Origin of the sequence: Asticcacaulis aquaticus (assembly GCF_028550415.1) — a bacterium.
GTDB lineage: Bacteria > Pseudomonadota > Alphaproteobacteria > Caulobacterales > Caulobacteraceae > Asticcacaulis > Asticcacaulis aquaticus.
This window is the reverse complement of sequence record NZ_JAQQKX010000017.1, coordinates 1-55,712: the sequence shown is the minus strand read 5'-3', so window position 1 is coordinate 55,712 and position 55,712 is coordinate 1. Positions and strand designations below refer to the sequence as shown.

At 61.0% G+C, this 55,712-nt stretch carries 55 protein-coding genes, 1 tRNA gene and 1 riboswitch (1 of these 57 running past the window's edge); of the genes, 30 read left to right on the top strand and 26 right to left on the bottom strand.

Annotated elements, in window-relative coordinates:
- A protein-coding gene (locus PQU92_RS16750; RefSeq protein ID WP_272749421.1) for an ABC transporter ATP-binding protein crosses the window boundary here: on the bottom strand, positions 1–1,103 show its 5' portion. It extends 661 nt beyond the left edge of the window; 1,103 of the gene's 1,764 nt are visible here — the first part of the coding sequence; the start codon lies at positions 1,101–1,103; the stop codon falls past the left edge of the window.
- 382 nt (positions 1,104–1,485) lie between these two features.
- Between PQU92_RS16750 and PQU92_RS16745 the strand changes: the two genes are divergently transcribed.
- Both PQU92_RS16745 and PQU92_RS16740 read left to right on the top strand, forming a co-directional pair.
- Positions 1,486–2,178 (top strand): fused DSP-PTPase phosphatase/NAD kinase-like protein, encoded by a 693-nt coding sequence (locus PQU92_RS16745; RefSeq protein WP_272749420.1) that lies wholly within the window; start codon positions 1,486–1,488, stop codon positions 2,176–2,178.
- A gap of 55 nt (positions 2,179–2,233) precedes the next feature.
- Positions 2,234–2,563: a hypothetical protein gene (locus tag PQU92_RS16740; RefSeq protein ID WP_272749418.1), complete on the top strand. Its 330-nt coding sequence runs from the start codon at positions 2,234–2,236 to the stop codon at positions 2,561–2,563.
- A 156-nt stretch (positions 2,564–2,719) separates the two neighbouring features.
- On the opposite strand, the gene PQU92_RS16735 is transcribed toward PQU92_RS16740, so the two are convergent.
- From PQU92_RS16735 to PQU92_RS16725, 3 genes are read right to left on the bottom strand one after another with little or no spacing between them, the layout of a single operon-like run.
- Positions 2,720–2,947 carry a DUF4170 domain-containing protein gene (locus PQU92_RS16735; RefSeq protein ID WP_272749417.1) on the bottom strand — a complete coding sequence of 76 codons (228 nt, stop codon included), beginning with the start codon at positions 2,945–2,947 and terminating at the stop codon, positions 2,720–2,722.
- Positions 2,948–2,956: 9 nt separating this feature from the next.
- Entirely contained in the window at positions 2,957–3,763 is an 807-nt protein-coding gene (locus tag PQU92_RS16730) for an inositol monophosphatase family protein (protein ID WP_272749416.1), read from the bottom strand.
- Positions 3,763–5,130 carry a TldD/PmbA family protein gene (locus tag PQU92_RS16725; protein ID WP_272749415.1) on the bottom strand — a complete coding sequence of 456 codons (1,368 nt, stop codon included), beginning with the start codon at positions 5,128–5,130 and terminating at the stop codon, positions 3,763–3,765. The genes PQU92_RS16730 and PQU92_RS16725 overlap by 1 nt, the downstream gene beginning before the upstream one ends.
- Positions 5,131–5,394: 264 nt before the next feature.
- Here PQU92_RS16725 and PQU92_RS16720 point away from each other — a divergent pair, with 264 nt between their 5' ends.
- Positions 5,395–7,359 (top strand): putative bifunctional diguanylate cyclase/phosphodiesterase, encoded by a 1,965-nt coding sequence (locus PQU92_RS16720; protein ID WP_272749413.1) that lies wholly within the window; start codon positions 5,395–5,397, stop codon positions 7,357–7,359.
- A 3-nt stretch (positions 7,360–7,362) separates the two neighbouring features.
- On the opposite strand, the gene PQU92_RS16715 is transcribed toward PQU92_RS16720, so the two are convergent.
- From PQU92_RS16715 to PQU92_RS16700, 4 genes are all read right to left on the bottom strand, one after another.
- Positions 7,363–8,685, bottom strand: coding sequence for a rhodanese-like domain-containing protein (locus PQU92_RS16715; protein WP_272749411.1), 1,323 nt, complete (start codon positions 8,683–8,685; stop codon positions 7,363–7,365).
- 221 nt (positions 8,686–8,906) lie between these two features.
- Positions 8,907–9,653, bottom strand: a complete 747-nt coding sequence (locus tag PQU92_RS16710) for a hypothetical protein (RefSeq protein ID WP_272749410.1) — start codon at positions 9,651–9,653, stop codon at positions 8,907–8,909.
- A gap of 10 nt (positions 9,654–9,663) precedes the next feature.
- Positions 9,664–10,074: a hypothetical protein gene (locus PQU92_RS16705; RefSeq protein ID WP_272749409.1), complete on the bottom strand. Its 411-nt coding sequence runs from the start codon at positions 10,072–10,074 to the stop codon at positions 9,664–9,666.
- Between the two features lie 15 nt (positions 10,075–10,089).
- Entirely contained in the window at positions 10,090–11,625 is a 1,536-nt protein-coding gene (locus tag PQU92_RS16700) for a UbiD family decarboxylase (protein ID WP_272749408.1), read from the bottom strand.
- 163 nt (positions 11,626–11,788) lie between these two features.
- Between PQU92_RS16700 and PQU92_RS16695 the strand changes: the two genes are divergently transcribed.
- A complete protein-coding gene (locus tag PQU92_RS16695; RefSeq protein WP_272749406.1) occupies positions 11,789–12,622 on the top strand; it encodes an SDR family oxidoreductase in 834 nt (277 codons plus the stop codon).
- Here PQU92_RS16695 and PQU92_RS16690 read toward each other — a convergent pair.
- Positions 12,619–13,701 (bottom strand): hypothetical protein, encoded by a 1,083-nt coding sequence (locus tag PQU92_RS16690; RefSeq protein WP_272749405.1) that lies wholly within the window; start codon positions 13,699–13,701, stop codon positions 12,619–12,621. The two genes, PQU92_RS16695 and PQU92_RS16690, sit on opposite strands and share 4 nt — an antisense overlap.
- 100 nt (positions 13,702–13,801) lie before the next feature.
- Positions 13,802–14,992: a BaiN/RdsA family NAD(P)/FAD-dependent oxidoreductase gene (locus tag PQU92_RS16685; RefSeq protein ID WP_272749404.1), complete on the bottom strand. Its 1,191-nt coding sequence runs from the start codon at positions 14,990–14,992 to the stop codon at positions 13,802–13,804.
- Between the two features lie 134 nt (positions 14,993–15,126).
- Between PQU92_RS16685 and PQU92_RS16680 the strand changes: the two genes are divergently transcribed.
- From PQU92_RS16680 to PQU92_RS16655, 6 genes are all read left to right on the top strand, one after another.
- A complete protein-coding gene (locus PQU92_RS16680) occupies positions 15,127–15,333 on the top strand; it encodes a DUF2061 domain-containing protein (RefSeq protein ID WP_272749403.1) in 207 nt (68 codons plus the stop codon).
- Between the two features lie 72 nt (positions 15,334–15,405).
- Entirely contained in the window at positions 15,406–15,609 is a 204-nt protein-coding gene (locus tag PQU92_RS16675; RefSeq protein WP_272749402.1) for a DUF2061 domain-containing protein, read from the top strand.
- 115 nt (positions 15,610–15,724) lie between these two features.
- Entirely contained in the window at positions 15,725–15,844 is a 120-nt protein-coding gene (locus PQU92_RS16670) for an entericidin A/B family lipoprotein (protein WP_272749401.1), read from the top strand.
- A 31-nt stretch (positions 15,845–15,875) separates the two neighbouring features.
- Complete coding sequence (locus PQU92_RS16665) at positions 15,876–16,475, top strand: DUF1287 domain-containing protein (protein WP_272749400.1); 600 nt, start codon at positions 15,876–15,878, stop codon at positions 16,473–16,475.
- Complete coding sequence (locus tag PQU92_RS16660; RefSeq protein ID WP_272749399.1) at positions 16,441–17,031, top strand: hypothetical protein; 591 nt, start codon at positions 16,441–16,443, stop codon at positions 17,029–17,031. The genes PQU92_RS16665 and PQU92_RS16660 overlap by 35 nt, the downstream gene beginning before the upstream one ends.
- 328 nt (positions 17,032–17,359) lie before the next feature.
- Complete coding sequence (locus PQU92_RS16655; protein ID WP_272749398.1) at positions 17,360–19,363, top strand: AAA family ATPase; 2,004 nt, start codon at positions 17,360–17,362, stop codon at positions 19,361–19,363.
- On the opposite strand, the gene PQU92_RS16650 is transcribed toward PQU92_RS16655, so the two are convergent.
- Positions 19,347–19,892 (bottom strand): NADPH-dependent FMN reductase, encoded by a 546-nt coding sequence (locus PQU92_RS16650; protein WP_272749396.1) that lies wholly within the window; start codon positions 19,890–19,892, stop codon positions 19,347–19,349. The two genes, PQU92_RS16655 and PQU92_RS16650, sit on opposite strands and share 17 nt — an antisense overlap.
- A 141-nt stretch (positions 19,893–20,033) precedes the next feature.
- Between PQU92_RS16650 and PQU92_RS16645 the strand changes: the two genes are divergently transcribed.
- Positions 20,034–20,699 (top strand): cation efflux transmembrane domain-containing protein, encoded by a 666-nt coding sequence (locus PQU92_RS16645; RefSeq protein WP_272749395.1) that lies wholly within the window; start codon positions 20,034–20,036, stop codon positions 20,697–20,699.
- Here PQU92_RS16645 and PQU92_RS16640 read toward each other — a convergent pair.
- Both PQU92_RS16640 and PQU92_RS16635 read right to left on the bottom strand, forming a co-directional pair.
- Entirely contained in the window at positions 20,673–21,227 is a 555-nt protein-coding gene (locus PQU92_RS16640; protein WP_272749394.1) for a uracil-DNA glycosylase family protein, read from the bottom strand. The genes PQU92_RS16645 and PQU92_RS16640 overlap by 27 nt on opposite strands.
- Entirely contained in the window at positions 21,224–21,811 is a 588-nt protein-coding gene (locus PQU92_RS16635) for an SOS response-associated peptidase (RefSeq protein ID WP_272749393.1), read from the bottom strand. The genes PQU92_RS16640 and PQU92_RS16635 overlap by 4 nt, the downstream gene beginning before the upstream one ends.
- A 102-nt stretch (positions 21,812–21,913) precedes the next feature.
- Here PQU92_RS16635 and PQU92_RS16630 point away from each other — a divergent pair, with 102 nt between their 5' ends.
- Both PQU92_RS16630 and PQU92_RS16625 read left to right on the top strand, forming a co-directional pair.
- Positions 21,914–22,399 carry a hypothetical protein gene (locus PQU92_RS16630; protein ID WP_272749391.1) on the top strand — a complete coding sequence of 162 codons (486 nt, stop codon included), beginning with the start codon at positions 21,914–21,916 and terminating at the stop codon, positions 22,397–22,399.
- Between the two features lie 40 nt (positions 22,400–22,439).
- On the top strand, positions 22,440–23,201 hold the full coding sequence (locus PQU92_RS16625; protein ID WP_272749390.1) for a pseudouridine synthase: 762 nt from the start codon (positions 22,440–22,442) through the stop codon (positions 23,199–23,201).
- Between the two features lie 142 nt (positions 23,202–23,343).
- On the opposite strand, the gene PQU92_RS16620 is transcribed toward PQU92_RS16625, so the two are convergent.
- Positions 23,344–23,913, bottom strand: a complete 570-nt coding sequence (locus PQU92_RS16620; RefSeq protein WP_272749389.1) for a DNA-3-methyladenine glycosylase I — start codon at positions 23,911–23,913, stop codon at positions 23,344–23,346.
- A 571-nt stretch (positions 23,914–24,484) separates the two neighbouring features.
- Between PQU92_RS16620 and PQU92_RS16615 the strand changes: the two genes are divergently transcribed.
- Together PQU92_RS16615 and PQU92_RS16610 are read left to right on the top strand one after the other, a co-directional pair.
- Positions 24,485–24,943, top strand: a complete 459-nt coding sequence (locus PQU92_RS16615) for a hypothetical protein (RefSeq protein WP_272749388.1) — start codon at positions 24,485–24,487, stop codon at positions 24,941–24,943.
- Positions 24,944–25,128: 185 nt separating this feature from the next.
- Positions 25,129–25,455, top strand: coding sequence for a hypothetical protein (locus PQU92_RS16610; protein ID WP_272749386.1), 327 nt, complete (start codon positions 25,129–25,131; stop codon positions 25,453–25,455).
- Here PQU92_RS16610 and PQU92_RS16605 read toward each other — a convergent pair whose 3' ends face one another.
- Positions 25,456–27,390: a PAS domain-containing hybrid sensor histidine kinase/response regulator gene (locus PQU92_RS16605; protein ID WP_272749385.1), complete on the bottom strand. Its 1,935-nt coding sequence runs from the start codon at positions 27,388–27,390 to the stop codon at positions 25,456–25,458.
- Between the two features lie 126 nt (positions 27,391–27,516).
- Here PQU92_RS16605 and PQU92_RS16600 point away from each other — a divergent pair, with 126 nt between their 5' ends.
- Positions 27,517–29,109, top strand: coding sequence for an alpha-N-arabinofuranosidase (locus tag PQU92_RS16600; RefSeq protein WP_272749384.1), 1,593 nt, complete (start codon positions 27,517–27,519; stop codon positions 29,107–29,109).
- A 17-nt stretch (positions 29,110–29,126) separates the two neighbouring features.
- Here the strand turns inward: PQU92_RS16600 and PQU92_RS16595 are convergent, their stop codons facing one another.
- Entirely contained in the window at positions 29,127–30,476 is a 1,350-nt protein-coding gene (locus tag PQU92_RS16595; protein WP_272749383.1) for an anti-phage deoxyguanosine triphosphatase, read from the bottom strand.
- Between the two features lie 55 nt (positions 30,477–30,531).
- Positions 30,532–31,107, bottom strand: a complete 576-nt coding sequence (locus PQU92_RS16590) for a TetR/AcrR family transcriptional regulator (RefSeq protein ID WP_272749382.1) — start codon at positions 31,105–31,107, stop codon at positions 30,532–30,534.
- An 85-nt stretch (positions 31,108–31,192) separates the two neighbouring features.
- Here PQU92_RS16590 and PQU92_RS16585 point away from each other — a divergent pair, with 85 nt between their 5' ends.
- On the top strand, positions 31,193–32,449 hold the full coding sequence (locus PQU92_RS16585) for an MFS transporter (RefSeq protein ID WP_272749381.1): 1,257 nt from the start codon (positions 31,193–31,195) through the stop codon (positions 32,447–32,449).
- Positions 32,450–32,503: 54 nt separating this feature from the next.
- On the opposite strand, the gene PQU92_RS16580 is transcribed toward PQU92_RS16585, so the two are convergent.
- Positions 32,504–32,593 (bottom strand) — tRNA-Ser (locus PQU92_RS16580).
- A gap of 174 nt (positions 32,594–32,767) precedes the next feature.
- Here PQU92_RS16580 and msrA point away from each other — a divergent pair.
- Both msrA and PQU92_RS16570 read left to right on the top strand, forming a co-directional pair.
- Positions 32,768–33,406 carry a peptide-methionine (S)-S-oxide reductase MsrA gene (gene msrA / locus PQU92_RS16575; RefSeq protein WP_272749379.1) on the top strand — a complete coding sequence of 213 codons (639 nt, stop codon included), beginning with the start codon at positions 32,768–32,770 and terminating at the stop codon, positions 33,404–33,406.
- Between the two features lie 23 nt (positions 33,407–33,429).
- Entirely contained in the window at positions 33,430–33,669 is a 240-nt protein-coding gene (locus PQU92_RS16570) for a hypothetical protein (RefSeq protein ID WP_272749378.1), read from the top strand.
- Between the two features lie 11 nt (positions 33,670–33,680).
- On the opposite strand, the gene PQU92_RS16565 is transcribed toward PQU92_RS16570, so the two are convergent.
- On the bottom strand, positions 33,681–34,532 hold the full coding sequence (locus PQU92_RS16565) for an NAD(P)H-hydrate dehydratase (RefSeq protein ID WP_272749377.1): 852 nt from the start codon (positions 34,530–34,532) through the stop codon (positions 33,681–33,683).
- Between the two features lie 151 nt (positions 34,533–34,683).
- Here PQU92_RS16565 and PQU92_RS16560 point away from each other — a divergent pair, with 151 nt between their 5' ends.
- From PQU92_RS16560 to PQU92_RS16545, 4 genes are all read left to right on the top strand, one after another.
- Complete coding sequence (locus tag PQU92_RS16560; RefSeq protein ID WP_272749376.1) at positions 34,684–35,448, top strand: helix-turn-helix transcriptional regulator; 765 nt, start codon at positions 34,684–34,686, stop codon at positions 35,446–35,448.
- Between the two features lie 108 nt (positions 35,449–35,556).
- Positions 35,557–35,796, top strand: a complete 240-nt coding sequence (locus PQU92_RS16555; RefSeq protein WP_272749375.1) for a hypothetical protein — start codon at positions 35,557–35,559, stop codon at positions 35,794–35,796.
- 289 nt (positions 35,797–36,085) lie between these two features.
- Complete coding sequence (locus PQU92_RS16550; protein ID WP_272749374.1) at positions 36,086–37,936, top strand: DUF885 domain-containing protein; 1,851 nt, start codon at positions 36,086–36,088, stop codon at positions 37,934–37,936.
- Between the two features lie 155 nt (positions 37,937–38,091).
- Positions 38,092–39,909: a DUF885 domain-containing protein gene (locus tag PQU92_RS16545; RefSeq protein WP_272749373.1), complete on the top strand. Its 1,818-nt coding sequence runs from the start codon at positions 38,092–38,094 to the stop codon at positions 39,907–39,909.
- Between the two features lie 25 nt (positions 39,910–39,934).
- Here PQU92_RS16545 and PQU92_RS16540 read toward each other — a convergent pair whose 3' ends face one another.
- Together PQU92_RS16540 and PQU92_RS16535 are read right to left on the bottom strand one after the other, a co-directional pair.
- Positions 39,935–40,537, bottom strand: coding sequence for a hypothetical protein (locus PQU92_RS16540; RefSeq protein WP_272749372.1), 603 nt, complete (start codon positions 40,535–40,537; stop codon positions 39,935–39,937).
- Positions 40,527–41,021, bottom strand: coding sequence for an RNA polymerase sigma factor (locus PQU92_RS16535; protein ID WP_272749371.1), 495 nt, complete (start codon positions 41,019–41,021; stop codon positions 40,527–40,529). The genes PQU92_RS16540 and PQU92_RS16535 overlap by 11 nt, the downstream gene beginning before the upstream one ends.
- Positions 41,022–41,280: 259 nt before the next feature.
- Here PQU92_RS16535 and PQU92_RS16530 point away from each other — a divergent pair, with 259 nt between their 5' ends.
- The 3 genes from PQU92_RS16530 to alaS all read left to right on the top strand — a co-directional run bounded on the left by PQU92_RS16530 (position 41,281) and on the right by alaS (position 45,618).
- Positions 41,281–41,598, top strand: coding sequence for a winged helix-turn-helix domain-containing protein (locus PQU92_RS16530; RefSeq protein ID WP_272749370.1), 318 nt, complete (start codon positions 41,281–41,283; stop codon positions 41,596–41,598).
- Between the two features lie 142 nt (positions 41,599–41,740).
- Entirely contained in the window at positions 41,741–42,814 is a 1,074-nt protein-coding gene (recA, locus tag PQU92_RS16525; protein ID WP_272749369.1) for a recombinase RecA, read from the top strand.
- A 167-nt stretch (positions 42,815–42,981) separates the two neighbouring features.
- Positions 42,982–45,618: an alanine--tRNA ligase gene (alaS, locus tag PQU92_RS16520; RefSeq protein ID WP_272749368.1), complete on the top strand. Its 2,637-nt coding sequence runs from the start codon at positions 42,982–42,984 to the stop codon at positions 45,616–45,618.
- Positions 45,619–45,671: 53 nt separating this feature from the next.
- On the opposite strand, the gene PQU92_RS16515 is transcribed toward alaS, so the two are convergent.
- The 3 genes from PQU92_RS16515 to PQU92_RS16505 form a co-directional block, all read right to left on the bottom strand.
- The gene (locus PQU92_RS16515; RefSeq protein ID WP_272749367.1) at positions 45,672–46,241 is read right to left on the bottom strand and encodes a TMEM165/GDT1 family protein; all 570 of its coding nucleotides are present in this window, start codon (positions 46,239–46,241) and stop codon (positions 45,672–45,674) included.
- Between the two features lie 16 nt (positions 46,242–46,257).
- Positions 46,258–46,430: riboswitch (yybP-ykoY riboswitch) on the bottom strand.
- A 16-nt stretch (positions 46,431–46,446) separates the two neighbouring features.
- A complete protein-coding gene (locus PQU92_RS16510) occupies positions 46,447–47,370 on the bottom strand; it encodes an AEC family transporter (protein WP_272749366.1) in 924 nt (307 codons plus the stop codon).
- 111 nt (positions 47,371–47,481) lie between these two features.
- On the bottom strand, positions 47,482–48,096 hold the full coding sequence (locus PQU92_RS16505; protein WP_272749365.1) for a DUF2939 domain-containing protein: 615 nt from the start codon (positions 48,094–48,096) through the stop codon (positions 47,482–47,484).
- 154 nt (positions 48,097–48,250) lie between these two features.
- On the opposite strand from PQU92_RS16505, the gene PQU92_RS16500 reads away from it, so the two are divergent.
- Positions 48,251–48,787, top strand: coding sequence for a tetratricopeptide repeat protein (locus tag PQU92_RS16500; RefSeq protein WP_272749364.1), 537 nt, complete (start codon positions 48,251–48,253; stop codon positions 48,785–48,787).
- Here PQU92_RS16500 and PQU92_RS16495 read toward each other — a convergent pair.
- Together PQU92_RS16495 and PQU92_RS16490 are read right to left on the bottom strand one after the other, a co-directional pair.
- The gene (locus PQU92_RS16495; protein WP_272749363.1) at positions 48,784–49,845 is read right to left on the bottom strand and encodes a zinc-binding metallopeptidase family protein; all 1,062 of its coding nucleotides are present in this window, start codon (positions 49,843–49,845) and stop codon (positions 48,784–48,786) included. The genes PQU92_RS16500 and PQU92_RS16495 overlap by 4 nt on opposite strands.
- 268 nt (positions 49,846–50,113) lie before the next feature.
- Entirely contained in the window at positions 50,114–51,328 is a 1,215-nt protein-coding gene (locus tag PQU92_RS16490) for an NADP-dependent isocitrate dehydrogenase (RefSeq protein WP_272749361.1), read from the bottom strand.
- Between the two features lie 299 nt (positions 51,329–51,627).
- Between PQU92_RS16490 and PQU92_RS16485 the strand changes: the two genes are divergently transcribed.
- From PQU92_RS16485 to PQU92_RS16475, 3 genes are read left to right on the top strand one after another with little or no spacing between them, the layout of a single operon-like run.
- Positions 51,628–53,349: a PDZ domain-containing protein gene (locus tag PQU92_RS16485; protein ID WP_272749360.1), complete on the top strand. Its 1,722-nt coding sequence runs from the start codon at positions 51,628–51,630 to the stop codon at positions 53,347–53,349.
- A gap of 49 nt (positions 53,350–53,398) precedes the next feature.
- Positions 53,399–54,193, top strand: a complete 795-nt coding sequence (locus tag PQU92_RS16480; RefSeq protein ID WP_272749359.1) for an RNA methyltransferase — start codon at positions 53,399–53,401, stop codon at positions 54,191–54,193.
- A 54-nt stretch (positions 54,194–54,247) separates the two neighbouring features.
- Complete coding sequence (locus PQU92_RS16475; RefSeq protein ID WP_272749358.1) at positions 54,248–55,084, top strand: alpha/beta hydrolase; 837 nt, start codon at positions 54,248–54,250, stop codon at positions 55,082–55,084.
- Positions 55,085–55,712: the final 628 nt, after the last annotated feature.

Sequence of the window (55,712 nt, the reverse complement as noted above, 5' to 3'; positions counted from 1 at the left end):
GCGCGCGCCTCAAAACTGATGTCGCGCAGGACCGGGGCGTCGCCATAGGCGAAGCTGACGCGGTCGAAGGTGACGCGATCAAATGCGCCCAGCGGTTTGGCGTCGGGGGCATCGGTGATTTCCGGCGCGACATCCAAAGCCGTGAACAGGCGGCGGGCCGCGGTGAAGCCTTCGGCCATCACGGTTTGCAGATTGGCCAGTTGCCGCAAGCTTTGCCCGGCGGCCCCCAGAAACGCGATATAGGCGGTAAAGCCGCCCAGCGTCATGGCCCCCGATTGCGCCCGCCACCCGGCATAGGCGACGACCAGCGCCAGCACGATGGTGGTCAGGGCCTCGGTCATCGGCGCGGCCGAGGCGCGGGCATTGGCGCCCTTGATGACGTGTTTCTGACGGCGCTCGATAACCGCGTCGACACGGGCCTGCTCATAGGCTTCGCGGTTGTTAATTTTAACGATTTTAACGCCGTCGAGGCTTTCCATGATGGCGGTCGACAGGGTCGAGGTCTCGTCCATCGCCCCTTGCGCGGCTTTCTTGGTACGGCGGTTATATTGCCCCAGCACCGCGCCGATCACCGGTCCGATCAGCAGGACGCCCAGCGTCATGCGCCAGTCGATCTGCGCCATCGAGACCAGCGCCGCGACGACGATGCCGGTATGTTGTACATAGTTGACGACACCGTTGGTCGTCGCTTCGCGCATCAGTCCGGCGTCGAACAGGACCGAGGACAGGTAACTGCCGGAATGGGCCTTGTTGAGATGACCGAGGTCGGCATGGATGAGATTGCCGAACAGTTGCGACTGGATGCGTCCGACAAGGCGGTGGCCGACCTTGTTGACCGAGGTGGCGAGGCCCAGTTGCGCGATCAGGCGCACGAGGGTCGCCGCGATCATCACGACCGGCACCCAGATCAGCGGATTGGCGGCAACGAAGGCCGGGACTTCGGAGGCGGCGGCCGAATCGCTTTCACCGAACAGAAGCTCGATGCCGGGTTTCAGGCACCAGATGACGAACTGCGTCGAAATCGCCACCATGATGGCACAGCCGATGGCCAGCGCCAGAAAGCCTTTGAAAGCTTGCAGGTAATCGCGCCACACCCGCTGCATGAGCGCGTTTGTGCGTAAAGGTGACGGCGAAGGCGCGGCGGGGTTGGGCGGCATAAAAAAAGCGTAAGTGACGGAAGTTGAAACTATATAGGGTCAGGGTCAGTTGCGGCAAAGCCAATAGTTTGTGTTTGGCCGGGGAAATCGCTATATGCGGGATCGAAAACCTCTCCCTATACCTCCCCGGTGTACCGGGGAGGGGGACCGCACGAGCTTGCGCAGCAAGTGAGATGTGGTGGTGGGGGCAAATACATTTCACGCCTCTCAGCAGGTTGAGATTTGGATATGCCCCCCACCGTCTTTGACGCCTTTGGCGTCAAATCCACCTCCCCCAGTAAACTGGGGGAGTATAAGGGGTGGTCGTGATCTTAAATAACGAGTCGTCGTGAAGCTTTTCAAAAAATCCAAAACGCCCAAGGTCTTCGATACAACGACCAAATGGGGTCTTTTCAAGACCTATCTGGCCTATCTGTGGGGAGATCACGCCTATCTGCGTCTGGGCTTCACCAATGCGCACTGGATCGACGACAAGATGGTCCGCACCAATCAGCCGTGGCCGTTCCAGCTCGCCTGGTTCAAAAAGCACGACGGTATAAAGACCGTGATCAATCTGCGCGGGGGGCAGGGGGCTTTCTTTGCGCTGGAGAAATATGCCTGCGAGAAGCTCGGTCTCGACATGGTCGATTTCATTGTCACCTCACGCGACGTGCCGTCGGCACCGGCGATCTTAGAGGCGAAAAAGCTGTTCGATGAAATCCAGTATCCGGCCCTGATGCACTGCAAATCGGGGGCCGACCGTGCCGGGATCATGAGCGTCCTTTACCGTCATCTGCATCTGGGCCATCCCATGCGCGAGGCGGTGAAGGAGTTGGGACTGCGCACCCTGCACATGAAGGCCGGCAAGACCGGCGTCCTCGACTATATCTTCGAGCGCTATTTCGTCGAAGGCGAACCGCAAGGCATGAGCTTTGTCGAATGGACGCAGTCGCCGCTCTATGATCCGGTGAAGATCAAGGCCGATTTCAAGGCCGACTGGTGGGGGACGTTGCTGACCGAAAAGATATTCCGTAGAGAGTAGTCTGGAAATTGCCGTAGTCGCGGATTAGCCTCGGGTCGAAATGGGGACAAACCGGATGAAACTGAAATTCGCCATAATGACGCTGGGTATGCTGGCGCTTCAGGGCTGTGCGACGGCACCGCGCTCGGCTGAGGATGCGCAGAACAAGGCCGACTATCAGGCCAGCCTGCCGTCGCCCAGGGCCTGCAAGGCGAAAAGCCTCGTTTTTATCAAGGACGTCAATGGCAAGGGGTTCTGTGTGACCGAGGCGCAGGCCAAATGTCAGCGGTCGTCGCTGTTCGTGCTGGGTGACAGCGATTGTCTGAATACGCTGATGTGGAAGGACGATAACGCCCGGCCTCAGCCTTTACCGCAAGGTACGACGGGCAATCCCGGTAAGAAATAAAGGCTTGGGGCTATTGGCCCCAAACCCCCTAACTATCCGATTATAGACCCCGACAGTGCCGTTTGCTCCAGGTTACGGGTGAAGGGCCTGTGGCCCTTCAGTTACTTTTGTCGCGATATTATAGCCGAAAACCGCTTACACTTTTCGGCATATCGCTCAGTCGTTCGCCGGATTCAGCAGACGGTGCGCGTGGATGACGAAGTAGCGCATCAGGGCGTTGTCGACGGTCGATTGCGCCTTGGCGCGCCACGCGCCCTTGGCCTCTTCGTAGGTCGCATAGGCGCCGACGAATTCGACTTTCGACAGGTCCTTGAATTCGGTCGCGCTCAGGTCTTTCAGTTCGCCGCCGATGACGATGTGCAGCAGTTGTTTGGAATCGCTCATAATAGACTCTCAGAGATGTTCGAGGGTGAGAAGGTGGGCGCAGCGCCGCCGGATTTCCGGATAAAGCCCCGCATTGGCGCAGATCAGCGAGGGTTTCAGCGTATCGGCGTCGTTAAAGTCGAAGGCCCGGCCCAGATGGTCGGACACGACCGCTCCGGCCTCATGGCAGATCAGGGTCGCCGCTGCCACGTCCCAGTCGCGCTTGGGCGTCAGGGCAAGCGTGAAATCGGCCTTGCCTGCGGCCACGCAAACCATGCGATAGGCGACCGAGGGGCGCGAGGTGATGGTCATTTTCGGCCATGGCTCCGGCCAGATGTCGCGGCCGAACAGGCGCGCATCGCCGATGCCGTGGGCGGCGGACAGGTCGCCGGTGGCGGACGCCGTAATCGGCTGACCGTTAAGAAACGCGCCCAAGCCCTTGGCTGCGCTGTACATTTCGTTGGAGTCCGGGGCATAGACCACGGCGGCCACCGGCTGACGGTCGCGGACCAGACAGAGCGCGATGGTCCAGTAGGGGCTGCCCTTGGTGAATCCCATGGTGCCGTCGATCGGATCGAGGACGAACAGCGATTCCTGTGTCAGGCGGGCGTCGGTGTCGGGCGATTCCTCGCTTTGCCAGCCATAGGCGGGGCGGGCGTCGAGCAGGGCTTCCTTGAGCCACAGATTGACCTCAAGATCGGCATTGGTGACGATGGAGCCGTCGGACTTGTAGGAAATGACCAGCCCCTGCGCCTTGAGGTGCTGCGCCAGCGCCCCGGCCCGCCGGGCGCGGTCGATCAGCAGGTCGAGATCTTCTTTGACGGGGCGCGGCGCCATCACTTGCCCCCGATATTGAGCGCATTGATCAGAATCGAAGGCGCGTCCGTCGTGCCCTTGATGTCGAGGTCCGACGCCGGCTCCAGCCGTGCGAAGATGTCGATTAGATTGCCGGCGACGGTAATCTCATTGACCGGATAGGCGATTTCGCCGTTTTCGAACCAGAAGCCCGAGGCTCCGGCAGACCAGTCGCCGGTGTCGGAATTGACGCTGGGGCCGAACATCGAGGTGACGATGACGCCCTTGCCCGCCGCGCGGATCATGTCGTCGGGTGAACGCGCGCCGGGGCTGAGGATGACATTATGCGCCGACACCCCGGCCGGGTGCGCCAGAGAGCGCGAGGCGTGACCGGTCGAGGCCATGCCCAGTTGCCGTCCGGCGGAACTGTTGAGCAGCCATGTCGTAAGCACGCCGTCCTCGATCAGGTGACGCTCGGAGACCGCCACGCCTTCGTCGTCGTAATAACACGAGCCGAGCCCCCGCTTGCGGAACGGGTTGTCGATGACATGGACGCCGTCGGCGAAGATTTTCTGGCCCAGCCGGTCCTTGAGGTAGCTGGAACCGCGCGCCACAGCGGTGCCGGAAATGGCCCCCAGCAGCAGGCCGAGGATCGATTTGGCGGTGCGCGGTTCGAAGAGGACGGGCGCGGTCTGGCTGTCGATCTTGCGCGCGCCCATGGCCTTGAGCGCCCGGTCGGCGGCCATCTGCCCGGTCGATTCGGGCGTCGGCAGATCGCTGTAGAATCGCGTCGAGCGGCCTTCGCCTTCGCGCTCCATATTGCCGTCGGCATCGGTGGCGATCAGGCGCGCCGACTGAAAAAACAGGCTGGTGCGGTGATCGCCCTGAAACCCGTCCGAGGTCAACATGGTCCAGTGGGTGAGGGCCCGGCCCGCCGAAGCGCTGTCGGTCTGAAGACGGGCATCGACGCCGACTCCGGCGGCTTCGCAGGTCAGGGCGCGCGCCTTGAGCGTTTCGGCATTCAGCTCGGTCGGGTCGTATATGTCGAGATCGGTGACCGGCCCGTTGAACAGGCGATCCCGGTCGGCAAGGCCCGTATAGGGATCGTCAGGGGCCAGCGAGGCCATGGCGATGCAGCGGTCGACCAGCCGTTCCAGCGTCTTTTGGGAAAACTCGGAAACCGACACAACCGCCTGTTTCTGACCGACAAAGACGCGCAGGCCCAGATCGGCCGTCTCGTCGCTTTCGACCACCTCGACTGCGCCCTTACGCACGCCGACGCTCAGCGAACGGCTGTCGGCGAACACGGCCTCGGCGGCGTCGGCGCCGCGAGCGCGGGCCGCGCGAATGACCTGATCCAGCAGGTCCACGGGGGCAGGGGTCGTCGAGTCTGTTTGCGGGTGCAGCATCTGTCTATCTAGGCCTGTGGCCGGGGGTTGCGCAAGTCACAAATGGAACAAAGTCCCGCCTGGTCCTACAATTTAAAATCGGTGTTTTATTATGGAGTTGCCGGGATTTTCTCCCGAAATTTAGCATAATATTCAGGTCTTGCGGCCTAGGGTGCGACTCAGGCGGGCCTTTTTGCGTGGCTCGCGCGTCGTGAACCCTCAACCCGCGAGACGGACATGCGCACTGTAAACGAAACCTTGCCTTCTATCGGGAGGGCACCTCTGGTGAGCAAGCTCGGCCGGCTCCTGCGTCGCCTGACGCGTCTGGCGCTGCGGCCCTTTGCGCGCCGTGCGGCGTCTCAGGTTCGTGACACGGTCGATCCGCATGAACTGCGCCGCGAAAACGTCATCGCCATCCGCCCGATCGTGCGGGGCCTGTGCGCGGTGGTGGGCAGCTATTATATCATCGTCACCATCTCGCATATGTTTTACGAGACGGGTCTGGCTCTGCCGGTCCTGACGGGGTTGTCCGGCCTGACGGCGCTGGTCTGTTTCGGGCTTCTGTTTTTTTACACCCGCCGCACCGAATCGCTGACCCGGCTGGAAATCACCGGCCTGTGCATCAACCTGTTGATGTACAGCAACGTCGTCACCTACCAGACCCTGCATTTCGAACCTGCCAAGCTGATCTATTTCGTCCTGCTGACGCTGGTCTATGCGACCTCGGGCGCGTCGCTGCGTGTGGTTTTGCCGTCGTCGTTTCTGGCCATCGTGACCATGTACATCCTGGCGCACAATGCCGGGTTCCCGGTGCTCAAGCAGCATATCTGGGTCGGGATTGCCGGTATATTCACCGCTTTCGGCATGGCCGGCATCATGCGCGCGACGATTTTCCGGGCGGTCCATGCCCGCGTCGTTGCCGAACAGCATCGCCGCGAAGCTCAGGTTCTGGCGCATTTCGATGCCCTGACCGGCCTGCCCAACCGCCGTAGTTTCTTCGTCGAACTGGACAAGGCTATCGAGGACCATGGCAAGGGCGGCAGCTTCGATCTGGCTCTGATCGACCTCGACGGGTTCAAGCCGATCAACGATATCTACGGGCATAGTGTGGGCGATGCCCTGCTAATCGAGGTCGGCAATCGCCTGCGCGCCTGCGTGGGCAAGGACGGCACCGTGGCGCGTCTGGGGGGCGACGAGTTCGCTCTGATCCTCAAGGGGGCGCGGTCGGACGAGGCCCTGCGCACCTTCGGCACGCTGGTTTGCGATGCCCTGCGCGAAACCTATCTGCTCGGCGGTGGCGTGGCGGCTAATATTTCCGGTTCGGTCGGCTTCGTCCATTCCGATGCGGACGGCATGACCGGCTCGCAGCTTCTGGAGCGCGCCGACTATGCGCTCTACTACGCCAAGCAGAACCTGCGCGGCGCGCCGGTGGTGTTCAGCGCCCGGCACGAAACCGAGATGCGCGATTTCGGCGTGGTGGACCAAACCCTGCGTTCGTCCAATCTGGAGCGCGAACTCTATATCGTCTATCAGCCGCAGGTCGATCTGACGACGCAATCGACCGTCAGCTTCGAGGCGCTGGCAAGGTGGGAATCGGAAAAGCTGGGTACGGTGCGCCCGGATGTCTTCATCCGCGCCGCCGAACGGTCGGGCCTGATCAGCGATGTGACCTTGATTCTGCTGCGTAAATCGCTTGTGGCGGTGAAGACCTGGCCGCAGAATCTGCGCGTCTCGTTCAATCTTTCGGCGCGCGACCTGAGGTCGAGCCGCGCCATCGGCCGTATCTGCGAGACGGTCAAGGCGTCGGGCATCGATCCGGCCCGCATCGAGTTCGAAATCACCGAAACCGCCATGCTGACCGACTTCGATCAGGCCGTCGAGGCGCTGGCGCGCCTGAAAGCCATGGGCTGCCGCATCGCGCTTGATGATTTCGGTTCGGGCTATTCCAGCTTTAGCTATATCCACCGCCTGCCGGCGGACAAGATCAAGATCGACCGCAGTTTCGTGACGCAGTTGCTGAAACACGACTCGGCGCAGAAGATCATCAAGACGATCATCGACCTATGCGGCAACCTGTCGCTCGATCACGTCATCGAGGGCGTGGAAACCGAGGCGGAACTGAAGCGTCTGCGCGAGGTCGGCGCGCGCTATATTCAGGGCTATTACTTCGCCCGGCCCATGCGCGCCGAAGATATCGCGGGGTATCTTAACCGGGAAAACGGCACGGCGACCTTACGCGAAGCGGTTTAGGCTTTAGCGGTTGGCGTTATATGCGTCGACCATGGCGTTAACATCAGCCAGCCATTTATTGGACCGGTCTATCTCAGCATTTGCCGTTCTGATGCGCATGGCGTCAATGTCGTAAGCTGTTTTGACTTTTTCGATATTTGCCGGTGTCAGTATAACGGCCATGCGATCATAAGAGTCATTGGACAGGCAATTGGGGGCCGAGCGCACGCGGCAGGTATAGCGCTGCACGTTGCGGAACCATTTAACCTGTATATCGAAGTCATAGGTGTTTATCAGCATCGGCAGATTACCCCAGTTTTCGACGCAGGTCGCATAGCTGCGGCGAGCCTGATCGCGCGCCTTTATGATAGCGTTGTCGACCGGCGGGAGGGTGTAGTCGAACGTACCGCACTGTTGGGTCAGGCTTTTGACGGAGCCGGCTTCGGCGATGGTTTTCCGGGCGCTGGCGGTGTCCGAGATGCTTTTTTCCAGATTCAGGTTCGGGTTTTTATCGAACTCGGCCTTGGCCGCTGTATAGAGGTCGCTCACCGCCCGATCTGTCTCTGCCAGTTGCGGATCGACGGTTTCCTTCACCATGTAATATTTGCCGTAGGTTTTTAGCACGTCGGCAAGGCAGGTGCGTCGTTTGTCCTGTGCGATTTTAACGGACTGGCTCCAGTCTGTAGTTTCGGCGGCAAGGCTCTCAGTAGCGCGCACAGTTGCGGCATAGTCACCTGCACCCACCGGCGAGAGGCCGCAGCGGTTGAAGGCCTCGATGGCCGCCTGCGGTGCGGCGAGGGGATAACCAGCGCTAACCCAGCCATCGATACCCGGTCGGAGCCAGTAAACCTGCGTATAGCCTGCCCGCACCAGTCTGAGCGCGATATTGTAAGACAGGAAGCATTGGGCATGATGGCAATAGGTAATGATCGGCGTGTTCTTGTTGCCCTTGGTTGCTTCGGCCACACCATCGGCGAACCATTTCTGAAGCGCGGGATCGTCGTCACCACTGGCGGCCTCCGACAAATCGGTAAAGAAAGGGATTTGACGGTCGCCGGAAATACCTGACATAACGAATACCTTGTCAGGTCCGATCGTGCCCATAATGCAGAAGGCTTCGGCCGCCGACACAGTAATGGCACCATCAAGCTTGAGCGGGGTAAGGCCGCCGCTTTTCTGAGACAAGCCGCCTGGGTAATCTGGATTGGTGGGCTGGGGCTGGGCGTCCGTCCCCGGCTGACAGGCCGCGATGACCTCAGGCGACGGTGCGGCCTGGACCGATGCGACCGTAAGGCCTGCAACCAATATAATTAGCGGTCCCAGAAAAAGCCGTATTGTTTTGGACATGTCTACCTCCAGCCGACCGGACGGTAACAAGGGCGTGCAAACCGGTCAATCGGTAGCCCTACGCTTTATGGGCTTTGGTTTTGGGCCGCGGCTTTCTTGGTCAGCCCCTTGTTCGCGTCAGCGTTGACACCGCCCTAAACCGCGATCATTTCTCTTTTCTCCACATCGGCAGAGCCGCCACGCACCCGAAAATGCTCGGGCAGCACACCCGGGGTAAGGCGTTATTTTCTCAGGCGGCTCACGACATAGCCGAGCAGGCCATAGATCGTTGCAAACAGGGTGATCAGCAGGACCGCGTAAGGCAGAAAATATAGAACGCCCACACCGCTGTAAAACGGGGCCGGGCCGTATCGATAGCCCACGCTGATCTCGTTTTCGGGAGCGATGATATAGATGCCCATGATGAGAGCGGTGAGGGCACTGATGCAAACGATCAGGTGCACAACGGCTTTTGCGGTCAGTTTCGGGGCGTCGCGGTTGTGGCGATAGGGCAGTTGTCGCGCCGCGTAGAACCATAGAACGAAAGAGGCCAGCAGACACAGATTATAGAACAGCCAGAATTTCTCGCGGTTTTCATCCTGACCGCTACACCACGGTGCGATGATCAGGGGGCAGGTGACCCACGACTGATAGGGCGCGGCATCGAACGCCATAATGGCGACATACAGGGTGATCGCCGTGATAAGAAAGATAATCGTCACCCCGTAGCACCCCCATATGAAGGCGGTCATGGTGACTTCGCTGTAGGGCTGCGCGGGTTTTTTGATCGCAAAACACATGATCAGCGCCGCGACCAGAAACACGGCGCTGAGCACCATATTCTGCGTTACAACATAGAGAACAACGGCAAGCAGGATCGCGCCGAACCCACCCGGCCAGCCGCCTTTGTGCTGATTGTATCTGGCGTTCAGATAGTCTCGGTGCGCACGCCCGTACAGGCGCGCGATGTCGCGTTTTTCGTCGTTCATGGTTCCCCCCTCATTCATGAACATGGGCCGTTTTCGAGCCGCGTTGCCGCCAGCCGCGATACGTCAGGTAGAGGTGCATCGGTACGCCCAGTATGGCGTAAAGGTTTGCAAATCCAACCATGATCGGATTGTTCGCAGAAAACGCTCCGGCAAAGCTAAGCGCAAACAGGCTCAGGCTCACTATCTTGATCACCGCGGCGAACCACAGACCGTGGAGATTCGATGGCCCCCGGCGGCGCTCCAGCCCGACGATCAGACCGGCATCGAGGACCAGCAGACACGCCGCCGGAAGCTGGAAAAACAGGATGACCAGCTCCGGATAGCTGTCGTGTTTTTGCGCGCTCATCTCCCATGCCAGCGGCGTAAAGGAAAACACGCAGGTCACCACCAGCACCGCGATGCTGAACAGAAGAAGCCCCACCCCCCGCATCGCCGCCTACTTTTTCCAGATCGGTTTACCCGATCCCGGCAGGCCCATCGCCGCCCATTTGGCCGAAACGCGGTCGATGACGCTCTGCTCCATGTACAGTTCCTCGCCCCATTCGCGGTGGGTTTCCGGCTCCCACTTGTTGGTGGCGTCGAGGCCGACCTTCGAGCCCAGACCGCTTTCCGGCGAAGCGAAGTCGAGATAGTCGATCGGCGTGTTCTCGATGATGGTCAGGTCGCGCGCCGGGTCCATCCGCGTCGAGACCGCCCACATGACGTCCTTCCAGTCGCGGCAGTTGATGTCGTCGTCCACCACGATCAGCCACTTGGTGTACATGAACTGACGCAGGTACGACCACGCGCCCATCATGACGCGCTTGGCGTGGCCAGGATAGGCCTTCTTCATCGAGATGACGGCGATGCGGTAGCTGCACCCTTCCGGCGGCAGCCAGAAGTCGACAATTTCTGGAAACTGCTGACGGATCAACGGGATGAAGACTTCATTTAAGGCTTCGCCCAGCACCGACGGCTCGTCGGGCGGCCGTCCGGTGAAGGTCGACAGGTAGATCGGCTTTTTCCGCATGGTGATGGCCGAGACCTTGAACACCGGGAATTTTTCGACCGAATTGTAATAGCCCGTGTGGTCGCCATAGGGGCCTTCGTCGGCATATTCGTCGAGCAGCACATGCCCTTCGAGGACGATTTCGGCTTCGGCGGGCACCATCAAGGGGACGGTTTTCGCGGGGACCAACTCAGCCTTGGCGCCGCGCAAAAGCCCCGCGAACTGATATTCGCTCAGGGTGTCCGGCACCGGCGTCACGGCGGCGAGGATCGTGCCTGGATCGGCCCCCAGCACGACGCAGGCGGGCAGGGGCTCGGTCTTTTTGGCCTTCTTCCAGCGCGCGTGGTGCTGCGCGCCGCCGCGGTGCGCCAGCCAGCGCATGATGGCCTTGTCCTTGCCCAACACCTGCATCCGGTAAATGCCGAGGTTAAAGTCGTCCTCGCGCGATTCCGACGGGCCTTTGGTGACGACGAGCCCCCAGGTGATCAGCGGCGCGGGCTCACCGGGCCAGCAGCCTTGCACCGGCAGTTTCGTCAGATCGATATCGTCGCCGGTCAGGACGACCTCCTGCACGGGGGCTTTCGAGACGGTCTTGGGGCGCATCCCCATGACGGTCTTGGCCAGCGGCAGCATGCTGAGGGCGTCCTTGAAGCCGCGCGGCGGTTCCGGTTGACGCAGGAAGGCCAGTAATTCGCCGACTTCGCGCAGGTCCTGCGGATTGGTGCGGTCCTTGCCTTCGAGCGTGACGCCCATGGCCACGCGCTTGACCGTACCGAACAGGTTAACCAGCACCGGCATGTCTGATTTGGAACCGTCGGGCAGCAAGACATTCTCGAACAGCACCGCCGGGCCCTTGTCGGCCAGAAGCCGGGTCTGGATCTCCGTCATTTCAAGGTGCGTCGATACCGGCTCGGTGACCCTGATCAGTTCGCCTTCGCGCTCCAGCTTACTGATGAAATCACGCAGGGATTTGTAGGCACTCATGACCGGGACTTTCGCATTAAAATACGCAGCGAGACATAGGCCGATGGGGCGCGGGAGGCAAGTCTTCTCCGCCCTGTGCTTGCGTGGGGCGGTGGTAAGTGCGACACATCCTATACCTCCCCGGCATGGCCGAAGAGATATGATGAGGGCGGACGCGTAGATAATGACAAAGCTATTGGTAATCGGAGCGACAAGCCTTGTCGGACGGCGTCTGGCGGACATCGCGCCGGACGCGACCTTCACCACGCGCAAGCCGAAGCGTTCGGGAGAGGTCTTTCTCGACCTGATGCACCCGGAAGCGTTCGAGGGCGAATGCTTCGATGACGTCATCGTCACCTCGCCGATCTGGCTGATCACCGATACGGTGCTGGATATGCTGTGGCGGCAAGGCATGAAGCGGATCATCGCCTTTTCCTCGACCTCGCGCTTCACCAAGACCTTCTCGCCGGAGCCGGAAGAGCGCCGGATCGCCGATCTGCTCAGTTCTGCCGAAGCCCGGATCGAAGCGTTTGGTGCGACGCATGATGTCGATTGGACGATCCTGCGCCCGACTTTGATCTATGATGAAGGTTTGGATCAGAATGTCAGCCGTATCGCCCAGATGATTGATCGGCTGGGCTTTTTTCCGCTATGCGATGGTGCCAAAGGCCTGCGTCAACCGGTCCATGCCCGCGATCTGGCGAAAGCCGCGGTCGATGTGATCAATATTGATGCGACACGTGACAAAGCCTATGACCTCAGCGGCGGCGAGACCTTGAGTTACCGTGATATGGTGGCGCGGATTTTTGCCGCCAAAGGGAAGGCGGCGCGCGTTCCATCTTTCCCGGCGGGCCTGTGGAAGCTGGGGTTCGGCGTGATTGGAGTCATCAAGCCGGGGGCCGCGCTGAAAAACAACGTCAATATGGCGCTGAGGATGAACACCGATCTGGTCTTCGATCACTCAGCCGCCACGCGCGATTTCGGTTACGATCCGGCGATGTTCAAGCCGGTATTTTAATCCAATTTCCATGCGAAATTCAGTCGGACCACACGACCGGCAAAGGGTTTGAGCCGTTCAGGTGTCGCGCTTTTCAGCCCAAAACGACCGATAAGCGACAGTGTGGCGGCACCGAAGCCATAGCCCAGAGGTTTCTCAGCGGTGATTATACAGTTCTCGTAACCGCCTTCCGGCGTGATTCGGCAATCGAAAGCGACGTCGCCCTCCATTTCGGCATCCTGCGCTCGCGGCGGATAAATGTCGGCGATTGTGGCCCCATTCATGAGCCTCTGGCGTTCATAGGCGATCCGACGCCAATCTTTAGGTAAATCGATATCCGAAACGAGTTGGGCCTCGATGGTGGCCGATGTTACCTCCGGGTGAGCGGCTATCCACGCTACGGCGTCCGGTGCCTTATAACGGGCCGCATGAAAATAGAGACGTGCAGCCTCTTGCGCGTCAGCGGTCACACCGCGGCCTTGTTCGTAGTAGCGCGCCAGTCGTGGGATATAGGCCTGTGGGTCGGCCCCGACCGCCAATCGCGTGTAACGCAAACCCTCTGCATCGCTTAAGGCAACGGCCTTGCTATCGTAAAGATCGGCCAGCTGTTTTGCCGCCGCGATGCTGCCCCACTCGACCAGTTCGCGATACATGCCGACGGCATGTACCGGGTCCTTGCGATTGAGTTCGACAGCGAGCGCCATGGAATAGTAGCCGTCCGGGGTGCCTTTTTCCGCAGCCTTGCGGCAATAGAGCAAGGCCTGATCCCAGTCTTTCAAGGGTTCGCGGTAAAGTCCGCATAGACGGACATAGGCTTCGGGGTTTTCGGCATCAGCCGCGCGGCGATACCACACCAAAGATTGCTGCGGTTCGGAGGGCATATAGGTGTCGCCCAGGTACAAGGCGGCGTCGGCGCTGCCGGATTCGGCGGCTTTGGTGAGCCAGAGGCGAGCCTTGTTCAGATCGGCCTCGACCCGATACGGACCGTAAAAGCCCATGCGGTACACCTGACCCAGATCGGTCTGAGCCTGCACGTCGCCATTTTCAGCGCGCTTGATAAGTTTGCCGACGGTGTCCGGATCGGCGGCCTGCGCAGACATCGGCAGAGCCAGCGAGCATACGGCCCACAAGCATGAAATAAAGCGAAGTAACATATTCCCTCCCCGGAAGCGGTCAAACTGCCGTACCGTCCGGCAGGCGTCAAGCCAGCCGTTTTAATATCGCCCGGGCGGTCCAGACCGCCTGACTGAAACAGGCTTGCAGGAGGTAGCCACCCGTAGGGGCTTCCCAGTCGAGCATTTCGCCGATGGCATAGGTGCCGGGCAGAGCCTTTAATTCGAAGTCGGTCGTCAGAGCATCGAAGCGAATACCGCCCGCCGAGGAGATGGCGCGGTCGAGCGACTGCGCGCCGGTCAGGGTCACCGGCACCGCCTTGATAAGGGCCGGCGTAATCTCCTGACCGGTTTCGCGCAGCAGGGCGATGGCGGCGGGCGAGAGATTAAGAGTTTTGCGTAATTTATTGCTTAAACTGTCATTTTTCGCGCCACGTGACAATTTGTTGACGATCTGCGCTTCGTTCAGTTCCGGCTTGAGATCGACGAGCAGCGTCGCCGAACCCTTCCGCGCTATGGTGTCGCGCAGGGCCGCCGCATGGGCATAGACCGCGCCGCCCTCTATCCCGTGGCGGGTCAGCATCAGCTCGCCCTTACGCACGCGGCCTTCATAGGTCAGGGCGATGGGTTTCAGTGGTTCTCCGGCGAAGCGGTCGCGGAAGTGGTCGCTCCACATGACGGTAAAGCCCATATTGGCGGCCTTGAGCGGGGCTATATCCACACCGCGCGCACTCAGAATATCGGTCCAGCCGCCGTCCGAGCCCAGCTTCGGCCACGAGGCCCCGCCCAACGCCAGAACGGTAATGTCGGGCGTGACCTCGACGGTCTTATCCCCATGCGTAAAGGTAAGCGCATTATCGACCCAGCCGGTCCACGCGTGGCGCAGGTGAAAGCGCACGCCCTGCGCCTCCAGCCGTTTCAGCCAGGCCCGCAGCAGTGGCGAAGCCTTGAGCGCCTTGGGGAAAACGCGACCGGAGCTGCCGACGAAGGTTTCGGCCCCCAGACCGTCGGCCCAGTCGCGCAGATCCTTCGGCGTAAAGGCTTCGATGGCGGGTTTGATCTGTGCCGACCGGTTGCCGTAGCGCCCGATAAAGGCTGCCAGCGGCTCGGAATGGGTCAGGTTCAATCCGCCGCGCCCGGCCATCAGGAATTTGCGCGCCACCGACGGCATCCGGTCGTAGATATCGACGCTGTGACCGGACGCGCTGAGACGGTCGGCCAGCATAAGGCCGGCGGGACCGGCACCGACGACGGCAATGGTTTTGGGAGCAGGGGACATGGGGCTGTTTAGGCGCGGGGCGTTACAAAAGGCAAGTCTATAGATTTTATTTATACAAAAATCAAGAATGATCGATTTTTCTTTGTGCGGGTCACGCGCTAAGCTTATGACCTGATCTTATGAGGAGCCACGTCATGCGCCTGTTTGCCAAAACCTTGTCCTACGGTACCGTTCACGTCGCGGTGGCCTCCACCGTCGCCTATGTCCTGACCGGCAATTGGGCGATTGCGCTCGGTATCGGCCTTGTGGAACCGATGGTTCAGACGCTCGTCTTCCCGCTGCACGAATATGTCTGGGAGCGTAAGGCGCCGGAAACGCTGTCATTGATCCATCATCACTAAGGTTAGAGGTAAACCTGCTTGTGCAAATGAGAATTATTATTATATTTTCGTTGAAATGTACAAGGAGTGCCCATGCGGCTATTGTTCAAAACCCTGACCTATGGCGTGCTGCACATCGGTGTCGCGACGGGCGTCGCCTATGTGCTGACGGGAAATCTGGCCGTATCTCTGGGTATCGGTTTGCTGGAGCCGATCATCCAGACTCTGGTCTTTCCATTGCATGAATATCTGTGGGAGCGAAAATCCGGTAAGATTCAGTGGTTTCATAAACACTGATTTTATTGGTTTCTTATGCCGTCCTTATCTTTGGCGGCCCGCTCAATAATTGCCATAATCGTCCCTCACGCTCACCCTGATCGAACCTGCCACTTTTCACGAAGGTTCGAATCCGATGAAACGTATCGTCATTATCTCGCTGATTGCCCTCCTGCCGGTTCTGTCGGCGTGCAACACCATCAAGGGCGTGGGCCGCGACATCGAATCGGTCGGTGAGGCGCTCGACGGCAAGTAACCGGCGAAGCTTGAGCTTTGGGGGAAGCCTATTGGATCGCCGCACGATTTTAACAGGTCTTTCCGCCTTTACATTTTCCGCATCTCACGTCGGTGCCCAACCGGCGTCGAAGGTTGCACGGCTTCTGGCGGCGGCGCACACCCAGACCCGAAGCCGCGTCACCTACGATCCCGCCTATACGCGCATCCTCTATCCTAACGGCGACGTCGCGCCGGATAAGGGCGTGTGCACCGACGTCGTCATCCGCGCCTACCGGGCCATCGGGATCGACCTGCAACGGCTGGTGCACGAAGATATGGCCGCGCAGTTCCGGCTCTATCCCAGGACCTGGGGCCTGAAAAAGCCGGACCCCAATATCGACCACCGCCGGGTACCGAATCTGGAGGTTTTCTTCAGCCGTTTCGCCGAGGTCCGGCCCCTGAGCCGCAAGCCTGAGGATTACAAGCCCGGCGATCTGGTCACCTGCCGCATCATAGGGTCGCATCTGCCGCACATCATGATCGTGTCGGATCAACTGGCTTTTATGAGCCGGAGCCGCTATCAGGTCATTCATAACATCGGGGCGGGCCCCAAGCAGGAAGACCAGTTATTTATCCATGACCTCACAGGACACTACCGGTTCGCGCTCTGAGCAGGGTTGGGACACCCAGCACGGCCTGAGGCCGCTGCTCAATTTCCTCAAACAGGCGCGCAGCCACTATCTCGATCAGTTCCGTTCGTTCGTCGAAAACCAGCGCAAGGCGGGCTATGTCGGTGAGCCCGAGGTGCAGTTGCAAACCGACGACGAGGCCCTGTTCGACCGGTTTCTGGTCGGGGATTACCTAATTACCGGTGCGCATCCGCATGTGGTGCGTTTCGAACCGTCGCGTATGCTGTCCTTTTCGCCGATGGTGGTGACCCTGAACGGCATGAACGTGACGATCGAGCGCCTGCGCTGGGACGACGTGGTCGTCGTCAGCGACGTAGCCTTGCCGACCGCAGATGCCCTGCAGGTGTGGTTCGAAGACTGGACCGAGACCCGGCCCAATCCGGAGGACCATCACGAACCCTTAGCCAATGTGTTGCACAGCGTTCGGTTCGAAGACGGGCAGATGCGCGTCGATTTCGGCTCGGCCTTGCCCAAGGCCCTGGTCGATCTGTTCCTCCTGCTGCATGAATCCGGCGCGCGGGACGTAAAGCTGGTTTAACCCTGCCGGAAGGATATGGCGTGAAGCGTGGCGCAATTGCCACGGGTGTGTCGCCTGTTTGCAAGCCGCCTTGCGCATGGTTGCAAAATTAACTATAGGTAAGCCCGCGCCGCCTTTTACGCGGCCATATGGAGAGTATGGATTGTTGGGATCGAAACACAGCCGGGGTCTTAAACCCGCCGCGATCCTGCCTTTCGTCTAAGCGCCCTTCGGCGTGGCGACGGGGCGGGAAGGCCCGGTCGCACCCAGGTTTCAGATATCAAATATATTGAAGAAACATCGTGAGATGCGCGGGATCGCGCGTCCGCCGAAGACAAAGACACTGAAAATGAACGAACATTCTATCGCCCGGAGCCTGACGCTCCGGATCGCGCGCGACCTCGTGCCGGGGTCGCCGGCCGCGCTCAAGCTGATGAGTTGGGCCGAGACCCATGCCGACTGGTTGTTAGGTGCGACCAAGCCGCCGAAGGTGAAAACCGGCAAATCGGCCAAGCTTAAGCCCGATACCGCCCAGAAAGACGAGTGTACCCGGATGCTCAAGCGTCTGGAGTCAGCAGAGTCACCCGATGCACCGCGTCCGCGCGTGCTCGACCTGACCGACGAACTGGGGCGTCTGCTGAACCTTGAGGCCTTCGATGCCCATTTGCTGACCCTGATGATCGCCTGTGACCGGTTGCCGCGCGTGGCCGATATGCTGGACGGGGTGGTGGAGCATATCCGCGACTTCCCGGCGCTGCTGGGGGAACTGGCCGGAGCCGAGCCGCTCGACGCCGCGCGCCGCGTGCGCGGTAGCGAGGTGATGAAGCTGGGGGTGGTAGGCTTCGGGCGGCGCCGGTTTGACGACCCGATCGACATCCAATGGCCGCTGTGCCGGGTGCTGGATCGCGAACCGGAGGCCGAGGCGCTGGCCGAAGCCCTCGCCGGACGGCGTCAGACCAGTACACTCAATATGGCCGATTTCGCCCATGTTGCCGATGCGGACTTCCTTGTGCGGCTGCTGCAAGGGGCGGTGCGTGAACGGGCGCACGGCGTCAATATCCTGATCCACGGGCCGCCGGGCAGCGGCAAGACCGAACTGGCGCGGACGCTGGCCGCGGCGGCGGGCTGCGCCCTGCACGGGATCGGGGAGGCCGACGACGATGGTGAGGAGCCGAACCGCCGCGACCGTGTTCTGGCGCTGATGCTGGCGCAGCGGATGCTGGGCGACCGCAGCGGTGCCGTGCTGCTGTTCGACGAGATGGAGGACCTGATCGGCGGCACGCAGCGTACGACCGGCGACTGGTTTACGCAGCGCGAAGGCAGCAAGGTCTTCGTCAATCGGTTGCTGGAAACCAATGCCGCGCCGGTCATCTGGGTCACCAATGCCGTGGGCAATATCGATGACGCGATCCTGCGCCGGATGAGCTTTATTTTGAAACTCGATCTGGCCCCGCGCCGGGCCGCGCATGGTATCCTGACGAGGGTCGCCGCCGACGAAGGCGTGCAGCCGGGTGAGGCTATGACGCACCTGATCGACCGCGCGCCGGAAACGGCCAGCGTCCTGCGTGTGGCGGTGCGGGCGGGACGTCTGGCCGGTGAGGACGACGGCGGCGCTCAGGCGGCGACCTCGCTGGTCCGGGCCCTGCGCGGCGGGGAAATACCGTCGCACGGCTTCGACGCCATCGACCTGTCGCTTTACGAGGCCGACCGGCCGCTGGAACCGCTGTTCGACAGCATCCGGACCTTGGGTGCGCTCGATGTGTCATTGCTGCTGACCGGGCCGCCGGGGACGGGTAAGACGGCGCTGGCCCACCATTTGGCGCGGGCGCTGGACAAGCCGTTGCTGGTGCGTCGGGCGTCGGACCTCCTGTCGAAGTGGGTGGGCGAAACCGAGCAGAACATCGCCGGGGCCTTCGAGGACGCGCGGCGTCAGGACAGCGTCTTGCTGTTCGACGAGGCGGATTCGCTGCTGTTCGACCGGACGCGGGCGCGTACTTCGTGGGAGGTGGGGCAGGTCAACGAGATGCTGACCTGGTTGGACCGGCACCCCCTGCCGGTGGTGGCGGCGACCAACCACAAGGATCAGCTCGATCCGGCCAGCCTGCGCCGGTTCGTGTTCAAGCTTGATCTGGCACCGCTGGGGCCGGAGAAGCTTGAGCGGGCTTTTGTGCGGTTCTTCGGCATGGCGGCCCCGGCGGGGTTGTTTGGCCTGCGCAACCTGACACCGGGTGATTTTGCCGTGGTGGCGCGGCAGTTGCGCCATGCCCCCGCGCCCGACGCTCAGGCGATCCTCGCGCGTCTGACCGACGAGAGCCGCGTCAAGCCGGACACCGGGGTCAGGATCGGATTTTGATCTCGGCCAGCAGGCGATCGAGCGACGACTGGATGAATTTGAGGTTGGTTTCGTCGGCGAAGTCCCCGTCGACGAACTTCTTGTCGATGCCGGCGATGACAACTTCGGCGCCGCCCAGCGGGTGCGCGCCGATGGCCGCCAGCGTGCCGCGGATCTGCGACTGGGCGCGGACGCCGCCGGTCGAACCGGGCGAGGTGGTGATGATCAGCACCGGCTTACCGACCAGCGCCGCCTTGCCATAAGGGCGCGACAGCCAGTCGATGATGTTCTTGGTCGAACCCGGCATGGCGTAATTATATTCCGGGCTGGCGATGATGATACCATCGGCCGCATTGACCTGCGCGCGCAGGGTTTCGACCGAGGCCGGGTTCGGCTCGACATCGAGGTCCTGATTATAGACCGGCACGTCCACGACATTGGCGACCTCGATTTCCACGCCGTCGGGCGCGGTTTTCGCCAGGGTTCGCAACAGGGCGGTGGTGTGCGAGGCCTTGCGCAGGGCGCCGGAAATGGCAATCAGCTTGGTCATGGTGGCGGTCTCCAAATCTTATCTGTAATTGTTGAGGATACAGCCCTTGCATCCGTCAAGGGAACCCCGAAATGCAGAGAACCGCATAATTTGTTTGCCAAGTCAGCTCGGCAATCCTCTTATGTGGGTGAGGAGTCTTGCATGAGCCACGACCACGCCCCCGGCGCGCACTGCCATCATGACCATGAGCACGGTCATGTCCACGATCATTCCGATCCGGTGGTCGATCCGCAGTACCGCAAGGTCCTGTGGTGGGTGATGCTCATCAATGCCGCTATGTTCTTCGTCGAGATCGGTGCGGGCTATCAGAGCCTGTCGAAATCGCTGCTGGCCGATTCGCTGGATTTCGCCGGCGACGCCATCAATATCGCGCTGAGCCTGTTCGTCCTGACAGCCTCGGTACCGACGCGGGCGAAGATGTCGCTGTTCAAGGCGGCATCGATGTTTCTCTTTTCGATCTGGATCATGGGGGCGACCCTGTGGCAGGTCTATACGGGCGACGTCCCCAAGGCCGAGATCATGGGGATCATCAGCGTGCTGGCCGTGGTGGCGAACCTTTTATCGGCATGGTGGCTGTACAAATTCCGCGAAGGCGACTCCAATATGATGTCGGTGTGGCTCTGTGCGCGCAACGATGCCATTGGTAATGTGCTGGTCATGGCCGCGGCGGTCGGCGTGTTCTTCACGCACAACACCCTGCCGGATGCCATAGTGGCACTGGTCATGGTCGCGATGGGGCTGCAAGCCGCGACGCAGATCGCGCGTCGGGCATGGGATGAGCTACAGGCGGCGAAGGCGGGCGCGTAGGTCTGGGACGATCTCCGCCTCGAACCACCGGTGCTTCTTGAGCCAGATACCGTTGCGCGGCGACGGGTGAACCAGTGGAAAGAACTTGCCGTAATCATTGGCGTTTTTCACACGCTCGGTCAGGCTCAGGCGGTCGCCGAGATAGGCGTTTTGCGCATATTGCCCGATCAGAAGCGTCAGTTCGATATTGTGCAAGGTCGCCAGAACGCGTTTATGCCACAGCGGTGCGCATTCCTGACGCGGGGGATTGTCTCCCGATTTTCCGCGCCCGGGATAGCAGAAGCCCATCGGCATGATGGCGATTTTCGATGTGTCGTAAAAGACTTCCGGCGTTACCTGCATCCAGTCGCGCAAGCGCTCGCCGGACTTGTCGTCCCACGGAATGCCGGACGCATGGACCTTCGTGCCGGGGGCCTGACCGATGATCAGAATGCGCGCGGCGGGGTTGTCGGCACGTACCACCGGCCTTGGCCCCAGCGGCAGATCGGTACAAATCCGGCACGCGGCGATCTCATCGAGCAGGCTCAAAACAGGCTCGCTTGCACGTCACCGACGGGCTCAAATTGGTAAAAATCGTCAGGCGGTAAGGCCGGATCGAACAGGTCATTGGCAAGCCACGCCTGCCACTGCCGCCGCCCGACGACGACGGGTTCACGGTCATGGATCGCCGCCATCTGTGTCCCGGCCGCGCGGGTCAGGATGGTGAAGGTATCGCCTTCCCATAGCCCGGCGAGCACCAGAGGTTCATGGTCGCGGCGGGTGATCATCCATTTCTGTCGTGATGATGCGGGGCCGGACCATTCGTGAAACCCGGCGACGGGTATCAGCGCATGGCGACGGGCAAACGCTTCCTTGAAAGTCGGTTTCTCGGATGCTGTTTCAATACGGGCATTGAAGGTCGCGGCCTTTTGCGGCGCCGAGGCCCATGACGGCACGAGGCTCCAGCTTTTGGTGGTGATGACCGGTCCTTGCGTTACCACCGGATAGGCGTCGGTGGGTTTGACGACGCCCTCTTGGTACGCTTCGACGATTACCGCAATCACCTCATCGGACATGCCGAGGCTTTTCAGGAAGTCGATCCAGATTTTAAGGGCCAGTAACTGTCCGCACATGAAGGCAATAGATCCTTAATTTACAGCCGTTGTAACTGGTGACTTGCTACCGTTCCGGCTATGGGGACATGATACAGCTTATTGTCAACCGGGGAATGGGTAATGCGCGCGTGGATCATATCGTTGATAAGCCTCGTCCTTTTAGGGATGTCGGCTCAGGCCCACGCCGATGACGCGACCCTGAATGCCATGACCAACAAAGGATGGTTGTGCGAAGGGTCATGGTATAACCGGTCGATTCCCAACAACCGGCTTTACTTCGCCTTTGGTATATGGGCGGAACCAAGGCCCGACAACCGTCTGAGCGGCGAGGCCAAGATGGCCTATAATCTCGACGGGCGGTCCTATTCGGCCATGTATCGCAGCGGCGGCTTCGTTTTCGACAATGCCGAGGACGGGACGGGGTTCTATTTCGAGGATTTCGCCATCACGAAGAAAGACGATATTTCGTCGTACGATCTGCAGTGGATCGACCACCTCAAGGTCAGCGTGAAGGCCGTCGGCAAGGGCGCGAACATGTATCTCGAAGGCTATGTCCTGACGCGCGCCGGGACCCAGGAATCCCTGCGTTGCACGACGAGCGGATAAAAGCGTAGCCGTCACGGCGCTTTTTCGCTATCAGCGGCGCATGTCCCTATCCCGCACCTATACCGGCTCTGAGCCGATCCGTCTCAACAAATGGCTGGCGCAGTCGGGCGTCTGCTCGCGGCGTGAGGCCGACGCCTTCATCGCCGAAGGTCTGGTCTCGGTCGATGGTGAAGTGGTGCGCGATGCGGGCCGCAAGGTCGAGGCCGGTCAGACGGTCAGCTTCAATCCGGCGGCGCAGAGCGAGATCGATAGCAAGCTGACGGTGATCTATCACAAGCCGGTCGGCATCGTCTCGGGGCAGCCGGAAGCCGGGGAAACGCCCGCTGTGCGCATGATCCGCCGTCCGAACCATTACGGACAACTGACCCAATGGCCGGATCAGAACTCGAAACTGGCCCCCATCGGGCGGCTGGATAAGGATTCGCGCGGGCTGCTGATCCTGTCCGAGGACGGGGTCATCGCCAAGGCCATTATCGGCCCGGACAGCGAACTGGAGAAGGACTACACCGTCCGCGTCAAGGGGCCGATCTTCGAGGCCAAGCTGAAATGGCTGCGCCACGGGCTGGAACTGGACGGGCGCAAGCTGAAACCGGCGGTGGTCGAGCAGGTGGGGGAGCAGACCCTGCGCTTTGTGCTTCAGGAAGGTCGCAATCGTCAGATCCGCCGCATGTGCGACATGTGCGAACTGCGCGTCATCGACCTTTACCGCTCGCGCATCGGCCCGGTGCATATTGGCGACCTGCCCGAAGGCCAGTGGCGGCTGCTGACGGCGGAAGAACGCGCAGCGTTGTTGGGGCAGTAAGATCTTTAGCCAAGGATAGACACGGATGGCCCGCTTTGCGGGCCCGACACGGATATTCTTTATGCGGAAATAGTCAGGCCGGGCTCGAACCATCCGTGTAGACCGCCGAAGGCGGTCATCCGTGTTTATCCGTGGCTAATTCTTACTTCGCCGCCCGGAAACAGGTCGCCACGTGGTCGTCCACCATGCCCACCGCCTGCATATAGGCGTAGATAATCGTCGAGCCGACAAAGCTCATGCCGCGCTTTTTCAGATCCTTCGATAGCGCGTCCGATTCGGGCGTGGAGGCCGGAACGTCTTTCAGCGTCTTCGGGCGGTTCAGCTTCGGCGCACCGCCGACAAAGCGCCACACATAGGCGTCAAACGATCCGAACTCTTTTTGGATGGCGATGAAGGCGAGGGCGTTCTTGCGCACCGACCAGATCTTCAGCCGGTTGCGGATGATGCCCTCATCGGACATCCGCGCCTCAAGTTCTTCGTCGGTAAAGGCCGCACAGGCCGCGATATCGAAGCCTTTGAAGGCGGCGCGATACTGGTCGCGGCGTTTGAGGATCGTTTCCCAGCTCAGGCCCGCCTGCGCCCCTTCGAGGATCAGCATCTCGAACAGCAACCGGTCGTCGTGCGCCGGTACACCCCATTCGTGGTCGTGATAGTGGACATAGTGCGGCTTGCTTTCATTGACCCAGCCGCAACGTGTCTTGCCGTCGCTCATAAGGTTCCCTCCGGTGATCCCCGATGTCTATTACGCGCCGCGCCCGGTTCTGTCAGTAGCGCGATTATGGTCGCATTACGCGCATTTCCGCCGGTCTGTGACGTTTCAAACACATGCGGATTTTGCAGACTTATCAAATATTTGCAATTATGGCGTCGGCGCATATGCGGTCTTTATGCCGCGGCTACATACCGGGCTGCGGTTACCGGAATTGCGGCAAAAGGGATGACGGCGGATTCCGGCTGTTGAATCTGCGACTTGTTTGCAAATCGGGCTTTCGCAGCCGCGAAATCAGGCACTCAGACGGCGGCTTTGTGGCCTTCCCAAACCCATTATGACCAGAGTTTGTTTTACCGCATAGCGACGTTCGCAGTGGGGCCAATCCGATGGTTTACTTATGGGGCCGCCCCTAATTTCAAATCAGCCGAGGCGGTGACGCCAAGCTGGCGCACCACAGCCCAGCCAAAGCCTAGGCCCTCAAGACTGGCCCCTCAGTCATTTGTTCCGAGTGAACAGGCTGAGACGGCTTTGAAAAGCAATTCTGATTTGAACAGCCAAAGGACTATCTCCAATGAAAAGCTTCAAACTGTCGACCCGTATCGCCGCTTTCGCCATCGCCGGTGCCGCCCTCTCGATGACGCCGGCCCTGGCCCAGACTACGCCGTCGACCGATGCTCCGGCGGCTGAAGCGCCGCTCAAGGACGCCCCGGCGGCTGGCGCCGTCAGCCTGACGGGCAAGATCGCCGCCGCCGGTGAAAAGGCTGGTACCTTTACGCTGAAGGTCGGTGAAGCCGATGCCGTCAAGGACATTGCCGTCGATGCCTCGGCCGCTACGTCGGACGGTCAGCCCTTCGCCATCGGTGACGAAGTGACCGTGACCGGCACGCTTAGCGCTGATGAAACCTCGCTGAAGGCGTCGTCGCTGGCCAAGACCAACGCCGATAAGGCGGCCCCGGCCACCGATACCCCCGCCACGGGGACGGACGCCGCGGTCCCGGCGGAAAAGCCCGCCAAGGAACCGGCCCAGTAAGGCGCCTCTTCTGATCCGGTTTCCGGACCGGTAGCCCTTTCATGGGGGCAATCGAAACCCCGCCCGTCCCCCACGGGCGGGGTTTTCATCTTTGCCGTTCCCCTATGCGGAGGCGCAGGCTGCGGATCGGATACTTATCCTGTTGTGTTTAGATTCAATGTATTAATTCATACAAGGAGAACGCCATGAACACCTTTGTCACCAATGGTCCGCTCACCGACTGGAACGATCACGACGCCTTCTGGAAGCAGGACTTTTCCAATCGCCCCTATGGTGCGGGTCAGGACTACGAGACCTTTTCCCCGGCCTTCCGCTTCGGTTACGAACTGTTCGGCCGCAGCGAAGGCCGGGCGTTTCACGACCTGAGCGAAGACCAGTTGCGTGCCGAATGGAACGCCTGGCCCCAGCGTGGCCATCTGGGCTGGGATCAGGCGCGCGAGGCGATCCGCGATGCCTATCTGCGCAGCGATATCGACCATCCGTCGACATTCGACCGCGTGGTGCACAAATAATCAGACGCCGACATAGAGCCTGAGCACGTTGCGCAGGTCCTCGGGTTTGAACGGCTTGGCGATATAGTCGTTCATGCCTGCCGCCAGACAGCGTTCGCGATCCCCCGTCAGGGCATGGGCCGTCATGCCGATGATCGGGAGGGGCGCGGCGCTGTTTTGCCGTTCGCCCTCGCGGATCAGCCGCGTGGTATCGAGCCCGTTGAGACCCGGCATCTGCACGTCCATCAGGACGGCGGCATAGGCGTGCGCTTCGCTGAGGCGGTCGAGGGCGGCCTGACCGGTGCTGACCGCATCGCAGGCATAGCCGAATTCCTCCAGAAAGGTCGTAGCGACCAGCACGTTGGGCGCATAGTCCTCGACTAACAGTATAAGCGGTCGCGCCGGGGCCGCCTTGTCGGTTTGAGGGGGGTGAGCCTCGTCACCAATGATCGCCTCCGCCAGTACCGGCAGGTTGAGGTGCACGGAAAACACCGATCCCTGTCCGGGTTCGCTTTCCAGTTCCAGACGTCCGCCCATGACATCGGTCAGGGTCTTACTGATCGCCAGCCCCAGACCCGTGCCGCCGAACTTGCGCGTGATCGAGGCATCGGCCTGAACGAATTTGTGGAAGATGGTGTCGCGCTGGTCCGGGGCGATGCCGATTCCCGTGTCGGCGACGTGGAAGGTGAGGGCCGCCAGCCCGTCGCTCTGGCCCGCATAATCGAGGCTGAGGCTGACCCGGCCCGTTTCGGTAAATTTGATGGCGTTGGAGCACAGATTGAGGATGACCTGACGCAGACGCGTCGGGTCGCCGATCACCTGAGGGCAGGGCGTACCGGCATAGGCGAAGTCGAGCGCCTTTTCCCGGGCCCTGACCGACATGATGCGCGCCACGTCTTCCATCAGTTGCGCGGGCGAAAAGGCGATGCGCTCCAGCTCGACCGAGCGCGCCTCGATCTTGGCGATGTCCAGCAGGTCGTTGAGCAAGGCCAGCAACGAGTCGGCGGACAGTTGCAAGGTGCGGATATAGTCCGTTTGTCGCGCGGTGAGCGGGGTCGACAGGGCCAGAATGTGCGACAGGCCGATCACCGCGTTCATCGGGGTGCGGATTTCGTGGCTCATATTGGCCAGGAATTCGGACTTGGCGATATTGGCGGCTTCGGCTTTTTCGCGCGCCTCGACCAGATCCTGAATATCGGTCGATGAGCCGTACCATTTGAGGATATTGCCCTCGGCATCCTTGGCCGGGCGCAAACGACTGAGGAACCAGCGAAACTGTCCGTCGGCGCCCTTGATGCGGTATTCGTATTCGCACGGCGCCCCCGCCGCGACGCCCGCCCGCCACGAGGTCAAGACGCGTTCGGCATCGTCCGGATGCAGCAGGCGACGCCCGGCCACGTAGTCCGACCCTTCCGGAAGGCCGGTATATTCGTACCAGCGACGGTTCATGAACTCCGGATTGCCTTCCGCCGACGAGATCCAGATGATCTGATTGACAGCGTTGGCCATGTCGCTGAGACGCTTTTCCGAGGCCTGCAGCGCCAGTTCCGAGCGCTTGTGATCGTCGATATCGGTGACCGAGCCAACATAGCCCAGATATGTGCCGTCATCGCCATAGTGCGGGTTGCCGCGCACCATGGTCCAGCGATAGTCGCCGTGCTGATTCAGCACGCGAAATTCGAGATCGAAGGCGGCCTGACGACTGGCCGCCCCCAGATAGACCTCATAGGCGTGCGGCCCGTCGTCGGGATGGATTGCATTGAGCCAGCCAAGGCTGAGGCTGCCCTCGAAGGTCTGACCGGTGAATTCCAGCCAGGCGCGGCTGGTATAGGTACACAGATTGTCGGTATTGGTGACCCAGATCATCGCGGGCGAGGTGTCGGCGATGCGGCGGAAGAGAGCCTCACCGTCGGGTGAGGGCGTTGAGCGTTCAGAAGAGGCGGTCGGTGACAGCATGAACGGCTTCGGGAACGGAGGAACGCGCGGGAATCGCACTGTTACATGCTCGCCCGTCACTTGACAAATGGCCTACGGAACGGATTAATTGTCGGACAATAATAATCGCGCACAGGAACCACCCCCATGACACGACACTGGATCGCGGCTACGTTTGCCGCCACGCTCGCTCTTGCCCCCGTGGTGGCGCAAGCCGAAACGGTCGCGGCCACGGCCACTGTGGTGTCGGAGACCGGTCCGAAGATCAGCCGCAATCTCTACGGTCAGTTTGTCGAGCATCTGGGGCGCGGGGTCTATGAAGGTATCTGGGTTGGTACCGACAGCCCGATCCCCAACACGCGCGGTATCCGCAACGACGTCGTCGCCGCTTTGAAACAGATCAGGGTGCCGGTGGTGCGCTGGCCCGGCGGGTGCTTCGCCGACGACTATCACTGGCGCAAAGGTGTGGGGCCTGAGCGCAAGGGCAGCATCAACTCCAGCTGGAGCAATGCCATAGAGCCCAATACCTTCGGCACGCACGAATTCATGGATTTCATGGAGCAGATCGGCGCGGCGCCCTATGTCTCGGTCAATATGGGCTCCGGCACGGTCGAGGAGGCGCAGGACTGGATGCAGTACATGACCGCGCCGGCCAATACCGCACCGGGTGCCGAACGCGCGAAGAACGGCCATCCTGAACCTTGGAAGGTGCCCTATGTCGGGGTCGGCAACGAGAGCTGGGGCTGCGGCGGCCACATGTATCCGGAAGAATATGCCAACCGCTACCGGCAGTATCAGGGCTATATCAAGACCTATTCCGGCCCGCGCGCCCAGAAGATCGCCACCGGCGCGGACACCGACGATTACGAGTGGACCGAAACGGTGATGAAACAGGCGCTGAAGTTCCGCCCCAAGGCCACGTCGCCCATTCTCTACAACACGACGCGCCCGCTGATGGACGGTCTGTCGCTGCATTTCTATACCCTGCCCAGCAACAAATGGGACAAGAAGGGCGTCGCCACCGGTTTCGGCGAGGATCAGTGGATATCGACGATGCAGCGCGCCCTGCTGATGGACGAGATGATCCGTCGCCACGGGGCCATCATGGACCAGTACGATCCGAAAAAGGAGGTGGCCCTGGTCGTCGACGAATGGGGCACCTGGTTCGACAAGGACGAAAAGGGGCCGGGCGGTCTGTGGCAGCAAAATACCCTGCGCGACGCTCTGGTTGCGGCGGTGACGCTGAACATCTTCCACGACCACGCCGATCGCGTGCGGATGGCCAATATCGCCCAGATGGTCAATGTCCTTCAGGCGATGATCCTGACCGACAAGGAAAAGATGCTCCTGACGCCGACCTATCATGTCTTCGACATGTACAAGGTCCATCAGGAGGCGACCGCTTTGAAGCTGGGCTTCAAATCGCCGGTCTATCAGTATGGCGACGTCAAGGTGCCGATGCTGTCGCTCACCGCCTCGAAGGATGCCGCGGGCAAGGTGCACGTGTCGGTGGCCAATCTCGACCCGAACCGCGACGCGGCCCTGACGGTGGACCTGGGTAGCCTGAACGTCTCGAAGGTGTCCGGACGTGTCCTCACCGCACCGAAGATGGACAGTTTCAACAGCTTCGATGCGCCGGACACCGTGTCGCCAAAGGCCTATACGGGGGCGAAGCTCAAGGGCTCATCCCTCAGCCTGAGCGTACCGGCCAAGTCGGTTATCACGGTGGAACTGGAGTAAAGGGCCGTCACCGAGCCTTACAGCTTATCGAACACCGAGCCCATGCGCGGGCTGAACAGGCGGTCGTAGGTCTTGAGCAGATAGCCGTCGGTCATGCCCGACACGTAGTCGCCGATGACGCGCATCCCGTCGGTGGCGGCGTCAAAGCGGGTGAACTGATCGCGGGGCAACAGCCGCTTCGGGTCCGATTGCAAGGCCTCGAACACGGCGACCACCAGCTTTTGCCCCTTGAACTCCAGATGCTGGACGCCGGGGCTGCGGATCACGTCGTCGAAGACGAACGCTTTGAGTGCTTCGAGGAAGCGTTGCGGGCCCGCCTGCATCGCAGCGCGATAGCGCAGCAGGGGCTCACCGAACGACGTTTCGATGATCTCCACCGCCGTCAGGAAGTGATGCACCAGCCGATTGACGTAGTGCTTACGCGAATCCGAGCCGCTGAACAGGGCCTTGACCATCTTCTCATAGACGTCGTTCTCGCTTTCCTGCGGGTACTTGGCCTTGAGCGCATCGAGGAACGATGTGCAGTCGGCCTCCGGTACGGCGGTACGGAACCCGGCCTCGGTGACCAGACCCAGCGCGATGGCGTCTTCGAGGTCGTGGACGCCGTAGGCGATGTCGTCGGCCACGTCCATCAGGCTGCAATCGAAGGATTTGTGCCGCGTCTTGCCGTGCTTGCCGAGGGCGGCCTCGACGGCCTGAAACGCGTCGCGCTCAGTGGCGGGCAGGGGCTCCAGCACCCAGTCAACGATCTCGGCCTCACTGTCGAGGTAGCACTTCGGCGGCTTGGACGCTTTACAATCGATGATCTCCAGCGTCGTCGGTCCGATGGCCAGGGACGGTGTCAGGTCCGGATTGGCCACCGCGCGGAAGCTGGCCGGATATTTCAGCACCCCCAGAAGCGTCCGCCGCGTCAGATTGGCCCCGGCGCTTTTCGAAAACGTCTCCAGCCGCGACAGGATGCGCAGGGTCTGGCCATTGCCTTCGAACCCGCCATGCCCGCGCAGGCAGTAGTTCAGCGCTACCTCGCCGCCGTGTCCGAAGGGCGGGTGGCCGAGATCGTGAGTCAGGCCGATGGCCTGCATCAGGCTGCGGTCGGGAAGGTAGGCGGTGGCCGGATGGTCGGGAAAACGCTTGGCCAGCGACTTGATCAGGCTGCCCGCGATCTGGGCGACCTCCAGCGAATGGGTGAGACGCGTGCGGTAAAAGTCGCTGTCGCCGAGGTTCAGGATCTGGGTCTTGCCCTGCAAACGCCGGAACGAGGCCGAATGGATGACGCGCGCATAGTCGATATCGCCGGCGTCGCGGGCGTCATCAACCTGCGCGCTCCAGCTTTCGCGGCGGGCATAGTACCAGTCGGGATGCGTCATCTGAGGGTTCCGGTGAACAGAATCGCCCGAGTCTACAAGCTGACGGTGGTCCCGGCTATGCTTTCGCCGTCAGTTCGGCGCGGACCGTCTCCAGAATGGCGTCGGACAGGGCCGGATCGTCGACGGCGCGCGCCAGGGTCATCGCGCCGATCAGGGTCGACAGGCGGACAATGGCCGTCTGCGGCAGGGCCTCATTAGCGGTATCCCCGGCGAACAACCGCTCCAGCACCGTCAGATAGCCCTTGAAGTCTTCGGTAAAGGCGTGACGCACCGTATCCGGCTGGCGCGCGATATCGGCGCACAGGGCCGGATAAAGGCAGGCCATGTCGGGGTGGTCGCGATACCGGCGCGACAGGTAGCGCTCGACATAGGCCAAGGCTTCGCCGTCGGGATCGGCAGCGCGTTTGGCCTCCAGCGATTCCGCCCGTTCACGGACCCAGGCCGAGCAGGTCTCGGCGATCAGGGCCTCCTTTGAGTCAAAATAATTATAAAAACCGCCGTGCGTCAGGCTCGCCGCCTGCATCACCTCCGCGACCTTGACGCCGTCGAAGCCTTTGAGCCGGAACAGTTCGGCGGCGGCTTTGAGGATCAGTTGGCGGTTCTGTTCGACCTGCGCGCGGGAGGTTTTCATCGAGGCTCCATAAAATCTGCCTTGACTTTACATGATGATGATCATTAATGCAAACATGATAATCATCATGTAAAAGGAACGGATCATGTCCAGAGCTCTGGCCGAACGCTTGCGCCGCCACGATATCCACTATGGCTGGGTGGTCATGGCTGTGACCTTCCTGACCATGCTGACCACCGCCTGTGCTCTGGGTGCGCCAGGGGTGCTGATGCCGCCGCTGGCGAAGGAATTCGGCTGGACGACGGCGGAAATTTCCGGCGCTCTGGCCGTGCGGCTGGTCCTGTTCGGCCTGATTGCGCCGTTTGCCGCCGTGCTGATGCTGCGGTTTGGCCTCAAGCGGGTGGTGGCTTCGGCGTTGGGCTTGATCGTCGCCGGTCTGGGCCTGTCGCTGCTGATGGGCGAACTGTGGCAGCTTCTGCTGTTGTGGGGCCTGATGGTTGGCTGCGGCGCAGGCATGACAGCCATGGTGCTGGGGGCGACGGTCGCCAGCCGCTGGTTCGTGGCGCGGCGCGGTCTGGTGGTCGGGATTCTGGCGGCGTCGAGCGCCACGGGACAACTGGCCTTCCTGCCGCTGATCGCGGCGGTGTCGGAGGCGTTCGGCTGGCGCATGGCGCAGCTGCTGGTCTGCGGTCTGCTGATGCTGGCCCTTATGCTCGTCCTGATTCTGATGCGCGATCGGCCGGACGATATGGGGCTCAAGGCCTTCGGTCAGACCGAGGCCACGCCGCCTGCGACGACCGCCAAAATTACGCCCTTCGGGGCGCTGCGTGAAGCGTCCAAAAGCGGCACCTTCTGGATATTGTTCGCGACCTTTTTCATCTGCGGGGCCTCGACCAACGGCCTGATCCAGACGCATTTCGTCTCGCTGTGTGGTGACTACGGTCTGACCGCGGTGACGGCGGCGTCGGTCCTGGCCCTGATGGGGGTGTTCGACCTGTTCGGCACGGTCGGTTCCGGCTGGCTGACCGACCGCTACGATCCACGCCTGTTGCTGGCCATCTATTACGGCCTGCGGGGCGTGGCCCTGCTGTTCCTGCCCGAATCGACCTTCACGGTGATGGGCCTGACGCCGTTCGCCATCTTCTACGGCCTCGACTGGATCGCCACCGTACCGCCGACGCTGAAGCTGACGGCGCAGCGTTTTGGCCCGGAAAAGGCGGGTGTCATGTTCGGCTGGATCTTCGCCGGGCACCAACTGGGGGCGGCCTCGATCGCGTTTTTTGCCGGATGGGTACGCACAGCCTATGCCACCTATGTCTATGCCCTGTTGATTGCGGGGGGGCTGTGCCTGATCGCCGCGGTGCTGTCGCTGCTGGCGCCGAAAGCAAAAGCTCTGGCTTAGAGCCGTTCCAGATGCAAAAAAGCCTCCGTTACCGGAGGCTTTTTTATGCGGTGATGGCGGACAGAGAGGGATTCGAACCCTCGATAGAGTTGCCCCTATACACGCGTTCCAGGCGTGCGCCTTCAACCACTCGGCCACCTGTCCATCACGCGTACGGTCGTCGCTGTAAGTTACGACCGGGAAGGCGGCGGTTATACCGGCCTGAATTCAAAGCGCAAGGGCCGATGCGCCTCTGGCGGTATCTTTTTTCCGTACTATATGGTTGGCTATAGTCCAGGCTGGGGATAAGCCTCCCCATGCGTATTCAAGGAGCGTTCCATGTTCGGTCTCAAGTCCCGTATGATTTCCCGCGAAGAGGCTCTGCCGGGCCGCGCCGACGCGATCCCGACCGATACGACCCACGCCGTGCTCGGCACGCCGCTCAAGGGGCCGTTCCCCGCCGGTCTGGAAACGGTGGTCTTTGCCATGGGCTGTTTCTGGGGCGTCGAGCGCCTGTTCTGGCAGCAGGACGGCATCTATACGACCGCCGCCGGCTATATCGGTGGCTACACGCCGAACCCGACCTACCGCGAGGTATGTTCGGGTCAGACCGGCCATACCGAAGGCGTGCAGATCGTCTATGATCCGGCGAAGATTACGTTCGAGCAGTTGCTGAAACTGTTTTGGGAGCGCCACGACCCGACGCAGGGCTTCCGTCAGGGCGGCGACGTTGGCACGCAGTACCGTTCGGCGATCTTCACCTCGACCGACGCCCAGTACGAGGCGGCTTTGAAATCACGTGATGCCTTTGAGGCGGCTCTGGCGGCCAAAGGTCTGGGGCCGATCACCACCGAGATTTTCGGACCGGATACGGATGCGCCGTTTTATTATGCCGAAGACTACCATCAGGGCTATCTGGAAAAGAACCCGGACGGTTATTGCGGTTTGAAGGGTACGGGCGTTACCTGCGCGATTTAAACGGTTCATACCGGGGGTGGCCTGTGAATAAGATCTTCCGATATTGGTTGATATTGTGCACCAGTTTCTATGATTGGTTACTGGTCATTATGTTTCCATTGTTCTGGTTGTTCGGTAAGCACAACGGAAAAACCGTGCGTCGGCGAACCGATGACGCATTTTGGAATGCTGTCAATTATGACCCGATACCCGACGAGGCCGAGGAAGCTAAAAAGGCCCGTCGCAAACGGCGTAAACCCGGACAACTGGCCGATTTCGAATAAGGCCAACGATTTTACTTTGTCATATCGCTTAGCACGCCCGGTATCTGTTCGCTCAGGTCCTCGGCAATCAGGCCGGGACCGAAGCGGCGGGCGGCTTCCGAATGCAGCCATACCCCGGCGCAGGCGGCCTCGAACGGTTTCATGCCCTGCGCCATCAGGCCGGTGATCAGTCCGCCCAGCACGTCGCCGGACCCGGCGGTGGCCAGCCACGGTGGCGCGTGACGGTTGATGACCAGCCGCCCGTCCGGATGCGCGATCAGGGTTTCCGGCCCTTTCAGCAGAACGACGGCCCCCGATGCGGCCGCGGCATCGCCCGCGGCCCGGGCGCGAAGTTCGGTCTCACGCGTGTTCACCTTGCCAAAAACGCGCTCGAACTCGCCATCGTGTGGGGTCAGGACGCACGGCCCCTCAATCGCTGCGAACAGGGTGTGCGGATCGTCCTTGAAAACAGTCAGGGCGTCGGCATCCAGTACGCAGGGCTTATGCGCGATAAGGGTGGCCAATACCGAGGCACGCGTGCGCTCGCTGATCCCGGCGGCGGGGCCGAGCAGGACGGCGGTGACGCGGCGGTCGCCGATCAGGCCCGCAAATTCCGCCACATCGCGCACCGGCTTGGTCATCACCGCTTCGAGCGCCGTGGCATAGACGATCAGGGCCGACGGATCGCAGGCCACCGAGACCAGCCCGGCCCCAACACGCAAGGCGGCCCGCGCCGCCAGTCGCGAGGCCCCCGTCGAATGGATCGGACCACCCAGCACCACCGCATAGCCGCGATCGTATTTGTTGCCGTGCGCTTCGGGCGAGGGAAAATGCTCGAACCAGTGTTCCGGGCGGTTGTCGGTGGCGGTCGGCAGGGTGCTCATGACGGGTATCTCGAATTTAACGCTCTCACGCTATCATGGCTCACCTAAAGAACCAGTGCGACATGATGGACGCGATGCCGAATACGCTTTTTTTCCAGCGTGAAATGCGCCATAGCAACGCGCTTCATTACGCGTCAGGCGGGAGCCGTCGATGATCGGTCTGAATCGTACCGATGCCATTACGTTCGAAGAGTTCATCGTTCGCTCATCCCAGGCGCGCGACGCCGAATCGCTGTTCGGCGTCCTGTCGCAAACGGTGGCGGGATACGGGTTCGACCGGGTGATCTTTACCGTGCAGCGCGACCTCGACCTGCCTGCCGATCAGCAGGCCCACGGGATTTTCCACAACTATCCCGAAGACTGGCAGAAGTTCTACGACGAAAAGAGCCTGTGGCGGCTCGATCCGGTCTATCGCGCCGCGGCGACCGAGGACTGGGCCTTCCGCTGGACCGATCTCGAAAAGCGCAGCCGCTATTCCGCCGGTCAGGTCAAGCTGATGCGACTAAGCGAGGAGGCGGGCCTGAACGGCGGCATCGGCGTACCGATCAAGGGGCCGCGCGCCCAGATTGCCGGGGTAGCGGTGGCCAGTTCCGTCGGCGGTTCCGGTGTGCGCGACGCTTCGCATATCGACATCGATCTGATCAATGCCGTCTGCAATCAGTTCTATGCGGCCTATAAGCGGCTCTATGCCGTCAAATCCCCCGATGTCGGTGTGGCACCGCTGTTGTCGCCCAAGGAGACCGAGGTCCTAACCTGGGTGGCGGCGGGCAAGACCGACGAGGACGTCGCCACGATTCTAGGGATAAGCCGCAATACGGTCGATGCCCATATGCGCCACGTTTTTCAGAAGCTGGGGGTTAATAATCGCGTGGCGGCGGTGGTCAAGGCGATCATGAACGGGATGATTCAGCCGTGATAAGGCCAAATTCAGGGCCGTACGCCAGCCTGCATCCCGAATTTACGTGATATCGCCGCGCACTTAGTGCAGCTAAGGTGCCAGCGTACCGTCGAGGAGAGCCGATACATGCCCCGCAGAGCAACTGGCGTCGTGCCCGATCTTGCCCCGACTCTTCCGGGCGAGGCGGCTGACCGTGAGCAAACCCTGCTGCATATCGTCTCGACTCTTGAGCATCTTAAATCCCGCGCCGAACAGGTGGGCGAGCGGGAGGTGGCCGAGTTGATCGGCGCGACCTTCACCCTCTGCCTGAACACCTATGCCGCGAATAAGCGGATGGCGGTCGGTCAGGCCGCAAAGCGGCATTAGTCGCTCGGGTAGTCCGAAATATTCAGTACCGCGTACCGATTTTTACAGAATTGTGGGTGTTTCGAACCGGAAGCCGGGGGGCGGGGGGAACGAAATGCCACACAGGCCGGAACGGACGCCGAAAGCCGTCCCCCTTGAGGTCCCGTTCCGGCCGTTTTTCTTTTTGCGCGCATGTGGATCCCAAAGCCGCGGCACACTTTATATTACAAACAATTTAGATTGAGCCCATTGCGGGCCTGAAACTCTGCGCCTAGTCTGGTTGGTAATGTAACCAACATGCGGGTGCTCCATGCTCAATCGTCGTTCGCTTCTGGCCGGGGCCTCGGCCCTGACCGCCACCGCAGGCGCCCTGTCGGCCTGTGCCGCCGCCGGTACCAAGCCATCGATTGCGGTGGGCGAGCCTGATCTCAGCGAAGGCGGCCGCTTGAAGAAGACCTTCGAGGACATTTTCGAACTCTATCTGGAAGTAAAACCCGTATCCGCCACGGACACGGGCCTCGATACCGGCGAACGGGCACGACTGAAATCGCGCCTGAACATGGCGGCACCCGCCGATCGGGAAAAGGATAAAGCTTTTTACCGCGTCGCGCTGAACCAGTTGAAGGATATCGACCGCAAGAACCTCAGCGGCATGGACCGCATTAATTACGACACCATCGTCTGGGACTATACTGAGACCCTGAAAGGTTACGGCGCCGCACCCTATGGCGAGCCGCAGGACTATTGGGGCCCGTACAGCGTCACCCAACTGACCGGCAGCTATCAGACGACGCCGGACATGCTGGAAAACCGCCACACGATTGCGACGAAGACGGACGCCGAGGCCTATCTCAGCCGTCTGGAGGCCTATGCGACCGTCATCGCTCAGGAAACCGAGGCCGTGAAGACCAAGGCGGCCAAGGGTGTCATCGCGCCGGACTTCGCGTTGAAAAAGGCCGTCACGCAGTTGAAGGGGCTGCTGGCGGTCGCGCCCGCCGAAACCAACCTCGTCACCTCCTTCGACAGCCGCCTGAAAGACAAGGGCATCGCCGACGCCAAAATGAGCGCGCAGGCCCTGAAACTCGTCTCCGGCCCGGTCTATCAGGCTATGCAGGCCCAGGTCGCGGCGTTGGAGGCCGTCCTGCCCAGGGCGACCCACGACGCGGGCGTCTGGCACATTCCCGGCGGCGACGAACACTATGCCTTCGCGGCGGGCTACAATACCTCGACCACCTTCACGCCGGAAGAGATTCACAAGATCGGCCTTGAGAAGGTCAAGGAAATCAATGCCGAGCTGGAAACGGTGATGGCCAAGCTGGGCATGACCAAGGGCACGCCCGCCGAACGCATGAAGGCTATGTCGAAGGACCCGAAGTTCATCTTCGAGAATACCGACGCCGGCAAGGACAAGCTGCTGGCGCATCTGAACGCCCAGATCGGCGTCGTTCAGGCCAAGCTGCCCGCCTATTTCAAGACCCTGCCGAAATCGGCGGTGACGGTGCGCCGCGTCCCCAAGGCGACGGAGCTTGGCGCGCCGGGCGGTTATTACTGGCCGCCGTCGCTCGACGGGTCGCGCCCGGGGGCCTATTACATCAATCTGCGAGACACGGCGGAGGTGCCGACCTGGACCCTGCCGACCCTGACCTATCACGAGGCCATCCCCGGCCACCACATGCAGATTTCGATACAGCAGGAGAACAAGAACCTGCCGATGCTGCGTCAGATGGGTATCTTCAACGCCTATGTCGAAGGCTGGGCGCTGTATGCCGAAGAGGTCGCGGCCAAGGACATGGGCATGTACGACGACGACCCCTATGGTCGTATCGGCTATCTGCACGACGCCATGTTCCGTGCCTGCCGCCTCGTGGTCGATACGGGGATGCACTACAAACGCTGGACGCGCGAGCAGGCCATGGCCTTCATGGACGCCAATACCGGCGAGGACAACGAGACCGAGATCGAGCGCTACGCCGTGTGGCCGGGGCAGGCGCTGGGCTACATGATCGGCAAGATCAAGTGGCTGGAACTGCGCGCGAAAATGCAGGCGAAGCTGGGGGCGAAATTCGACATCCGCGAATTCCACGACACGGGCCTGGTGGCCGGAGCCGTGCCGCTGGCGGTGCTTGAGACCGTCTATAACGAATGGGCGGCGACGGTTTAAACTAATCCTCCCTCTCCCTTGAGGGAGAGGCGGGGCGGCCCGTGCCGTCGGGGTGAGGGGGAACTGTCAGCTATGAGCGCGGTCCTGCCTTTTTCCCCCTCACCCGGCCCTGACGGGCCACCCTCTCCCTCAGGGAGAGGGGAAAGGAACCATAGATGCTCAACCGTCGTTCTCTGCTCGCTTCCGGTGCCGCCGTTGCCGGTCTTGCCGTCACCAACACCGCCGTCGCCGCGAGCGACCCGGCCACGGCCAAAACCCTCAACGACCTGTTCGACAAAATCTTCAATGAGAACGTCGACCACTCGCCGTCGCTCGCCACCTCGCTCGGGCTCGACAAGGGTGAGCGCGCACCGCTGAAAGCGAAGCTGGCCGATGCGTCGGAAGCCGAAACCTTGCGGGGGATCGCCCGTGCGGAGGCCAATCTCAAGGCGCTGAAGGCCATCCCGCGCGCCAAACTCAGCGGTATGGACCGCATCAATTACGACACCGTCCTGTGGGGCTATGAGAACCGAAAGTCCGGCTATGACCGCTTCAAATTCGGCAGCTGGGGCGGTGGTAATCCCTATATCCTCTGCCAGTTGACGGGTGCCTATCAGGGCACGCCGGACTTCCTCGCCAACCAGCACACCATTGAAACCAAAGCCGACGCTGACGCCTATCTTGCGCGGATGAACGCCTTCGCGACCGTTATCGATCAGGAAACCGAGCGCTTCACATCCGACGTGTCAAAGGGCGTCGTGCCGCCTGATTTCGTCATCGACAAGGCCCTGATCCAGATGCAGGCGCTGGCGGCCATCAAGGGGGCCGACAGCTCGATGACGAAAGCTCTGGCGACCAAGACCGCTGCCAAGGGTATCGCGGGCGACTGGGGAACGCAGGGCGCGGCTTTGGTCGAAGGCCCGATCGCGAAAGCCCTCGCCGCGCAGATGGCCGCCCTCAAGGCCGTGCGCCCCAGGGCGACCCACGACGCCGGGGTGTGGAAGCTGAAAGACGGCGAGGCTTATTACGCCTTCGCCGCACGCGCCGGAACCACCACGACCCTGACGCCGGACGAGATCCACAAGGTCGGCCTCGACATGGTCAAGGAACTGTCCGCCGAAGCCGACACGCGCTTCAAGGCGCTGGGCCTGACCCAGGGCACGGTCGGCGAACGCATGGCGGCTTTGGCCAAAGACCCGAAATACGTCTACGACAATACCGATGCGGCCAAGGAAAAGCTGCTTGAAGACCTCAACGCGCAGATCAAGGTCGTGCAAGCCAAACTGCCTGACTGGTTCGGCGTCCTGCCGAAGACTCCGGTGGTCGTCCGTCGCGTGCCCAAGGAAACCGAAGCCGGCGCACCGGGTGGCTATTATCAGCGCCCGACGCTCGACGGGTCACGGCCGGGGGCCTATTACATCAATCTGCGCGACACGGCGGAATGGCCGTCCTGGTCGTTGCCGACCCTGACCTATCACGAAGCCATTCCTGGGCATCACTTGCAGATCGCCATTCAGATGGAAACGCAAGGCTTGCCCATGCTGCGCAAGGTCGGCGGCTTCTCGGCCTTCTCCGAAGGCTGGGCGCTCTATACCGAGTTGCTGGCCGGTGAGATGGGCATGTATGACGCCGACCCACTCGGCTATATCGGTTACCTGCAATCGGCGCTGTTCCGCGCCATCCGGTTAGTGGTCGATACGGGGATGCACGCCAAACGCTGGACGCGCGAGGAGGCGATCCGTTACTTCGTCGCCACCAACGGCGATCAGGAATCGGCGGCGACGACTGAGATCGAGCGCTACTGCGTCTGGCCGGGTCAGGCGCTCAGCTATATGACCGGCAAGATCCAGTGGATGAAGCTGCGCGCCAAAATGCAGGCGAAGCTGGGGCCGAAGTTCGACATTAAGGCCTTCCACGACCGTGGCCTGACGGCCGGTCCGGTGCCGCTGGCCGTGCTGGAGACGGTTTATGACGAATGGGCGGCGGGGCTGTAATTCCTCGTCGCCCTGAAGGCGAGGCTTACGCTCCATATTCCTCCAGTAATCGTTTCAACCGCTCCCCCTCCGGCTTCAGCACACGCAGATAGCGCACGATTTGGATGACTAAGGATATCCCCAGCACGCTCCCGAACAGCAGCGCGCCCTGCTGGACGTGGGCCACCTCCATCTTGCCGACGCTGAGCAACTGCCACAGGGCCACGCCGGTTGCGACGGGAAACAGCGCCATCAGCCCGAACATCACGACGGCCTTTTGCTGCGCCATACGGTTTTCATCCAGTTGCGCGCTCAGTTGCTCGGGCAGGGACGCCGCCGGATCGGGGAACCGCCGCACATGTCGGTCAAAGGCGCGCTTCATCAGGATCAGGGCGATCCACGGCATGATTAGCATGACGATGGCGCCCCATTCGCGCGTGGGGTCGAAATTGTCGTGCTTGATCACCCCGTAGCCGAAAACGAAGGTCATCGTCCCCAGCACAGCGGCCAGGAACAGGAAAAAGGCACTTTGGCCGGCGCGGCGGCGTTTCATCGTCTGCATCATATCCTCCATCAGACAGGCCTGCGCCGTCTGGCTCAGGTCATTGGCATGGGCCCGCCACAGGCGTTCAAAGGTTTCAAGCTTCATCGGGATCGTCCTTGATCAGGGTGGCGAGGCGGGTACGGGCGCGCGTCAGGCGCACGCCGATATTGCTTTCGGTCAGGCCGTGCAGCGCCGCCATATCGGCATAGGAAACCTGCTCCAGCCACAAAAGCATCAGGGAGCGGTCGATGGGCGACAGGTCGCGCAGGGCTTCATAGATTCGCTCCAGCGGCGCGCTATCGGTCGCCTCATCGAGCAACGGCAGGTCGCGCTGCGTCTCGAACAGGCGCAGCAACCGCAGACCCTCGCGCTTTTTCCACGTCAGGGCGCGGTTGTGCGCCACACGATAGATAAAGGTCGCCGCCGCGCTGTCGCCGCGGAACGCGCCGTGTGCTTTCCAGCAACTGATCATCAGTTCCTGCAACAGGTCCGGTTGATCGGCGGGGGCGGCGAAGGCGCGGCTGATGCGTCTGAGCGCGCTCAGATGCGGTCCGATCCAGTCGGCAAAAGCGGCGGGGTGAGGGGGCATGTCGTCCGATGTTTGTGTCGTTTCGAAAGGTTAGACAATCGTACCCCGTTCAAACTTACGCGACGGGTGAAACTTTTTACTGGACGTGACGCGGCGGGCTGATAACTTAACGTGACTAAGTACTTGACCTGTTTCGACGGATCGCCCCGCATGGATCGTATAAGAATGGTCTGACGCGGAAAACAATCGCAAGGGGGGAGGACATGACCGGATCACGGAATGACATACCTTTGCTTTGCAAGCCCTCAGGGGGTCATGCATGAAGCCGTTTGCCGCCGATGCTCTGGAAGATCTGGTCCATGCGCGGGCGCGTCTGGCGATACTTGCCTTTCTGTCGACGGCGGGGCAGGCCGATTTCACCGATCTGCGCGACGAAATCGGCATTACCGACGGCAATCTGTCGCTGCACCTGAAAAAGCTGGGCGAGGCGGGCTATGTGTCCATGCGCAAGAAGATCATCGCCAAACGTCCCAATACGCGCATCAGCCTGACCCAGACCGGGCGTGACGCCTTTTATAACTATCTCGATCAGTTGAAACTTATGCTGGACAGCGTTCCGGCCAAGCCCGCTTCCTAATTATTTTGAGAACGGGGATAGTTTTTTTAATGAGAACATATTGCGAACTTGGAACGAATGGAGTACAAACGATTCGACAGATTTAACCGTTGAGGGGGATGGACCTCGGGGACGGGAATCGTGCCATAGAAGGGTTTGGTTTATGTCGCAGGCGGTATTGAAACTCGTGGGTAAAGACGAAGCAGAAAAACAACGCGCTCTTGAATCGGCGCTGGCGCAGATCGATCGCGCCTTCGGCAAGGGCTCGGTGATGAAACTGGGTGCGGCGGGCAAGGCCGTGGAGGTGGAATCCATCTCGACCGGCTCCCTCGGCCTCGATATGGCGCTCGGCATCGGCGGTCTGCCCAAGGGGCGAGTCATCGAAATCTATGGCCCGGAATCGTCGGGCAAGACGACGCTGGCCCTGCACACCGTAGCGGAAATTCAACGCGCGGGCGGCACGGCCGCCTTTGTCGACGCCGAACACGCCCTCGATCCGGTCTATGCCCACAAGCTGGGTGTCAATCTCGACGATCTGCTGGTGTCGCAGCCGGACAACGGCGAGCAGGCGCTGGAAATCACTGACACGCTGGTCCGTTCCGGCGCCGTCGATATCGTGGTCGTCGACTCGGTCGCCGCCCTGACGCCCAAGGCCGAAATCGAAGGCGATATGGGCGACAGCCTGCCGGGTCTTCAGGCGCGCCTGATGTCGCAGGCCCTGCGCAAGCTGACCGGTTCGATCTCGAAGTCGAAGTGCATCGTCATCTTCATCAACCAGATCCGCATGAAGATCGGCGTCATGTACGGTTCGCCGGAAACGACGACCGGCGGCAACGCGCTGAAATTCTACGCCTCGGTACGCCTCGACATCCGCAGCATCGGCAAGATCAAGGTCCGCGACGAAATCGTCGGCAACAATGTCCGCGTCAAGGTCGTCAAGAACAAGGTCGCCCCGCCGTTCCGCGAGGTCGAATTCGACATCCTCTACGGCGAAGGTATCTCGAAGCTGGGCGAAATCATCGATCTGGGCGTCAAGGGCGGCATCGTCGAAAAGTCGGGTTCGTGGTACTCGTTCAACTCGACCCGTATCGGTCAGGGCCGCGAAAACGCTCGCGATTTCCTGAAAGCGAACCCCGACATGGCGCTGGAAATCGAAAAGGCCGTGCGCAAGAAATCCTCGGCCATCGCCGAAGACCTGCTGGGCTCGCCGGAACCCGAGGACGACGGCGAAGAATAGATAATCTGATATAACGCCCTACCGGAAGACGGTGGGGCGTTTTATATTTTTGCAAACAGCGCAAAAAATACCTACGGTGTCGCAAAGGTCTTTGCGCAAAGGGGCAAGACCTCTATATACGGCGGAATCTGTGCTTCATTTGGACCGGCCCTGCCGTTCGGAGTCCCATGCCTTCCTTAAACGAAATCCGTCAGACCTTCCTCGACTACTTCGCCAAGAACGACCACGAAGTGGTGTCGTCCTCGTCGCTGGTGCCGCAAAACGACCCGACGCTGATGTTCACCAATGCTGGCATGGTGCAGTTCAAGAACGTCTTCACGGGCGCGGAAACGCGGCCCTACAAGCGCGCGACGACGTCTCAGAAGGTCGTGCGGGCGGGCGGCAAGCATAACGACCTCGACAATGTCGGCTATACGGCGCGCCACCATACCTTCTTCGAAATGCTGGGGAACTTCTCCTTCGGCGACTATTTCAAGGAACAGGCGATCGAACACGCCTGGAACCTGATCACAAAAGAATATGGCCTGGCGAAGGATCGCCTGCTGGCGACCGTCTATATCGACGACGACGAAGCCTTCAATTTGTGGAAGAAGATCGCCGGGTTCTCCGACGATCGCATCATCCGCATCGCCGGTTCGGACAATTTCTGGTCAATGGGCGATACCGGCCCCTGCGGGCCGTGCACGGAAATTTTCTACGACCACGGCGACCATATCTGGGGCGGCCCTCCGGGCTCGCCGGAAGAAGACGGCGATCGCTTCGTCGAAATCTGGAATCTGGTCTTCATGCAGTTCGATCAGCAACCGGACGGTACGCGCCTGAACCTGCCCAAGCCCTCGATCGACACTGGCATGGGGCTTGAGCGCGTCGCGGCGGTGCTGCAAGGCGTTCACAACAATTACGATATCGACCTGTTCAAGGCCCTGATCTCGGCCAGCGTTGCCGAAACCGGCGTTGCTGCCGAAGGCGAGGCTTTGCCGTCGCACCGCGTCATCGCCGATCACCTGCGCTCGACCTCGTTCCTGATCGCTGATGGCGTCACGCCGTCGAACGAAGGCCGCGGCTATGTCCTGCGCCGGATCATGCGTCGCGCCATGCGCCATGCCTATCTGCTGGGTGCCAATGAGCCTCTGATGCCGCGTCTGGCCCCGGTGCTGGTGCGCGAAATGGGCGATCATTACGGCGAACTTAAGCGCGCCGAGGCGACCATCGTTGAGACCTTGCGTCAGGAGGAAGAGCGCTTCCGCCGCACCCTGGGCCGCGGCATGAACCTGCTCGATGACGCGACGCGCGATCTCAGCGAAGGCGGAGTCCTGTCGGGCGACACGGCGTTCAAGCTTTATGACACCTACGGCTTCCCGCTTGATCTTACTCAGGACGCTGTGCGCGCCAAGGGCCTGACGGTCGACACCGACGGCTTCGACGCCGCCATGGCGCTGCAAAAGGAAAAGGGCCGTGCCAACTGGAAGGGCTCCGGCGAAAAATCTGTTCAGGCCGAATGGTTCTCGATCCGTGACAAGGCCGGCGCGTCGGAATTCGTCGGCTATGACGATCTCGACACCCAAAGCCCGGCCGTGATCATCGTCAGGGACGGCGAAAGCGTCACCGAAGGCCTGGTTGGCGACAACCTACAGGTTGTTTTCGGCCGCACGCCCTTCTATCCGGAAGGCGGCGGGCAGGCGGGCGATACCGGCACGATCCGTTGGGCGGGTGGCGAAGGCCGCGTCCTCGATACGCATAAGCAGGCCGGCGACCTGATCGTCCACGATGTCGAAATCACTGAGGGCGTTCTGGCTGTCGGCGATGACGTGCATCTCAGCGTTGACGCGCAAAAGCGCACCACGACCCGCTCGAACCACTCCGCCGCGCACCTTTTGCACGCTGCGCTGAAACACGTTCTGGGCGCGCACGTCGCGCAAAAGGGGCAACTGGTCGATGCCGAGCGTATGCGTTTCGATTTCAGCCACGGCGCGCCGCTGACGCCGGAAGAGATCGAGCGCATCGAGGCCGAGGTCAATGCTGTCATCCTGCAAAACGAGGCCGCGACGACGAAGATGATGGCCCCGGAAGCCGCCATTGCCGCCGGTGCCGTGGCGCTGTTCGGTGAAAAATACGGCGACGAAGTCCGCGTCCTCAGCCTCGGCCATGCGTTGCAAGGCGAGGGCGGGTTCAGCGTCGAACTGTGTGGCGGGACCCACGTCTACCGCACGGGTGACATCGCCCTGTTCAAGATCGTCTCCGAAGGCGGTATCGCTGCCGGGGTTCGCCGTATCGAAGCGGTGACCGGCGAGGCCGCGCGTCAGTACCTGCTGGAGCAGGCGGGCGTTGCCAAGGCGCTGGCCGATCAGTTCAAGGTGCCAGTGGCGCAGGTCTCGGCCCGCGTCGAGGCCCTGATCAGCGACCGCAAGCGTCTGGAAAAAGAACTGGCCGACGCCAAGCGCGCGCTGGCGGTGGGCGGCGGCGGGGCGGCCTCGGGCCCGGAAGAGATCAATGGCGTCAAAGTCATCGCGCGTGTGCTGGACGGCGTCGGCGGTAAGGATCTGCGTCCTCTGGCCGAAGACTTCAAGAAGCAGGTCGGTTCGGGCGTCGTGGCGCTGGTCGGCGTTCTGGACGGCAAGGCGGCGGTGACCGTGGCGGTGACGCCGGACCTGACCGGGCGTTTCAATGCCGCGGAACTGGCCAAGGCGGCTGTGATCGCCATGGGTGGTCAGGGCGCGGGCGGTAAGGCCGACTTCGCTCAGGGCGGTGCGCCGGATGCAACCAAGGCCGATGCTGGTCTGGATGCCATCAAAGCGGCGATCTAATGCCCGGCATATGAATTAAAAAGCCGTCCGGTGCGAACCGGACGGCTTTTTTGTTACGCCGTGACGATCTGCCAGACGCTGAACAGACCAATCGCGATAAACAGGGCTGAGGCGGCATAACGCACGATTTTCATCGGTACGATCTTGAGCACCTTGTCGCCGAACAGGACGGCGGGGACATTGGCCAGCATCATGCCAAACGTGGTACCGACGACGACCCAGAAAAACGCATCCTCGTACTTCGCCCCCAGAAACACGGTGGCGACCTGCGTCTTGTCGCCCATCTCGGCGAGAAAAAACGCGATCAGGGTGGTGATGAAGGGGCCATAGTCCTTTTTCGGCGCTTCGTCGTCGTCCATCTTATCAGGGATCAATATCCACAAACCCAGCGCGATGAAGGCCACCGCGACGATCCACGGCATATAGGTGGTCAGCGCCAGTCCGGACACGAAATGCCCGACCCACGCCGCCAGGGCGTGATTGGCGATGGTAGCAAAGAAAATGCCCCAGATGATCGGGATCGATTTGTGGTAACGCGCGGCAAGGATCAGCGCGAGCAGTTGCGTCTTGTCGCCGATTTCGGAGAAGGCGACGAGGGCGGTCGAATTAAGGAAGGCGTCCACGGTAAAACTTATCTGTGACCGGCCAGGGTGTGACACACAACAACCCGCTTTACCGCGGCCAATCACGTATGGCGGCAAGGCAGGTCGTCGGTCTCACCTGTTCTGATTACGCCATGTCCGTGCCGGACAAGTGTGTTGACGTAATCCGCCTGAAAAATTCAGGCGCGGTTACTCCCCGAAAAGACAGGTTCGCTTTAGACGCCGTTCACAGATGAGTCAAGACCAGCGCCAGCCCCGACAGGGTAAACAGCGAAATGACGGTGGACTGGGCAATGGATACCGCCGCGCCCTCGTACCACAGGCCGTACATGCGCGCCTGAATGAAGACGCTGACCGCCGTGGGGCAGGCGGCGAGGAACACCGCGACCCTGAACATCAGCGGCGGGACGCCCGCGACGTGCATGACGACCGCCATGAGGGCAGGGGCCAGCAATAGTTTACCGGCGACGGCGATAATCGTGACCGGCGTCAGACCGCTCAACTGCTTCAGCGGCATCAGGCCCAGCATGCCGCCCAGAGCGACCAGCGCCACCGGCACCGACGAGCGGCCCAGAATGTCGAACGCCTGATCGACCATGGGCGGCAGTTTGATACCGGCCAGCATCAGCCCGACGCCGAACAGCGACCCGAGCACGGTCGGGTTCTGCATCGTGCGCTTAAGCGCCAGTCCGATGCCGTGACCGCTGGCCAGAGACAGGCCCGCGCAGCCGATGAAGAACAGAATCAGGAAATCGGCGACGAACAGCAGAGGCGCGACCTTGAGCACGTCGGGGCCAAAGAGCCCTGCCGCGATAGGCATCCCCAGAAAAGCGCTGTTGGAAATGAAGGCCGCCATGCCCGCGCCGGTGGCTTCGCCGCGCGTAGCCTTGAACGATCGCGCCGCCAGCAGACACAGGCCCGACGACAGGACGAAGGCCCCGGCATAGAGCGCCAGCCAACCCGACATCGCCGCGTCTGGTCGCGGCAGCTGCGCAAAGGCGTGGATCAGATAAGCCGGAAACCCCAGCCAGTAGAAATAGGCGCTCAGGCCATCAAGGCCCTCGGCTTTCAGCCGTCGCGTCCGCACCAGCAGGGCGCCGAGCGCAACGAAGCTAAAGAACAGGAGGACGCGGCTGAGGGTATCGAACATGAAGGCGGTTTATCAAGCTTGGCGTTGGAAGGAAAGCAAGAACCCCCACCACCACATCTCGCCACTTCGTGGCTCGTGCGGTCCCCCTCCCCATCAAAGATGGGGAGGTATTTATTTCGCATCCGGGCCGAAATCGGCGGCGGGCGAGGCGGCGTCACCGGTCGCCTCAAGCGCCTCCGGGTCGGGCAGGCCGATATGGGTGATCTGCCACGCGAACAGGCCCTTGCGCTTCATCGTAAAGACGGTGACGCCGATATCGGGTTGCTTGATCCCTAACCGCGCACGGTCGATGCTCCAGTAGAGGATGCGCGGCATGGGCGGCTTGGGCGAAAACTCGCGCGGCTCGACCAGATTGGCGTCCTTGCCCGCGCCGTAGGACAGGGCCAGCAGACCCTTGGCCGTCAGGTACGAATCGACATCGACGATAGGTGTTTTGGGGGGCGGCGCGGCGATATCGGTGATGGCGCGACCAATGGCGCCGATGGGATCGCGCAGGACCGAGGGCGGCGGTGGGGCGGCGGTGACATCGCCCTTGGCTTCGGCCAGAAGTTGCGCTCTCAGGCTGGCGCGCACGTCGTCGAAGGCGACCAGTTCCGACAGGCTCTTGATATCCTCGGATTCTGCCGCCGAACGCAGGTCGTAAAAGGCCCAGACGGGTCCGATAGCAAAGCCGAACAGCGCCACAAGCACGGCGACGATGATGGCGATCGACAAGGTCTTGAACACGCGTATTTCCCCAAACCATACGAACGGAAATGGTTAACACGGAAAAACCGGCCTGTCGCCCTGCCAAAACGCGCGGAGAAAAGCCCACGGCATTTTAATATGCGGGTGTGGTATGATCTCCACCGAGGCGGGGCCTGAAAGCCGGAGCCCCAGTATGAATTTTACCGTAGATGACCTTCTTGAACGCGTCGATCAGTTACAAAGCAAGCCCGACGGCCAAGCCACGACGCGTGCGGTCGAAGACTTGCTGGAACAGGCGCTGAATGCGGCCCGCGAAACGCGCGATGTGGATGCCTTGATCGAAGTGGCGCTGCGCGTCGCCTTGCTTAAACGCGATCAGGGCGATTTTGAAAGCGCGCTGGACGATCTGGGCGATCTGGCGGTTGTGGCGCGTGACAAGGGTGACGCCCTGGCGCTGGCCGTCGTGTTGCGTCATATGGGCGATATCTTCCTGTTCGGCGAAGATTTCGAGATGGCCAGATCCTATCTCGGTGAGGCGGTCGCCCTGCTGGAGCGCGTTCCGGGCATTGATCCGCTGATGCGCGCCGAACATGTCCGCAGTCTGGCGACGTGCATGGATGCCCAGGGGGAGCGCGAAAAGGCTCAGCTCTGCTGGCGTCAGGCGCGTGACCTGTTTCTCATCGCGGGCGAAGAAGCCGGGGCTACCGAGGCCGAAGCGCACCTTATTTAAACCGGTTGACGCGTTATCAGCTTGTGCACGAAGCCCATCTTCTCCCGCACCCGCGGCGACAGGATGAACGGGTAAAGCGGTCGCTCGCCCATGGCCGAGTGGATGGAATTGATGGCCAGGCTCAGCGGCACCCAGACATCGGCCAGTTTCTCGAAATCGGTAATGCCATAAGGGTCGAAATCGACCTCGGCGGTCAGGAGCTCCGGATTGGGGGCTTTCAGTGCCATGCCGTAGCAGTGGGCGGTTTCCAGTGCGTCGGTAATGTGAAGCACGTGAGCGAAGGTTTCGGCGAAATCTTCCCACGGATGCATGGACGCATAGGTGCTGATATAAGTGTCGGCCCAGAAACGGGGGGGACCTTCGCTGTAATGACGGGCGATGGCTTGATCGTAGTCGACGCTTTCGTCGCCGAAGACGGCGCGGCACTGATCGATCAGACCGGCATCGCGCACCAGCTTGTTCCAGATGAAGTGCCCGCTTTCGTGGCGGAAATGGCCGAGCAGGGTGCGGTAAGGCTCGCCCATCTGGGCGCGGACGGTCTCGCGCACGGCGTCGTCGGCCTCGGCGGCGCGGATCGAAATCACGCCCTCGTCGTGGCCGGTCATGGCCTGCTGACACGAGCCGTCGGGCAGGTGCGAGTCTTCGAGATAGTCGAAGACCATGCCGCCTTCCGGATCGGCCTTGCGGTCCGGGGCGGGCAGATCCCATTTCAGGAAGGCGTAGAACAGGTGCCGCTCGGCTTCCGATATACGGCGGAAGGTATCCAGATCGTTGGGAATCAGGCGGTTGTGCCGGCAGGCGCGGCAAAAGACGCTGTCGTCACCGTCCGCCACCAGCCAGTTGCAGACGTCGGTCTTGGCGTTCTCGCAGAAGCGGTAGGTGCGCTCACGCCCCGTCGGACGCCATAGCGCTTTGCCCGTGGTGTCCGTGCCGATCGGATCGACGGCTCTCAATTCGAGGCTCAACGGTGAAAAGCCCAGACGGTAACCGCAGTTGACGCAGTTGCGATTATGGAAAAAGGTCGTATTGCCGCAATTGCCGCAGTGAAAAATCTTCATGCCGTAGAGGTCCCTAGAGCGCATTCCAAAAAGTGCCAAAATACTTTTTTGGCGGTTTTGGGAATTAAATGCGCGACAAAACAAAAGATTAGAGCACGGTTCCGATCCAACCAGATCGGGACGTGCTCTAATTTTCACCGAACCTAATCGGAAACGCATAAGCTGAGTATGGGCGAATGCGGCGGCGCTGCAAAGGGGTGGTTAAGAGCGCAAAAAGGGCCGCCCGCGAACGGACGGCCCTTCAATAGTACCTCAGAAGAGGATCGGCTTAGGCCGCCAGCGCTTTCGACAGGTTCTCGGAGATCTTGTCGAGGAAGCCTTCGGTCGTCAGCCAGCCCTGCTGATCGCCGACCAGCAGCGCCAGATCCTTGGTCATGAAGCCGGATTCGACGGTGTCGATGCAGACCTTTTCCAGGGTTTCGGCAAAGCGCGTCAGTTCGGCATTGTCGTCCAGCTTGGCGCGGTGCTTGAGGCCCTGCGTCCAGGCGAAGATCGAGGCCATCGAGTTGGTCGAGGTGGCCTGACCCTGCTGATGCTGACGGTAGTGACGGGTTACCGTGCCGTGAGCGGCTTCGGCTTCCATGATCTTGCCGTCCGGGGTGACCAGAGCCGAGGTCATCAGGCCCAGCGAGCCGTAGCCCTGAGCCACGGTGTCTGACTGCACGTCGCCGTCGTAGTTCTTACAGGCCCAGACGAAACCGCCGCTCCACTTCAGCGCCGAGGCGACCATGTCGTCGATCAGGCGGTGCTCGTAGGTCAGGCCCAGTTCCTTGTACTTCGCCGCGTATTCGGCGTCGAAGATGTCCTGGAAGATGTCCTTGAAGCGACCATCATAGGCCTTCAGGATGGTGTTCTTGGTCGACAGATAGACCGGATAATTGCGCGCGATGCCATATTCGAACGAGGCGCGGGCGAAGTCGCGGATCGATTCGTCGAGGTTGTACATGCCCATGGCGACGCCCGAACCCGGGAACTTGAACACTTCGTGCTCGATGACCTGACCGTCTTCGCCGACGAACTTCATCGTCAGGGTGCCCTTGCCGGGGACGAGGAAGTCGGTGGCCTTGTACTGGTCGCCGAAGGCGTGCCGGCCGACGACGATCGGCTGGGTCCAGCCGGGGACGAGGCGCGGCACGTTCTGGCAGATGATCGGCTCACGGAACACAACGCCCCCGAGGATGTTGCGGATGGTGCCGTTCGGCGACTTCCACATCTTCTTGAGGCTGAATTCCTTCACGCGGGCTTCGTCCGGGGTGATGGTGGCGCACTTGACGCCGACGCCGCAGGCCTTGATGGCTTCGGCGGCATCGATGGTCACCTGATCGTCGGTGGCGTCGCGGTTTTCCATGCCCAGATCGAAATATTGCAGATCGATATCAAGGTACGGATGGATCAGCTTGTCCTTGATCCACTGCCAGATGATACGGGTCATTTCATCGCCGTCGATATCGACGACCGGATTGGCTACCTTGATCTTCGCCATAGTGCGTTCCCTTTGGAAAGGTGGTTTCGGTTGGCCTCCTATAGCGTCAAGCCTCAGCTTAAGCAAAGGGCGAAATGCGCAAGGCGTGGCGTAAGACGTGTTTTTACTGGCGAAATGCGAATTTTGCCGGTGCGGATTTGTCACCTGTGAGGTGGAGTTGCTTAGGTGAAAATCAGGGTGTAGGGAGCAAGATGGCGGGCGTCTTGCGAATCTTCGGGCAGGACTGAAGGAAGGGGGCGGGTATGGTCAACACGCAAACAGCTGTCGAGGGGCGTCGGGCCTTTATAATATGGCGGATAATGGCCCTGCTGATCGCGGCCTGTGCCTTCATGCAGTTGGGCGGCGATATTCACCGCAATCTGACCTTGCGTGTGGGCGAGGGCGATATCGGCATGCCCGACGCTCGCCTGATGAGCGACGCCAGCACCGTGCTGCAAACCGTGACGCCCGGGGGGGCGGCGGAACGCGCCGGGCTCAGAGCCGGCGATCACATCCGGATGCTGGACCCGAAGGACAATCTGGGCCCGTATCGTGAAAGTGAACCTGTACGCCTGAAGGTCATGACCGAAGGGGGGGGACGCGACGTCACTATAATGCCGAAACGGTTTCAATTAACCGACGCGTTGAAAGACGCCACGATCCGGGCGTTGTTTGCGGATGTGGTGAAGCTGATCACCTGTCTGGCGGCGTTCGTCGTTATCCTGCGTAGTCGCAATGACCTTACCCTGCTCTGGCTGGGGGCGGCGCTGGCGGCCAGCAGCATTCCGCACAATGGCGTCTTCATCTGGCAAGACTGGCAACCGGCCTTCACCCTGATCCGTGTCATGAGCACCCTTATGATCGTGGGGGCGACATCTCTGTTTCTGGTCTTTGCCTATCGCTTCCGGCGGGACCGGGGTGGTCGCTACCGGACGACCCTGCGCGCATTGGTCATCCTGTGCCCGATTATCGCGGTGGGGCTCAACCTGCCCTATGTCTATACCATGTGTACCGGGGTGATGGTGTTCGGCTTTAACGAGGTCATCACCTATTTCGTTGCGTTTACCAGCATTACCTTGTCGAGCCTTGCCACACTGACCGTTCTGGTCATTGGGTGGCGTGAAGCGCCCACCGGGGAGCGGGGGCGCTACCTTCTGCTGGCGACCGCCATCGGCCTGATCATGCTCAGCTACATGCTGAACCTGCTCATGAACGTTCTCGATATCAGACGCAGTCTGAGTCAGCCTCTGGTCTGGGTGCACATGATCCTGCCCCTGCTGGGAGCGCTGCTGTTCGTCTACGCGGTATTGCGGCACAGGGTCATCGATATCGGCTTTGCGGTAAACCGCGCATTGGTCTATGCGGGGGTGTCGGCTATTGTGCTTCTGGCCTTCGGTCTGAGCGAATGGGGGTTGCAAAAGCTGCTGCCTGCCCATCTTCAGGACAATCTGTGGGTCGATGCCACGATCGCCCTTGGGATATTCTTTGCTTTCCACCACATCCAGACTTTTGTCGAAAAGGGCGTGGAGAACGTCTTTTTCCGTAAATGGCACGACAACGAAGCGGCGCTGGAGCGGTTCGTGACCGATTCAGGCTTTTATGACGACGGGGATGCGCTCGAAAAGGCCGCCGTGGCTGAATTCAGCCGGTTTTCCGGCGGTGCGGCGGTGCGACTTTATCGTCGCGAGGCCGGTGGTTATGCCCTGGCCGAGGGGAGCGGTGTCGCGCATATCGACTCGAATCTGGCAGCTTTGGTGCGATTGCGGGCGGATTTGCAGCCGGTGACCTTTGATCTGGCCGCAGGTGTGGGCGCGGCACTGATTCTGCCGATGCTTTACCGCAACGAGGTCAGCGGCTTTTTTCTTCTGGAGCTTAAACCGTCGGGTGACCTGTACCGTCCGGATGAGGTGGCCGTGCTGAGCAAGGCCGCGCGCAAGATCGGTGCGGACCTGCATGCCCTTCGTATAGAAGATCTTGAACACGAAGCGCACGCTCTGCGGCAGGCCTTAGCCGGAGCCCGTGCCGGGGCCGCCTCGGCGTAAGCGCGTTTGGCGGTTTGTGTCTGCGATGCGTTTAGGTTAAAGCGGGCACATGAAAGACAATCGCCCTGCGCCGCCCGTCGAACGCCCCGACCTGACCCTGCCGTGCGTGATCCTTGATCGCCCGCAAATGGCCGAGAATATAGGCTCGGTCGCCCGCGTCATGGCCAATTTCGGCCTGCGCGAACTGCGTATCGTAAACCCGCGCGATGGCTGGCCGCAGGAACGCGCCTGGGCCATGTCGTCCGGCGCGCACTGGCCACTCGACAACGCCACTATATATGAGACGGTCGCCGAAGCGATTGCCGATCTTAACATGGTCTATGCGACGACGGCTCGCCCGCGCGAAACGCACCTGCCGATCCGCACGCCGCGCCAGTGCGCCGACGACTCCTATGATAATGCGCAGAAGGGCCTGAAGACCGGCCTGCTGTTCGGTGCCGAACGCGCCGGGCTGGAAACCTTCGATATCGCCCTGTGTCAGTCGATCGTCACCATCCCCGTCGATCCGGCGTTTCAGTCGCTCAACCTGTCTCAGGCCGTGAATATCGTTCTCTATGAGTGGCGCCTGAAGATCATGGACGCGCCAAAGGCCGCCTTCACTCAGAATTTCGACAAGCCGGCGGAGTTGGACAAGCTGCACGGGCTTTATGAGCATCTGGAACGCGAGCTCGATGCCGCAGGCTTTTTCTTCCCCCCTGAAAAGAAGGAGTCGATGCAGCGTAATCTGCGGGTGGCCCTGAACCGGGCACATCTGACGGAGCAGGAGGTGCGGACCTGGCGCGGGGTCGTTACGGCGCTGGTCAAGGGCAGGGGGCGCGCGCTTTTGAAAAAAGACGGAAACTGACTTTACAGTTACGCGGGAAACCTTTCGTATAGCCTCTGAAAAGTGAGGTTGATCATGTCACATATTACCCGCCGTCACGCTCTGTTCGGTATAGGACTTTTGCCGCTTGTCGGCACAGCCGCCACCGCCCAGGTCACGGCCTCGACGTTCGATGTGAAACTCAGGTCGGGACGTATCCTTCAGGTCACGCGCTGGGACGCACCTAAGCCAACAGGTTACATCCTGTTTTCTCATGGCGGTAACAGCTGGCCTACGCAGTATGACAAGCTGGCTCAGGTGCTGGTGGGGGCGGGCTATACGGTGCTGGCACCGTTGCATACCGACTCCTTGAAAATCGCCGACGCCGAGCGAGCTGATCTTAAAAAGGCCTTCGGTGACCGCATTGAGGACATGGCGCATCTGGGCGGATACGCGGCCGCAACGGCGAACGGTTTGCCGCTGATCGCCATTGGGCATAGCTATGGCTCGCTGTTCGCCCTGATGCTGGGCGGTGCCTTGACCTACGTGGCCCCCGTTCGCAACGCCGCCGTCAAGGCCGTGGTCTGCTTTTCAAGCCCCGGTAATATCCCCGGGCTGATCAACCCTGCCGCCTATACATCTTTGGAAGTACCGTTGCTGATGGTGACCGGCGACAAGGACGTCGTACCGGGGTTCACGGCTGACTGGCACGATCACCTGTTGCCATTCGAAGGCACGCCGGTGAAGGGGAGCTACGCGCTTATTGTTAAAGAGGGGACGCATCAGTTGATTGGAGGTCAAACCTCTGCGGAATTTGGTCTCGTCACGGACGTAACGGTCGATTTCGTGCGGGCGGTAACTCTGAATAAGGAAACTGTACCGATGAAACTGTCCGCAAACGGAGCTGAAAAGGCTGAGTTGCGCCACAAATAACCTATGCCCTGTGGATAGGCGGCAAAAAGTGCCGAAGGGGCGTTGACTCTCGACCGGGCGGCCTTTAGACACCGCCCTCCCGGCGACGGACACAGCCAAGCGACGAAGTTTAGGTGAGGGAAACCTCAGTAAAACCAAGGCCTTGAATGTGTTTTGTGGTTGGGAATGTCGATTGAAAATCTTTTAAGATTGTCGGTTGACAGGGGTGGCAAGGATGACTATCTACGCCGCTCCGCTGCACACGAAACCTTCTGGTGTCGGATGCGGAACGGTCAGGTTACTGATTTTAAAATGGTCGAAAAACTTTTTTAAAATAAAGACTTGACTGAAAAAATCGAGCGGTTATATACGCCGTTCTCCGCTGAAAAGGCCTTACGGTTTTGGAAGCGGGCGGGTCGAAAAAGTTTGAAAAAACTGATTGACTTAAAAATCTGAAGCGGTATAAGCGCCGCTCCTTCTGACAGCTAGGTTAAAGTTGTTCCCCGGGCCGGTTCGGCTGGCTCGTGTGGTGGTCCTTGACATTGTAGATATGGAAAGAGAAACGCAGGCGGCGGTAGTCCAGCGGCTCAGTTGAGATACTGAGTATGATTTGGAATACACGACGTCGATGCGGTCTCTTAATAGACAA

What these genes read in the sequence shown, in the direction of transcription:
- PQU92_RS16740 (WP_272749418.1), top strand. Translation starts at nt 2,234, where the DNA reads ATGAAACTGAAATTCGCCATAATGACGCTGGGTATGCTGGCGCTTCAG.
- PQU92_RS16735 (WP_272749417.1), bottom strand. Translation starts at nt 2,947, where the DNA reads ATGAGCGATTCCAAACAACTGCTGCACATCGTCATCGGCGGCGAACTG.
- PQU92_RS16730 (WP_272749416.1), bottom strand. Translation starts at nt 3,763, where the DNA reads ATGGCGCCGCGCCCCGTCAAAGAAGATCTCGACCTGCTGATCGACCGC.
- PQU92_RS16725 (WP_272749415.1), bottom strand. Translation starts at nt 5,130, where the DNA reads ATGCTGCACCCGCAAACAGACTCGACGACCCCTGCCCCCGTGGACCTG.
- PQU92_RS16715 (WP_272749411.1), bottom strand. Translation starts at nt 8,685, where the DNA reads ATGTCCAAAACAATACGGCTTTTTCTGGGACCGCTAATTATATTGGTT.
- PQU92_RS16710 (WP_272749410.1), bottom strand. Translation starts at nt 9,653, where the DNA reads ATGAACGACGAAAAACGCGACATCGCGCGCCTGTACGGGCGTGCGCAC.
- PQU92_RS16700 (WP_272749408.1), bottom strand. Translation starts at nt 11,625, where the DNA reads ATGAGTGCCTACAAATCCCTGCGTGATTTCATCAGTAAGCTGGAGCGC.
- PQU92_RS16695 (WP_272749406.1), top strand. Translation starts at nt 11,789, where the DNA reads ATGACAAAGCTATTGGTAATCGGAGCGACAAGCCTTGTCGGACGGCGT.
- PQU92_RS16690 (WP_272749405.1), bottom strand. Translation starts at nt 13,701, where the DNA reads ATGTCTGCGCAGGCCGCCGATCCGGACACCGTCGGCAAACTTATCAAG.
- PQU92_RS16685 (WP_272749404.1), bottom strand. Translation starts at nt 14,992, where the DNA reads ATGTCCCCTGCTCCCAAAACCATTGCCGTCGTCGGTGCCGGTCCCGCC.
- PQU92_RS16680 (WP_272749403.1), top strand. Translation starts at nt 15,127, where the DNA reads ATGCGCCTGTTTGCCAAAACCTTGTCCTACGGTACCGTTCACGTCGCG.
- PQU92_RS16675 (WP_272749402.1), top strand. Translation starts at nt 15,406, where the DNA reads ATGCGGCTATTGTTCAAAACCCTGACCTATGGCGTGCTGCACATCGGT.
- PQU92_RS16670 (WP_272749401.1), top strand. Translation starts at nt 15,725, where the DNA reads ATGAAACGTATCGTCATTATCTCGCTGATTGCCCTCCTGCCGGTTCTG.
- PQU92_RS16660 (WP_272749399.1), top strand. Translation starts at nt 16,441, where the DNA reads ATGACCTCACAGGACACTACCGGTTCGCGCTCTGAGCAGGGTTGGGAC.
- PQU92_RS16655 (WP_272749398.1), top strand. Translation starts at nt 17,360, where the DNA reads ATGAACGAACATTCTATCGCCCGGAGCCTGACGCTCCGGATCGCGCGC.
- PQU92_RS16650 (WP_272749396.1), bottom strand. Translation starts at nt 19,892, where the DNA reads ATGACCAAGCTGATTGCCATTTCCGGCGCCCTGCGCAAGGCCTCGCAC.
- PQU92_RS16645 (WP_272749395.1), top strand. Translation starts at nt 20,034, where the DNA reads ATGAGCCACGACCACGCCCCCGGCGCGCACTGCCATCATGACCATGAG.
- PQU92_RS16635 (WP_272749393.1), bottom strand. Translation starts at nt 21,811, where the DNA reads ATGTGCGGACAGTTACTGGCCCTTAAAATCTGGATCGACTTCCTGAAA.
- PQU92_RS16630 (WP_272749391.1), top strand. Translation starts at nt 21,914, where the DNA reads ATGCGCGCGTGGATCATATCGTTGATAAGCCTCGTCCTTTTAGGGATG.
- PQU92_RS16625 (WP_272749390.1), top strand. Translation starts at nt 22,440, where the DNA reads ATGTCCCTATCCCGCACCTATACCGGCTCTGAGCCGATCCGTCTCAAC.
- PQU92_RS16620 (WP_272749389.1), bottom strand. Translation starts at nt 23,913, where the DNA reads ATGAGCGACGGCAAGACACGTTGCGGCTGGGTCAATGAAAGCAAGCCG.
- PQU92_RS16615 (WP_272749388.1), top strand. Translation starts at nt 24,485, where the DNA reads ATGAAAAGCTTCAAACTGTCGACCCGTATCGCCGCTTTCGCCATCGCC.
- PQU92_RS16610 (WP_272749386.1), top strand. Translation starts at nt 25,129, where the DNA reads ATGAACACCTTTGTCACCAATGGTCCGCTCACCGACTGGAACGATCAC.
- PQU92_RS16605 (WP_272749385.1), bottom strand. Translation starts at nt 27,390, where the DNA reads ATGCTGTCACCGACCGCCTCTTCTGAACGCTCAACGCCCTCACCCGAC.
- PQU92_RS16600 (WP_272749384.1), top strand. Translation starts at nt 27,517, where the DNA reads ATGACACGACACTGGATCGCGGCTACGTTTGCCGCCACGCTCGCTCTT.
- PQU92_RS16595 (WP_272749383.1), bottom strand. Translation starts at nt 30,476, where the DNA reads ATGACGCATCCCGACTGGTACTATGCCCGCCGCGAAAGCTGGAGCGCG.
- PQU92_RS16590 (WP_272749382.1), bottom strand. Translation starts at nt 31,107, where the DNA reads ATGAAAACCTCCCGCGCGCAGGTCGAACAGAACCGCCAACTGATCCTC.
- PQU92_RS16585 (WP_272749381.1), top strand. Translation starts at nt 31,193, where the DNA reads ATGTCCAGAGCTCTGGCCGAACGCTTGCGCCGCCACGATATCCACTAT.
- msrA (WP_272749379.1), top strand. Translation starts at nt 32,768, where the DNA reads ATGTTCGGTCTCAAGTCCCGTATGATTTCCCGCGAAGAGGCTCTGCCG.
- PQU92_RS16565 (WP_272749377.1), bottom strand. Translation starts at nt 34,532, where the DNA reads ATGAGCACCCTGCCGACCGCCACCGACAACCGCCCGGAACACTGGTTC.
- PQU92_RS16560 (WP_272749376.1), top strand. Translation starts at nt 34,684, where the DNA reads ATGATCGGTCTGAATCGTACCGATGCCATTACGTTCGAAGAGTTCATC.
- PQU92_RS16555 (WP_272749375.1), top strand. Translation starts at nt 35,557, where the DNA reads ATGCCCCGCAGAGCAACTGGCGTCGTGCCCGATCTTGCCCCGACTCTT.
- PQU92_RS16550 (WP_272749374.1), top strand. Translation starts at nt 36,086, where the DNA reads ATGCTCAATCGTCGTTCGCTTCTGGCCGGGGCCTCGGCCCTGACCGCC.
- PQU92_RS16545 (WP_272749373.1), top strand. Translation starts at nt 38,092, where the DNA reads ATGCTCAACCGTCGTTCTCTGCTCGCTTCCGGTGCCGCCGTTGCCGGT.
- PQU92_RS16540 (WP_272749372.1), bottom strand. Translation starts at nt 40,537, where the DNA reads ATGAAGCTTGAAACCTTTGAACGCCTGTGGCGGGCCCATGCCAATGAC.
- PQU92_RS16535 (WP_272749371.1), bottom strand. Translation starts at nt 41,021, where the DNA reads ATGCCCCCTCACCCCGCCGCTTTTGCCGACTGGATCGGACCGCATCTG.
- PQU92_RS16530 (WP_272749370.1), top strand. Translation starts at nt 41,281, where the DNA reads ATGAAGCCGTTTGCCGCCGATGCTCTGGAAGATCTGGTCCATGCGCGG.
- recA (WP_272749369.1), top strand. Translation starts at nt 41,741, where the DNA reads ATGTCGCAGGCGGTATTGAAACTCGTGGGTAAAGACGAAGCAGAAAAA.
- alaS (WP_272749368.1), top strand. Translation starts at nt 42,982, where the DNA reads ATGCCTTCCTTAAACGAAATCCGTCAGACCTTCCTCGACTACTTCGCC.
- PQU92_RS16510 (WP_272749366.1), bottom strand. Translation starts at nt 47,370, where the DNA reads ATGTTCGATACCCTCAGCCGCGTCCTCCTGTTCTTTAGCTTCGTTGCG.
- PQU92_RS16500 (WP_272749364.1), top strand. Translation starts at nt 48,251, where the DNA reads ATGAATTTTACCGTAGATGACCTTCTTGAACGCGTCGATCAGTTACAA.
- PQU92_RS16495 (WP_272749363.1), bottom strand. Translation starts at nt 49,845, where the DNA reads ATGAAGATTTTTCACTGCGGCAATTGCGGCAATACGACCTTTTTCCAT.
- PQU92_RS16490 (WP_272749361.1), bottom strand. Translation starts at nt 51,328, where the DNA reads ATGGCGAAGATCAAGGTAGCCAATCCGGTCGTCGATATCGACGGCGAT.
- PQU92_RS16485 (WP_272749360.1), top strand. Translation starts at nt 51,628, where the DNA reads ATGGCCCTGCTGATCGCGGCCTGTGCCTTCATGCAGTTGGGCGGCGAT.
- PQU92_RS16480 (WP_272749359.1), top strand. Translation starts at nt 53,399, where the DNA reads ATGAAAGACAATCGCCCTGCGCCGCCCGTCGAACGCCCCGACCTGACC.
- PQU92_RS16475 (WP_272749358.1), top strand. Translation starts at nt 54,248, where the DNA reads ATGTCACATATTACCCGCCGTCACGCTCTGTTCGGTATAGGACTTTTG.